Genomic DNA, 56,683 nt, shown 5'->3' on the forward strand with positions numbered 1-56,683 from the left:
GCGAGAAGGGCGTTTGGTGGATGCCTTGGCAGTAAGAGGCGATGAAGGACGTGATACTCTGCGATAAGCCATGTGGAGCCGAGAATAGGCTTTGATACATGGATTTCCGAATGGGGGAACCCACCTGAAAGTTTGATATAATAGCACTTCGGTGCTGCTTATATCTGGCTTAATCAGGTACTTATTACCTGAATACATAGGGTTTTAAGAGCAAACCCGGGGAACTGAAACATCTAAGTACCCGGAGGAAAGGACATCAATAGAGACTTCCCTAGTAGCGGCGAGCGAACGGGAACCAGCCGAGCCTGATGAGTGACTAGAATGTGTTGGGAAGCACAGCCAGAGCGGGTGACAGCCCCGTATAGGAAGCTCTGAGGGACGTATTAAGTAGGGCGGGACACGTGAAATCCTGTCTGAAGATCGGAGGACCACCTCCGAAGGCTAAGTACTCCTTACTGACCGATAGCGAACCAGTACCGTGAGGGAAAGGTGAAAAGCACCCCGACGAGGGGAGTGAAACAGTACCTGAAACCGAACGCCTACAATCAGTTGGAGGCTCCTTGCGAGCTGACAGCGTACCTTTTGTATAATGGGTCATCGACTTGGTCTTACGAGCAAGCTTAAGCCGTTAGGTGTAGGCGCAGCGAAAGCGAGTCTTAATAGGGCGCATGAGTTCGTGGGATCAGACCCGAAACCGAGTGATCTAGGCATGACCAGGATGAAGGTGCGGTAACACGCACTGGAGGTCCGAACCCACACCTGTTGAAAAAGGTCGGGATGAGTTGTGCCTAGGGGTGAAAGGCCAATCAAACTCGGAGATAGCTGGTTCTCTGCGAAATCTATTTAGGTAGAGCGTCATCCGAATACCCCGGGGGGTAGAGCACTGGATGGGTAATGGGGCCCCACAGGCTTACTGATCCTAACCAAACTCCGAATACCCGGGAGTACTAGATGGCAGACACACTGCGGATGCTAACGTCCGTAGTGGAGAGGGAAACAACCCTGACCTCCGGCTAAGGCCCCTAATTCATGGCTAAGTGGGAAAGCAGGTGGGATGTCCAAAACAACCAGGAGGTTGGCTTAGAAGCAGCCATCCTTTAAAGATAGCGTAACAGCTCACTGGTCTAAATAAGACGTCCTGCGGCGAAGATGTAACGGGGCTCAAGCCATGAGCCGAAGCCGAGGATGCACATAGTGCATGGTAGCAGAGCGTAGTGTGACATAGAACAGCTCCTCCTTAACGCCTTCGGGCGTATTGGAGGAACAGTTCTTTCGATGAAGCGGGCGCGTGAGCGATCCCGTGGAGAGATCACTAGCGAGAATGATGACATGAGTAGCGACAAAGAGTGTGAGAGACACTCTCGCCGAAAGTCCAAGGGTTCCTGCTTAAAGCTAATCTGAGCAGGGTAAGCCGGCCCCTAAGCCGAGGCCGAAAGGCGTAGGCGATGGGAACCAGGTTAATATTCCTGGGCCAGGAGGATGTGACGGATTGCGAAGGTAGTTTGCTCTTATCGGATTGAGCAGGCTGCTGAGCAGTCCCTGGAAATAGCCCTCCATCAGACCGTACCCTAAACCGACACAGGTGGACTGGTAGAGAATACCAAGGCGCTTGAGAGAACGATGTTGAAGGAACTCGGCAAAATACCTCCGTAAGTTCGCGAGAAGGAGGCCCGGGTTCAAGGCAACTTGGATCCGGGGGCACAAACCAGGGGGTGGCGACTGTTTATTAAAAACACAGGGCTCTGCGAAGTCGCAAGACGACGTATAGGGTCTGACGCCTGCCCGGTGCCTGAAGGTTAAAAGGAGGGGTGAGAGCTCCGAATTGAAGCCCAGGTAAACGGCGGCCGTAACTATAACGGTCCTAAGGTAGCGAAATTCCTTGTCGGGTAAGTTCCGACCTGCACGAATGGCGTAACGACTTCCCCGCTGTCTCCAACATCGACTCAGCGAAATTGAATTGCCTGTCAAGATGCAGGCTTCCCGCGGTTAGACGGAAAGACCCCGTGCACCTTTACTACAGCTTCGCACTGGCATCAGGATTGTGATGTGCAGGATAGGTGGTAGGCATCGAAACTGAAACGCAAGTATCAGTGGAGCCAACCTTGAGATACCACCCTTCGCACTCTTGATGTCTAACCGCGGTCCCTCAACGGGATCCGGGACCCTGCGTGGCGGGTAGTTTGACTGGGGCGGTCGCCTCCTAAAGCGTAACGGAGGCGCGCGAAGGTGGGCTCAGAGCGGTCGGAAATCGCTCGTTGAGTGCAATGGCAAAAGCCTGCCTGACTGCGAGACTGACAAGTCGAGCAGAGACGAAAGTCGGCCATAGTGATCCGGTGGTCCCGAGTGGAAGGGCCATCGCTCAACGGATAAAAGGTACGCCGGGGATAACAGGCTGATACTGCCCAAGAGTCCATATCGACGGCAGTGTTTGGCACCTCGATGTCGGCTCATCTCATCCTGGGGCTGGAGCAGGTCCCAAGGGTACGGCTGTTCGCCGTTTAAAGAGGTACGTGAGCTGGGTTTAGAACGTCGTGAGACAGTTCGGTCCCTATCTGCCGTGGGTGTAGGATACTTGAGAGGAGTTGCCCCTAGTACGAGAGGACCGGGGTGAACGATCCACTGGTGGACCTGTTATCGTGCCAACGGTAGTGCAGGGTAGCTATGATCGGAAAGGATAACCGCTGAAGGCATCTAAGCGGGAAGCCCCCCTCAAAACAAGGTATCCCTGAGGGCCGTGGAAGACCACCACGTCAATAGGCCGGAGATGTAAGCGCTGCAAGGCGTTCAGTTGACCGGTACTAATCGCCCGATTGGCTTGATCTGATCCAGTAAAAGACAGCCAAAACCAAAAACGCATACAATAAACTTGGACAACACGTTGATGATAAAATCGTCAACCCGTTGATCTCCTGAAAAGGACGATCAACACGTTGATGATCTCGATCCTGGAGTGCGCCATAAACCGGCAAGCCATCCGGAGGCTTACGAGACTTGATACTCAAGTCTCTCACAGCCGACCGAATAACCTCCTCAGGATCGAAGATTATGGGATGATTATTCGGTTTGGTGGCCAGAGCACAAGCGAAACACCCGGTCCCTTCCCGAACCCGGAAGTTAAGCGCTGTTGCGCCGATGGTACTGCGTCTTAAGGCGTGGGAGAGTAGGGCACCGCCAAACCTAATAATCACCCCAAAAACAAAATCCTCTCTAAACAAAACACAAAAACAAACACCGCGGGATGGAGCAGCCAGGTAGCTCGTCAGGCTCATAACCTGAAGGTCGTAGGTTCAAATCCTACTCCCGCAACCAATACTAATAAACAAAGGCCGCAGTCAAAAGACGAGCGGCCTTCTTGCTGTCCGCAGTACTCAACAATCCCAACAGCTTGCCGCGAACCGTAAGCGCGTCGTGCTCCTAGGCGTCCCAGCTCAACACAACCGTGTCGATCAACCGGTAAAGTCCGTCAGCTGATCGTTGCGGAGATCGACATGATCGCCTGCAAGCGGAAACTGTGCTGGCCTTGGTTGTCCAGCACCAGTCGCACCACGCACTCGCGGACCTCAGGAGAATATTTGTTTGTTGTCTTGCTCATTGTTGCTTCATCCTACTCAGGAGTTGAAGCCTCCGGCAAACCTGGTGCTGGTCAGTGACGCAAGAGACCCGGACCTCCAAACCGCAAAAATCCATATCCGCATGGCACTCGGCACCGTCGAGGTCGTCCGCGTCGCCTAAGTTCGGAGGGGTAAGCAGGGGACCTGGCCTCGAGAGGAAGTTCCGCAACAATGCCAGTTGACCTGTTGAAATGCAGAAGCGAGAATATGAGCATCGGCGGGGGTGAATATATCAATGAGGTAGAAACACTTGGTTTTTTGTTCAAACAACAGCCACCTTAGGTAGGTGATGGCAATTGTTTCTTGGCGACCTCGGCACCGCCAAGCCTATATACCAACAGAACCTCTTGGTCGCGCAGTAATCCGCTATTGCGTGAGGACTGGGTGCCTCCTTATTCGCGTTTAGAACCTACTCAACTTGGAACGAGGGGCATTCCTTGATTTCTATCAGTATCGCTCGAAAATGTTTTGCAGGAGTGCGGGCTTCGGCGATGGTGCTGGCTGTTAGCTGCGCCCTTCCTGTGGGGGCGCAAGACTACAGTCTCGGAGCGATTTCTGACCCTGAGATCTATGGTGCAGTACCAAAATCAGCGCCATTGGCGCGCGGGGATTATCTCAGCGCACCGGCTTCGATGTCACTCAAACGGTTTGTCCCACCTGTTGGCGACCAAGGGCAGCAAGGCAGCTGCGTGGGCTGGGCTACAGCCTATGCAGCACGCACTCTATTGACCGCCAAAGATCTGGGCGTCGACAATTCCACACAATTGAGCAGCATGATCCTGTCGCCCGCCTATGTGTTCAACCAGATCCACCAGCCGGGCTGTAATGGCTCTTATGTGGCGGAGGCGCTGACATTGATGCAGCGTCAGGGCGTGTCGTTGCTGAGCGATTTTCCCTATGATGAATATTCCTGCACGGCGCAGCCCTCCTCCAGCGTGCGCGACAAGGCGAGCGCCTTTCGCATCAAGGGATATTCCCGGCTTTGGGGAGGTTCGGGGCGCAACAAACACGTCGCCACTCGCCGGGCCTTGGCCAACGGCAACCCGGTGGTAATCGTGATGGGGGTGGGCGAGGGCTTTATGCGCCATAGCGGCAGTGGCACATGGCAGCCGTCCTCGACCGAGTGGAATGAACTGCGCAGCAACACGCTGGGCGCCCATGCGATGACCGTGATCGGCTATGACGACACGCGCGGGGGCGGCGCGTTTGAGGTGGTGAACTCATGGAGCAGCGGTTGGGGCAATCGCGGGTTTTTCTGGATCTCCTATGAGGATTTCAACGCCTTTGTTTATGAAGGCTATGAGGTGCTGCCACCTGATCCGCCACCGCCGCCTCGCGTGGTGGACATGGGCGGCAGCGCGCGGGTGCTGCATATTTCGGGCGACGCGCTGGATGTGACGCGCACGAATGACGGCTATCGGCTGCGCCAATCCCTGCCTTCGGGGACACGATTCCGGGTAGAGGCCTCCAGCCAGTTCAACGGTGCGCTTTATGTGATCGGGGGCGATGCAAGTGGTGACTATGTGACCCTGTTTCCGCGCGGAGATCGGGTGACGCCTTATACGCATAGCGGCAGCACACTGTTGTTGCCGGGGCCGACAGAGCAGCATTTCACCCGGCTGAATGACACGGTTGGCACCGATTATTACGTGCTTTTGTACACCCAAGAGCCGCTGGATGCGCAGGCGGTGGCCGCGCGGATGGCGCGTGCCTCGGGCAGTGTGTCTGCACGGCTGCGCAGTGCCTTGGGCAACCGGCTGGTGCCACAGGATGAAATGGAGCTGCTGGCTTCTGGGATTGGCTTTGAGGCCGACAGCGGTGATGCCGATGTGGCGGCGGTGGTTCTGAGCATCGATCATGTCGCGCCAGATCCAGCCAAGGGCGACAGCGCCGCGCCGCTCATTGTGCTGACGGATCCCGCGCCAGAGGCGTTTGACAGCGATGACGCGGTGATCCCGGTGCCAAGCCGCCTGTTCCGCCTAGAGGGCATGGCGCAGGACCAAAGCGAGATTGCATCCCTCAAGGTCGAGGGAGCGCTGAGCAGCCGCTATTCCTCGCGCGGGCCATTCCGGGCAGAGATCGAACTGCCCGAGGGGCCGGGGCCGCACCCGATCAGCATCGAGACCCGAGATGCGGCAGGTAACACTGCGCGCCGCACATTCCAATTCAGCCTGACTTTCAACTGATCCTTGCAGGAGACGTTCCGTGATCCGAACCGCCATACTTCGAGTAATTTGTTTTCTATCGCTGGCATGGGGGGCCTCTGCGCAGGCGCTGGAATGTCGATACTGCGAAGGCAAGGACCTTGGCGATCTGATTGAGCTGTCGGTGTCGCGCAACAGCGGCGCGCTGCGCTCTCAGATCCGGGGCTGGATTGCCGAAAAACACCCCAATACGCCCGCGGGATATGTGGCGCGCGCCTGGGTGCTTGATCAAAGCGGCGGTGATCTGAAAGAGGTTGAGCAGCTTTATAGGGAAGGCATCAAGCGCGACCCTTCGCTTGGTCTTGGCTTTACCAATCTCGGCTACAATCTGGAACGCCAAAAGCGGTACGACGAGGCGTTTGACTACTATCTGCAAGGGGCCAAAGCCTGGCCTCACCACGCATTTTTTGTGCAATACGCCTATTTCAACCTGAAGAACCGGGAAGGTGAGGCCGCCGCAAACGAGTGGTTCGACAGCTACGCGCCGACCGGTCCGGCGCAGGATTGGGTGTATGATTATGTGCGCGGGGTGATGGCGCGCACCAAGGGAGACCGCAGCACGGCGGACCGCTATTTTAAACAGGCGCTGGATCGCTCCACCAACGTTAGCGCTCTGACGGCGTGGCTTGATAATCGGTTGCGGATTCTGAGCGCCCAACGCGCAGACCGCAATACGCGTTTCAATGCCATTCGCGAGGCAATTGATTGGGCCAATGACAACCGCAATGACGCGGCGCTGCGCCATATCGGCAAAATCCTGTGGGATGATTTCAAGATGCACCGCGAGGCGCATCCGATTTTCCGCGCGGCCTATGAGATGAACCCGTCGCCAGAGGCGGCGCATGATGCCTTTGGCTCTATCGGCAATGATGATTTTGAGGGCGCGATTGCGGTCCTCAATCAGGGTTTGCGCGATTTTCCGAACAATTATCATGTGCTGATCGCAGCGAACTGGGCGTGGAGCGAGTTCAAGTTCGATCCTCAGAAGGCCGAAGATTACGGGGCTCGCGCAATCGCGATGGCCCCCACTCAGGGCCAGCTTGATAATGCGATCAACCAATATGCCCGGTTCGCCAAAGAGGCTGCGCTATATGACCGCGCGGTGCCGGTGTTTGAAAAATACCTGCCGACGGTAAACGGCACCGCCTATCGCAATATTCTGGGCGATTACGTCGACAACCGTGTTCATGCGCGCGATTTTGAGCAGGCCAACCGCCTGCTGCAACGCGCCAAAGAGTATGGCGGTTTTTCGGAAAACTGGATCGCGGGGCGGGAAAACCGCATTCGCAATGCGCTGCGCCTGCAAGGCCAGCGCGAACGCTTCTTTGCGGAAAATCCCTTTCTCAAGGATTGGGAACAGCGCTTTGGGGACAGTTTGCGGGTGACGGTGGAATTCGCCACCGGCAAGGCCGACATCCGCGAGGCGGGTCTGGGTGTGCTGCAGCAGGCGGCAGATGCGCTCAAGGCGCTGGGCGCTGAAAACTATGTGTTCCTGATTGAAGGTCACACCGACATTACCGGCAGCGACAAGGTCAATCTGCCGCTGAGCGATGCGCGTGCCAAATCGGTAGAGCAGTATTTTGTCGAGAGCGCAGGCATTGCGCCGGAGCGCCTGCAAACCGTGGGCTATGGCTCGCGCATACCGCTGGCGACCAATGCCACCGACCGTGGCAAGCAGACCAACCGCCGGGTCGAAATCCGCCCCTATGGCAATATCTCTGCGCCGCAGATCTCAACCTCGGGCTGGCTGGACGCACATTCGCTGACGCTGAGCCCGGATGGCCGCTATGCGGTGACCGGCAACACGCCCGCACAGGTCTGGGATCTGGAACGGATGCTGCGGGTTCATCAACTGCCCATCGGGGGCAACTCGCGGGTAATTTCGCCCAATGGTCGCTATATTGCGGTGAAATCCTCCTTTGTGGGGGTCACCGGTGTCACGGATAATCTGCTTTATATCTACGACATGCGTACCGGGCTGATGCACAGCCAGTTGCCCAACTCGATCGAGATCGACGAGATCTCTTGGTCGCCCTTCTCGGATGCGGTGGCCTATAGCGATCGGACCGGTTTCCTGAAGGTCTATGACATGGCAACGCGCAAGTTTCGCGGCGTGACCAAGATGGGCACCATTCGCGGCTCGGAGCAGATCGTCTGGTCGGGGGATGGGGCGCATATCGTGACCAAATCGCCGCGTACCGCGCATGCGGTGGTGCGGGATGCCAAATCGCTGCAACCGGTGGGGTCGCTGCGCAATACCGGCTGGCTGCATGGCTTCGCCAATACACCTGACGGTAAGTATCTGGTGGGGATGAACAACAGCTATGAGCTGATCGTCTGGACCACCTCGGACTGGCGCGAGATTGCACGCAAGCGGATGCCTGCGATGACGTTTAAGCTGATCGCCCATCCCACGGAATCCAAGGTGATGATCGCCGATACATTCACAAATAACACCCGTCTGGCGCTGGTGGAGGTGCCGAGCCTCAATGTGACCGCGCAGCTTCAGGGGGACCCGGAAAAGATCCTCTATGGTGGGTTCACACCGGATGGTGGGCATTACATAACGGCGATGGATGACCAGATTGTCTATCTTGATACCCGTGACCTGAGCGTCGATCAGCGCAAGGACGGGGCCGCATATAAGGGCCGTGGGCTGACCATGGTGCCCTCGCAGGATCTGGTGATGTCGCGCGACAGTGCCGGCACCAGCGTATGGAACATCAAGACGGGCCGCAGGGTGCACCGGATCGAGGGGGAGGTTTACCAGACCTGGAGGCCGCTCAATCAGGATGGCTCGGTTCTGTTCACCTTTGACGAAGATGGGCAGATGCTGAAGTTCGACACCACCACCTTCCGCAGTGAAGTGATCAAGCAGATCGACGGCAAACCCTACAGCGTGCAAGAGAACGACACGCATATTGTGGTGGGCACGGTACCGCAGGGCGAGGGGCCGTTTCAGTCGCCGCGCTCCACGATCTATATGATCGAAAAGGCGACGCTGAATGTCGTGATGCAAAAGAGCTTTGACATCGTGTCCGAACCTGTCCGGTTCAATGACATCTATGATCCACGCGTGTTTGCGCGCCTTGCGGACAATGGCATGGTGGCGGTGACGTCCTCCTGGATGGCCGGGTTCAAACAGGGGGCGACCGATGGTCGCGTCGTGACCATCTATGATGGGCCAGCCAACCGTGAGGTGACGACGTTTCAGGCCGAGGATCGCTTTTTCCAGATGGACTGGGCCGAGGGGGGCGATGTGCTCAAATTTCGCGGCAAGGGGCGGTGGTATCTGCACGATCCCAGCAATGGCAAAAACACCGGGCGTGAAACACCCAGTCCGAACTATGAGGTCGAGCTTGCGGATGGTCGCACGCTGGAGTGGTTCTGGGATCACGTCACGCTGGATGGCAAAGAACTGACCTTCCCGCACAACCTGCGCTATCTGGAGGCCCACGCAGAGCGCAATCTGGCGGTTGGTCTCACCACCGGTAACGAACTGATCTTTATTGATTTGAACCGGATGGAGCAGGCGCTGACCATTGCGCCCCGCAAGGATGGCGAATGGATCGCGTATACCCCCGACGGGCGCTACACAGCGTCCTTGCAGGGGACAGAGGGTGTCTATTGGTCGCTGGGCGACAACTACCTGCCCTTCTCGGCGCTGGCCGAGAACTATGAGCGTCCGGGCCTGATCCGCAATCTTCTGGACGCCATCGCACGTGGGGAAGCACTGCCGGATGATGGCGTGGATGTGGATGCGGACGTTTTTGAAGCGCCCTATGCGGTGCGCCTGATTTCGCCCCAACGCAGCAGCACCCAAGACGAAACCTATGTGGTGGAGTTGGAAGTGCTGAAGGACAACGCCGATCTGGCCGATCCTGAGATCGAATATACGCTCAACGGGCGCCGGGTGCTGAAATCGCGCGGCTTTGAGGAAGAGGCGTTTTTCGACGGGCAGGAAACCGTGGGCTTCAGTCGCCGGTTTGACCTTAATCCGGGGCGCAACGTCATTGAGGCATCATTGGTGTGGCGCGATGCGCGCATCCAGACCCAGACGCTGGAGATTATCCGCGAAGGCGGCGAGGCCCCGGATGAGAAACCTTCCGGCCAGACGCTGTGGTTCTTTGGGGTTGGGGTGTCCGATTACGAGCGGTCCAGTCAGAACCTAAACTTTGCCGACCGTGATGCAACGGAACTGGCAAAGCTGATGGAGGCGCAGGAGGGCAAGCTGTTTAACCGGGTCGAGACCAAGGTTCTGACCGATGCAGAGGCCACAGAGCGCAATGTTCGCATCCAGATGAACGAGTTTCTCGACCAGTCGGCGGATGACGATGTGGTTGTGCTGTTCCTTGCCGGACATGGCGTGGTCGACGAGGAACAAGAGCTTTACTTCATGACCCATGAGGGCGATCTGGCCAAACCCTACACCGGCATGAGCGTTGATCGTTTCCGGGACTATCTGGAAAACCGGCCGCTCAACCAGAATGCGCTGATGCTTCTCGATATTTGCCACTCTGGTGCCGGGGGTAACCGCGTGGTGGCCGATGATGCGGTGCAAAACCTCACCAAAGGCACTGGGGCTGTGGTGTTTGCGTCTTCCTCCGGATCGGAGTTGAGCTTTGAGGACGATAGCTTTGGCGGTGGTCACGGTGCCTTTACGGCGGCGCTGCTCGAGGGCTTGCGCGGGCTGGCAGACAACCGTGTCGGGGATCGCAACGGGTTTAACTCCTTGCAGGAACTGGTGTTGTTTACATCCTCGCGGGTCCCCGAACTTACAGAAGGCCAGCAACGTCCACAAATACCGGCGTTGTCGCTGAATGTGGACTATCCGCTTAGCGTTGCAACAAATTGACCGATGAGGACATTGCATTGCTTGCTGTAGGCAGGGCGACCGCGCTGCGCCGCCCGCCACTCGGCTGCATTGACCACACGCAGGGACGAAACACCTAGATCGGACAGAACAGGCGAGGAAACGGAGCGTTACTCAAACTCGACGGCGACCACGGGCTAGGAGGCTATCCGGGACAGAACGTCCTGGGTATTCGTGTACATCTCCTGAGCAAAGCTGCCAGATGACATACCCCGGAAGGTCGTATCAGGCGCATCTCCCCTGAGCGGTTGCGTCATTTGTGCGTTCAGCAAGCTTTCGAGCGGAGGCAATGTGATCGGGTCCATCGCCTCGGGCGCCGGGGCGGGAGGAACTTCGGCGCGGATGGCATTGTCTGCCGATGGTGTTGCGGGAAGCCCATCATAGGGGGACAGCCTGTCGCTGCTGAACAGGGAGTCAAGGTCGCGGTCACGCGGCGCCGGGTCATCGCTTAAGAAGCTGGCAAGACGACTGTTGGCAAACTCCGCACCTGTTGCCCCGTCTGCATCCGCATTCAGGGCCATCGTATCGGTTTGCGTATATACCGTGATGTCGGGAACATTCACGGGGGCGCCGGAGTAGGCACGCATCGCTGGGGTCATGTTGCATTCCTTTCCACAGATGTGACGAGTCTCATGACTCTCAGGAAAACTCGACCTCATATTAGCATGCGCGTCTTCGCATTTGTGAGGGTGGATAAATGTTTAAGCTTTTTGGTCTCCGGCGATGGTGTCGGTATTTCTCCATTGATTTCATCGCCTTGCGCTGTTTATTCAAATACAGATCGATTTGCGTATATGCGACGTTCACGTGACCTGCCTGGAATATACAGGCCACGGTGAGTGTCGGCGTGATGTTTTGATGATGTCTAAGGCCGACCCCGGGGGGCTTCAGGGGCGCTGAGACCTCAGGAAAGGATACCCATCGCACGTTCATAATTTTCACGGGCCAGGAGGGCGCTCATCGGAACCGGGCCCTCGACATTGCCGGACATGACGCCCTGAATGTAACGGGACATATCGATGCTGTTGGCGTTGATTTGCGTGATGTCGCCCGAGGAGATGGCATCGCGAACCTCCAGTACGGGCTCGTAGGGGGGCGTTTCTTGGGGGGAGGGTGTTCCGGTAAGCGCCTGTTCGCGTTGCAGAGCAAAGGCCATTCCCTGAGTGCTTCCGGAACTGATCGGAGCCGTGAGAGCCTGAGTGATCTCGTGATTTGTCTGCACCGCGTTGTGATTCGCAAATCCATTCAGGTGACCTTGCATCATGCGATACACGCCCAGATCCATAGCAGTCGTATTCATTCTTGTGCTCCATTGTCCCACATTTGAGCTGAATTTTAGACAAATGTGTTAGGAGCGCATCCGCGTATTGATCTATGCGACACCTCATTCAGGTAGGCGCAGAGCAACGATCGATATTTATGACATACTTCGGGATAGGGTCGCCGGGGCCACTTGGAGCGTGCCAGCATGTTGGCGGGATCTGGCGCGCGCCGAGCGGAGCGTCGGGGCGGTCCTTGTCGAGATCCGTATCAGAAGATGGATTTGGCACCAGTGTACAAGCGGCTTGCCTCGCGGCAACTGGTTGCGGGCCGGTCCGGCTGCGACATCAGACTGAGCTCCAAGTTGCCCCGACGGGCACGCGCTTGGGGGCTGGTGGTTGGTGCTTCTGCTCCATCATCGGTTTCAACCGCGCGTGGGAAGACGGCGTTGGCGGCCGCCTGCTGCAGATTTGCCATCGCCCGCGCCAGTTGCTGTCTGGTATGGGCCGAAGTGCTGGCTGCCTTGTAGCGGGCTGCGGTGATGGGCACCGGTAGCGGCGGCGCTGTGTTTTCCTGCTGCGAGGACATGGCAAGGGCTCCTGAACCTGGGCACTGGGACTATAATAAGTTGCCTAGTATTTTCAGAAGTTGTGCTTAATGCTTTCCTAAATTATCCGCGAAACCGCGCGGTGATATCGCTAAAACGGAATAAAAACAGCCAGCAGATGCTGCGTACGCCGAGGGAGATGCCCGTGTGACGCAATGCGCGGGCACGCAATCCTCTGGCGATGTTTCAGGATCGATCAGGGACGATCTGCTGTGCCACGCCAACCAGAAGCAAGTAGACGGAGGTGAGCAGCAGTGCGGTGTTGACCACGGCTCCGGGCGCAAACTCAACCCAGGCCGTCCACCCCGCCAGTGCAGTCCACACCAGCGCGATCGGCAAGGAGATCCGGCGCCAGCGTTCGGTGCGCACCGGGTGGATGAATTTCAGCGGCATGAACTGGGTTGCAGAGAGTACAGCCACCAGGACGAGGCTGATCCAGTGATTGGGCTCCAGCGCGAAGATGACCAGCACCAGCATGTTCCAGCACCCCGGAAAACCGGAAAAGGAATTGTCCTTGGTCTTCATCCGGGTGTCGGCAAAGTACATCGCACTGGTGAAGGTGATCACGATGATGGCCGCCCAGCCGGTCCAGCCCGACATGAGATCGGATTTGAACAGCGCAAAGGCCGGGATGAACACATAGGTCAGATAGTCGATGATGAGGTCGAGGAGCACCCCGTCGAATTGGGGTGCGTTCTGTTTGACATCATAGTGGCGCGCCAGCGGGCCATCGACACCGTCCACCGCAAAGGCCACCACAAGCCAGAGATACATAAGATCCCATTTCGCATCCACGGCGGCGAGCATGGCCAGCATGGCAAAGACGGCGCCGGTTGCGGTGAGGAGATGGACGGACAGGGCACGGAGTTCAATCGACATTCGCCTGTGATGACGAATTTCCGGGCGGGCTGCAACCCGCAACCGGGCGAAAGGGCTGCGTCGAGGACAGATTGCCAGGAATTCAGGGCAGATCCTCGTCAAGGCAGACGCCCGCGCGAGGCGGGGCGTCAGGCCTTTGGGTGCGCGCGGGTGTAGACTTCCATCAGATGGGCGGTATCGACCGCCGTGTAGGCCTGTGTGGTCGAGAGGGAGGCATGGCCGAGCAGCTCTTGGATGGCGCGCAGATCACCGCCCGCTTCAAGCAGGTGTGTCGCGAAACTGTGGCGCATGGCATGGGGGGTGGCCGTGGCCGGCAGCCCCAGTTGACGGCGGGCATCGGCAACGGCCCCTTGAACCATTCGCGCATGCAGCGGGCCGCCGCGGACGCCGCGAAACAGTGGCAGGTCATTCTCCTTGGGATGCGGACAGAGCTGCAGATAGCGCTCCACCGCCTGCTGCGCGGCGGGCAGGACGGGAACCACTCGTTCCTTGCCGCCCTTGCCGGTGATCCGAAGCGTCGCCGGCAGCGGTGCATCCCGTCCGAGCAGGCCCAATGCCTCCGAGATCCGCAGCCCGCAGCCGTAGAGCAGGGTCACAACCGCCACATCGCGCGCGGCAACCCAGTTTTTCTGGGACTGCAGCTCGACCGTGGCAATCATTGCGCGCGCGGCGTCCTTATCCAGGGGGCGGGGGAGCTTCTTCTGGAATTTGGGCGCACGGGTCGACAGAACAGCCGTGGGCTCAAACCCCTCGCGTTTGGCCAGCCAGCCGTAGAATTTCTTCACTGCAGAAAGTTTGCGCGCGAGCGACCGTGCCCCCGTGCCGGTGCTGCGTGTCGAGGCCATCCAGGCGCGCATGTCGGCGGTGGTGATCCGTTGCAGGGCACCGAGGCCCTGCGGACTGCCGAAATGCAGGCTCATGAAGGCGAGGAAATCCACCACATCGCCGCGATAGGCGGCGCGCGTGTTCTCTGCCGCCCCCTCAAGCGCGCCCAACCCATCCAGCCAGGATTGCAGCGCATCCCGCGCCGCCGGAGAGATCAGGGTTGGGTCCGCCGCGCTCAAGACAGCCAGCGGCGCATGCAGCGCTCGAACACCCCGCCGAAGAACGTCAACAGGTCGGTGCCGTGTTGCGGGGTGAACTGATGCGGATCCTCTGCGCCAAAGACCAAAAGGCCAGGCAGGCGCCCTTCGCCCAGGTCCAGCCGCAGGCAGGCCTCGGAGCGCAGGTCCGCGGCGCGTTCGCCATAGATCCGGGAGGGGCCGGAGCGCACCTGACGCAAGATCACCGGGCGGTCGCCGCCGTAGCCGCGTCCCTGAGACAGATATGTCTCGACAAAACCGGCCTCGGTAAACTTCAGCACGTCGCCAACCCGCTCCACCGCGGCGCCGGCTTCTTCCTGGGTGGTTTCGAGAATCAGGGCCAGAGCGTCAACACGCAGGATATCCCGCAGGTCGCCGCGCAGGACTTCCATGAACCCGGCAAAGCTCTCTGGGTCCAGCAGGCGCAGGACGGCCCGGTGGATCTGGTTGGTTCCGGCGAGGTTTTCATAGGCCGCGGCGATCACCGACCGATGCGTGTCCTCCAGACGGTCGAGCCGGGTTTCCAGCCGTTCCATCGCGATGCCACGCAGGTCCACGATGTTGGAGCCCATGGCACGCTCGTTCGCAGCCACCAACGCCCGCATCACATTGGGGTCGTCCAGCACCATATCGGGCTTTTCAATGATTTTCTGGCGCAGGCTGTCGTCCAGCTCGGCGGGTGTGCTGCTCATCGTCTTGTTCGAACCTCTGACCGGGTTTTGAGCACTATAACATGAGGCTCAGGCCTGCGCGCGCGAAAAATCGCAAAAACGTCCGAGCTGCGGGCCAATGGCCTCGGGTCGGCAGCAACCTGCTGAACCGGAACAAAAAAGGCGCCCCTGTGCCGGGGCGCCACCGTGTCGACCTTGCGATGGTCGATCGGTTCAGAGGATTTTGATCCCGGCCGCCTCGATGTCCGCGAGAAAGGCCGACAGGCCCTTGTCGGTCAGCGGGTGGTTGATCATGGATTTGATGACGGCGGGCGGCGCCGTGATCACGTCGGCCCCGATCCGGGCGCTGTCGATGATGTGGTTCACGGAGCGGATCGACGCCGCGAGGATCTCGGTCTGGAAGCCGTAGTTGTCGTAGACCGTGCGAATGTCCTCGATCAGATCCATCCCGTCGAGGTTGATGTCGTCAAGGCGACCGATGAAGGGGGAGATGAAGGTCGCGCCCGCTTTGGCGGCCAGCAGCGCCTGATTGGCGGAGAAGCACAGGGTCACATTGACCTTGTGACCTTCGTCGGTCAGGGTCTTGCAGGCCTTCAGACCGTCCCAGGTCAGCGGCACTTTGACCGCGATGTTCTCGGCGATCTCCAGGAGCTTGCGCCCCTCGGCGATCATGGTTTCGGCATCGGTGGCGGTAACTTCGGCGGAAACCGGACCATCGACGAGATCGCAGATTTCCTTCGTGACTTCGATGATGTCACGGCCGGATTTCTTGATCAGGGAGGGGTTGGTGGTGACGCCGTCGACCATGCCAAGATCGTTCAGCTCGGCAATGGCCTCGATTTCGGCGGTGTCTACGAAGAATTTCATGGGCTTTGGTCCTCTGGATGGCTTGGCCTCGGTGCGCCTTGGCTTTACCTGATAGGAGGTCTCGCGAAAAGTGCGAAAGATTTCGCAGCGAGCCCGGGCGCGTTCGCGCGCATGTTAGCGTAAACATCTGGCCGCGGCTACCGTTGGGTCAACAAAAAGAGCAGGGTCACGCGAGGAATGGCGCAGCAAGCCGAAAGTCCGGAGTTTTTTGCCCAAGGGGAGCGGGTGGGTGTGCTGACGGCGCAGCCGCTGGATCGGCTGCTGGACTATCGCGCACCCGAAGGAGGCTGTTTTCTGGGGGCCTTTGTCGAGGTGCCGCTGGGGCCGCGCAAGGTGATCGGCGTGGTCTGGGGGCCGGGTGCCGGGGATTTCGACGCGGCCAAGCTGCGATCTGTGATCCGGGTGCTGGATCTGGCCCCGATGCGCACCGAGATGCGTGGCTTTCTGGAGCGCGCGGCGCAATACACCCTGACGCCGTTGTCGATGATGCTGCGGCTGGCAACGCGGGCGCCGGGGCTGGCGGATCCACCCTCGATGCGCAAGGTCCTGCGTCGCGGGGAGGGCGAACCCGGCCGCATGACCGATGCGCGAGCCAAGGTGCTCGACGTGATGGACGAATATGACGGTGCGGCGTTTACGGCGTCTGAACTCTCCGGGCTGGCCGGGGTGACCAGCTCGGTGATCAAGGGGCTGGTCAAACAGGGCGCCATCCGCGAGGAAGAAGCCCCCCGCGACCTGCCGTTCCCGCCGCTGGATCCGGAACTGCCGGGCAAGACCCTCTCGGACGATCAGGCCGCCGCCGCCGCCGCACTTGAGGCCGGGGTGAATGGGGGGCGCTACGGTACAACACTCCTGAAGGGTGTCACCGGCTCTGGTAAGACGGAGGTTTACCTTGAGGCTGTAGCCGCCTGCCTGCGCAAAGGCCGGCAAGCCTTGGTGCTGCTGCCTGAAATTGCGCTCACGGCGGAATTCCTGAAGCGCGTGGAAGCACGGTTTGGTGCGGTGCCAGCCGAGTGGCATTCCGGCGTCACCATGACCGAACGGCGCCGGGTCTGGCGGATGGTGGGGCAGGGGGCCGCGCAGCTGGTGATTGGCGCGCGGTCCTCGCTCTATCTGCCGTTTCGCGATCTCGGCCTGATCATCGTCGATGAAGAACACGACACCTCATACAAACAAGAAGAGGGGGTGCTCTATAACGCGCGGGATCTGGCGGTCTGGCGGGCGTCGCTCTGTCAGGCGCAGGTGGTGCTGGCCTCGGCCACGCCGAGCCTGGAGACATGGGCGAATGCGGAGGCGGGCAAATACCAGCGCCTCGATCTGACGTCGCGCTTTGGCGAGTCGGTGCTGCCGGAAATGCGCGCGATCGATATGCGCAACGAGGACCTTCTGCCCTCAACCTGGATATCGCCGACGCTCAAGCAGGCGATGAAGCTCAGGATCGAACGCGGCGAGCAGTCCCTTTTGTTCCTGAACCGGCGTGGCTTTGCGCCGGTGACGATCTGCCGGGCCTGCGGCACGCAGGTGGCTTGCGATAACTGTGATGCGCGCATGGTCGAGCACCGGTTCATGAAACGTCTGATGTGCCACCAATGTGGCGAGACCAAGCCGGTGCCGACCGAATGCCCCTCCTGCAAGGTGGAGGGCAAGATGGCCCCCGTCGGCCCCGGCATCGAACGGCTGGGTGAAGAGGCAGCGGTGCTGTTTCCAGAGGCCCGCATCGCGGTGCTGAGTTCCGATCTCTTCGGCTCTGCCCGCGCGCTGAAGCAGCGGATCGAGGAAATCGCCGCCGGTGAGGCGGATATCATCCTCGGCACCCAACTGGTGGCAAAGGGGCACAACTTTCCGCTGCTGACACTGGTCGGGGTTATCGACGCTGATCTTGGTTTGCAGGGATCGGACCTGCGCGCGGCGGAGCGCACGTTCCAGCTGATGCGGCAGGTGGCAGGGCGCGCAGGGCGGGCGGAGCGACGCGGCGAGGCACTGATGCAGAGCTTTCAGCCAGAGCACCCGGTGATCCGCGCGATCCTGTCCGGTGACGAAGAGAGCTTCTGGCGCGCCGAGGCGGAGCAGCGACAGGCCGCAGGCGTGCCCCCCTATGGGCGTATGGCAGGGGTGATCCTGTCGGGCACGGATCTGGCCCAGGTGTTTGACCTCGGCGGCGCATTGGCGCGCAACGATGGGCCGCTCCGTCAGGTGGGGGCACAGCTCTTTGGCCCGGCGCCGGCGCCCATTGCACGGGTGCGCGGGCGGCACCGCGTGCGTCTGTTGGTCAAGGCCGACAAGGGCGCTCCGTTGCAAGACGCAATCCGCCGCTGGATCGCACCGTTCAAGCTCAAGGGGGATCTGCGCCTGAATGTGGACATCGATCCGCAAAGCTTCCTCTGAACCGAACGGGCGGCGAGGCGCTGAACCGGGGGATGGCCCTGCGGGAATGCAGGGGGATCTGTGCGCTCACTGGCGTGATTTGGTACAATTCTTGACTCGCCCTGTCGAATAAAGCGCTCTAAAGCCAAGGCATGAATACGCCCATGTCCCTCGATCAGGCCCGGTCGCTGCCGTTCTGGCGCCGTCCCATCACGCTGCTGTTTCTGATGGCGATCGCAATGCCCGTCGCCTTCAACACCTGGTCGGCGTTGCTGAACAACTTCGTGATCGAAGTGGCGGATTTCGATGGCGCGGACATCGGCCTGCTGCACACCGTGCGCGAGATCCCCGGTTTCCTTGCGTTCCTCGTGATCTTTCTGATCATCTTCATTCGTGAGCAGGTGCTGGGCCTTCTGTCGCTGGCGCTGCTTGGTGCGGCAACCGCGCTGACGGCGTGGTTTCCCACCTTGCAAGGCATTTTGATAATCACGGTGCTGAGCTCGATCGGCTTTCACTATTTCGAAACCGTGGCCCAGTCGCTGCAACTGCAGTGGTTGTCCAAGGAACGCGCCCCGCAGATGCTGGGCTGGCTGGTGGCAACGGGATCTGCCGCGACGCTGGTCGTCTACGGCGCGATCGTTTTGCTGTGGGAGCCGCTGGGCCTGACCTACAATGCCGTTTATCTGGCGGCGGGCGGTTTCACGGCGGTGGTCGCCATCTTCTGCCTGTTTGCGGTCCCTCAGTTCGACGGTCCGACCCCGCAGAACAAGAAGATGGTGCTGCGGCGGCGCTACTGGCTGTACTACGCGTTGCAGTTCATGGCCGGCGCCCGGCGGCAGATCTTTGTCGTGTTCGCGGGGTTCATGATGGTGGAGCGGTTTGGCTTTGAGGTGCATCACCTCACCGGTCTCTATCTGATCAACCTTCTCATCAATATGATCGCCGCGCCGATGCTGGGGCGGTTTGTGTCCCGGTTTGGGGAACGCCGTACCCTGATCTTTGAATATGTCGGTCTCACCACCGTCTTTGCCCTCTATGGTGGCATCTACTGGTTCGGCTGGGGGGTGGTGCTGGCGGCGACGCTCTATGTGGTGGACCACATCCTGTTTGCGCTCGCGCTGGCCCTGAAAACCTATTTCCAGAAGATCGCCGATCCGGCCGATATTGCGCCGACGGCGGCGGTGGCCTTTACCATCAACCACATCGCGGCGGTGTTCCTGCCGGTCTTGCTGGGGCTCCTGTGGGTGGCCTCTCCGGCGGCAGTCTTTGGGCTGGCGGCCCTGATGGCGCTGGTGTCGCTGGCGCTGTCGCTGATGATCCCGCGCCACCCGGAGCCGGGAAACGAGACCATCTTTGCCAAGTTTGCCGCCCCGGCACCGGCAGAATAACCTGAAGGGGTGGGGGCGCAGCCCCTGCTGCCTCTTGACCCTGCATGCAAGGCTCGCGTAGGCGCTGATCCAGCCCGCGCCCTGTGCGCCCAGTTCTTTCGGAGACCCTCCATGCCCACCTTCACCGCCCTCACCACGCTGACCGGAAAAGCCCAGGCCGAGGCGCTGGGCGAGGCAATGGAGCGGCTCAACCCGGAGCCGACTGGGGTCGGCGTCTTCGAGGTCGAGGATGACTCGGGGCTCTGGGAAGTGGGGGGCTATTTCACCGAAGCTCCGGACGAGGCGGGGCTGGCCCTGCTGGCGACGCTGCACGGGGCGAAACCCTTTGCGGTCTCGGAACTCCCCGAGACGGACTGGGTGGCGCATGTGCGTCGCGAACTGGCGCCTGTCGAGGCGGGCCGTTTCTTTGTCTACGGCAGCCACGATGCCGACAAGCTGCCCGGGGACAAGATTCCCTTGCTGATCGAGGCGGCGATGGCGTTTGGCACCGGCCATCACGGTACCACCCTGGGCTGCCTCAAGGCGCTGGATCACCTGATCGGCACGGGGTTCGAAGGTGAGAAGGTCGTGGACATCGGCTGTGGCACGGCGGTCCTTGCCATGGCGGCGGCGCGGGTCTGGCCGCAGGCACGGGTTCTTGCAAGTGACATCGACGAAGTTGCAGTTGATGTGGCCGAGGCCAATATGGACGCCAACGGCATGAAGGGCGCGGTGCAATGTCTTGAGGCGGCAGGCTTCGATGCACCGGCCCTGAAGGAAAGCGCGCCATATGACTTGATCTTCGCCAATATCCTCAAAGGTCCGCTGGTGGCACTTGCCCCGGACATGGCGGCGCATCTGCGTGCGGGCGGATATGCGATTCTGTCCGGTATCCTGAACGATCAGGCCGATGACGTGATCGCCGTTTATGCGCAAAACGGGGTCAATCTGGTCCAACGCGCAGAGATTGGTGAGTGGACGACGCTGATCTTGCAGAGGTAAACGGCGATACCGGGCCAGTTTAATAGAGTTTTAGCGATCTGCCTTCCTTTGGTCACAATTCAAGCTTAACTTCTTTCCATCCGCTGGTGGGGGCCAGTTCGGAGTTTCGCAATGAGCGACCAACACGCAGAGTTTCGCCACCGACTCCGTCGGCTGGACCGTAAGAGCTTGCAGATGAGCCAGGGCTACACAGCCAAGATGCGCGCAGACGGGCTGATCGTTGTCGAGCCGCGCAAGGTCGTGCGCTCCAAGGTCACCCTGCGCTCCCTCATTTTGTTCCTGACAGCCATTCTGGTATTCAAAGGCTTCCTGATCGCATCGCTTGGCTACAGCAGCTACGATGAACGTGTGCAGAAACTCAGCCGCGGCACCGCGGTGGAACAGGGCGGTGCCTTCCTGATGCAGGCCGACCCGATTTCGACCGCAATTGCCTCGCATCTGGTTCCGTATTTGCGCTGAATCTGCGCTGATCGGGACGACGCCCGGTCGAAGACGGTCGAGCGAAGACAGTCGAGCCAGCGAACAAAAACGCCGCCCCGGAACCTCTCCGATGGGCGGCGTCGCGTTTGTATCCATCCGGGGCCCGCGCACGGACCGGCGTCTGTTTCAGACCAGCGGGGAATCCATGCCGATGCTGTCAACATCGCCGCGGTTGAGCCCGATGTCGGACAGCTCGCGGTCGGACAGCGCGCCAAGCGCCTTGCGGGTCATGCGCGCGTCATTCCAGACGGCGACGGTGGCGATCAGCGTATTCACAAGAGCGCCGATACGGCCGATCAGGCCGGTGGTGCCTTGGGCGGTGCGGGTGGTGTCGAGTACAGCCATATCCACGTTCTCTCTCATTCGAGTTCAGGTTTGTCGCATCAGTGCGATGAGCGGCAGATAGAGACGCTTTTCGCGGCTCACAAGCGCAATTTTTGCATGTGTCCCATGCAGTTTTCGCATAGCTTTGAGGTATGTAAATAAGGGGTTTCGTCATGTTTCCGGTGAATCGCGGAAATCTGTCGGCGTCGTATTTCGGGATGTCGTTTCCAGGCGCTTTTGGGCTGCGCTAGCCCGTCTGCTACGGGTGCAATCGAGGAACCAGAGCGCGGCCCGCCGCAGGAAAGCGATTGGTTGTGTTCGTGTTTTGTGCTAGCTGGGTTTACAATCCGTAAAAAACACAACGACAGATCGGGCGGTGAGATGCGAATACTAGGGATCGATCCGGGGCTCAGGACCCTTGGATGGGGCGTCATCGAATCAAATGGCGCGCGTCTCAGCCATGTTGCCAACGGTCTGTGTCACTCTGACGGTGATGATCTGGGAGAGCGGCTGTTGTCGCTGCACAATCAGGTCACCGAGATCATAGCCGCCTATCAGCCGGATCAGGCCGCGATCGAGCAGACCTTCGTCAACAAGGATGGTGCCGGGACGCTGAAGCTGGGTCAGGCGCGCGGCGTGGCCTTGCTGACCCTGGCCAAGGCCGGACTGCCCACCGGCGAATATGCACCCAACCGCGTCAAGAAGACCGTGGTCGGGGTGGGGCATGCCGAGAAGGAACAAGTGCTGCATATGGTCAAGCTGCAATTGCCCGGCTGCGCCCCCAAGGGGGCGGATGCGGCAGACGCACTGGCGATCGCCATCTGTCACGCCTATTACGGGGGCAGCAACCAGCGGCAACTGAAAGAGGTACGCGCATGATCGGCAAACTGACCGGCCGGCTCGACTACAGGGCGCCCGATCATGTGATGATCGATGTGCGCGGCGTGGGCTACATCGTCTACTGCTCGGACCGGACGCTGGCCAGCCTGCCCACGGCGGGGGAGGCGGTGCAGCTTTATACGGAACTGCTGGTACGCGAGGATCTGATGCAGCTCTTTGGCTTCACCTCGCTGGTGGAAAAGGAATGGCATCGCCTGCTGACCTCGGTACAGGGAGTGGGGGCCAAGGTTTCGCTGGCGATCCTGAGTGCGCTTGGTCCCGAAGGTGTGAGCCGCGCGATTGCGCTGGGGGATTGGGCGGCGGTGAAAGCGGCCAAAGGGGTCGGCCCCAAGACCGCGCAGCGGATTGTGCTGGATCTGAAGGACAAGGCGCCGTCGGTGATGGCGATGGGGGGCACGATCACAGAGGCACTGGACGGGCCGGATCTCGACGCGGTGGTCGAACCCGCCTCGGAGGCGCCGGTGAAGCCCGCACGCAAAGCCGCCCCCAAAGCTCCGACCGGCGCGGCGGCGGCATCGGCGGGCGCACTGTCGGCATTGGGCAACCTCGGCTATGGCCCCTCTGATGCCGCAAGTGCGGTGGCTGAGGCGGCGGCCGACAATCCCGACGCAGGCGAGGCAGGGCTGATCCGCGCGGCGCTGCGCCTGCTGGCGCCCAAAGACTGAGGGAACGAGTGAATGATTGACGCGGACCCCACCCTGCGCCCCGAGCCGCTGCCCGAAGACAACGACCGCGCCCTGCGTCCGCAGGGCCTTGGTGAATTCATCGGTCAGGCGGAAGCCCGCGCCAACCTGCGGGTGTTTATCGAATCTGCCCGCCGGCGCGGCGAGGCGATGGATCACACCCTGTTTCACGGCCCGCCGGGGCTTGGTAAAACGACGCTTGCGCAGATTGTGGCGCGCGAGTTGGGCGTGAACTTTCGCATGACCTCCGGGCCGGTGCTTGCAAAGGCGGGCGATCTGGCCGCGATCCTCACCAATCTTGAGGCGCGCGATGTGTTGTTCATCGATGAAATCCACCGTCTGAACCCGGCCGTTGAGGAGGTGCTCTATCCGGCGATGGAGGATTTCGAGCTGGATCTGGTGATCGGCGAGGGGCCGGCGGCACGGACGGTGCGGATCGAGTTGCAGCCTTTCACACTGGTGGGGGCAACAACGCGCATGGGGCTTTTGACCACGCCGCTGCGAGATCGGTTTGGCATCCCGACACGGCTGCAGTTCTACACCGTGGATGAGCTGTTCGAGATCGTCAGCCGGAACGCGCGCAAGCTGGGGGCCCCTGCGGATGACGCCGGGGCGCGGGAGATCGCGCGGCGCGCCCGCGGCACCCCAAGGATCGCCGGGCGGCTCTTGCGCCGCGTGGTGGACTTTGCGGTTGTCGAGGGCGATGGAACGATCACCCAGGAGCTGGCCGATGGCGCGCTGACGCGGCTCGGGGTGGATCAGCTGGGTCTTGATGGCGCGGACCGACGGTATCTGCGTCTGGTGGCCGAGAACTATGGTGGCGGTCCCGTCGGGATCGAGACCATGTCCGCCGCGCTGAGCGAAAGCCGCGACGCTCTGGAGGAGGTGATCGAGCCCTATCTGCTGCAGCAAGGGCTGATCCAGCGCACGCCGCGCGGGCGGATGCTGGCGCAAAAGGCGTGGCAGCATCTGGGCCTTGCGCCTCCCAAGTCGCACGGCGACCTCTTTGACTGAGTACAGGAGCGCAGGATGCAGGACCTTGACCAATTGACCGCCGTCGCCAAGCGGGTGAGCGCACTTTACGCGCAGCGCTTCGGGATCGAGCGGGATGCCGCGTGGTATCTGGGCAAGATGACCGAAGAACTGGGCGAGGTGGCCTCTGCCTATCTGAGCCTTGCGGGGCAGACACGCAAGGATGGCAGCAAAGCCGATCTGGAGAACGAGGTCGCCGACCTTCTTGGGTTCCTGCTGTTGTTTGCGGACTGGCAGGGCATTGATGCCGGCGCGGCGTTTGAACGCAAATGGGGCGCTTATCTCGCGCAGGAGGCGTGACGGAGCGGCACGGGACTTCTCCCCTTGCTCCGCCCCGGGCAGGTCCGTACAAACGCCCGACGAGCGAATGAAATGACGAGGCCGCGCATGTCCGCACTCCTGCTGCCAGAGGAAATCGAAGCGCTTTTCACCCGCGAGGACGGCACCTATGCCTTTGCGCGCTGGGGGCGTCCGATCGCGCCCATCGTCTTTGGCGTGACGGACGAGACGCTTGTCACCGTGAAGGGCGCGGTCGAGGCCATGGCCACGCTGGCGGGGCATCAGATGGCGGAAACCGATCCGGAGCTCGGCGCCAATCTCATGTTCTTTTTCTTCCGGGAGTGGGAAGAACTTCTGGAGGTCCCAGACCTTGATCGGATGATCCCCGGGCTGGCGCCACTGGTGAACCGCCTCGCGAAAGAGGATGCCAGCCAGTATCGCGCGTTTCGCTTTGACGATCAGGGTGCCATTCAGGCGGCCTTTGTCTTTCTGCGCATGAAAGGCGCGATGGCGGAGGTGCCGGCAGAAACACTCGCACTGACACAGGCGGTGCAGGTGATGCTCCTGTGGGGAGAGCAGGCCTTTGCGGAGGTGTCGCCGCTGGCGGTCTTGCCGGAAAATGGCAACACGATCCTGCGCCCCGAGATCGCGGGGGTGATTGCGGCCGCCTATGATCGGATGATGCCCGTGGCGGCACAGGATGCGAGTCATGCGCTGCGACTCTATGCGCGGCTGCAAGCGCCGCCGTCGGATGCCCGGGGCGATGAGGCATGACCCACCAATTCCCGATCACGGTATATTACGAAGACACCGATATGGGCGGTGTGGTCTATCACGCCAATTTCCTGCGGTTCATCGAGCGCGCCCGCAGCGACTATGTCCGTCGCCTAGGGGTTGATCAAAACGCCATGCGCGACGCCGGCATCGTCTGGGTGGTGACGCGGATCGAGGCCGATTACCTGTCGCCAGCACGGTTCGAGGATGAACTCATCGTGGAGACCGCGCCCGAGAAACTGACCTCGGCCCGGCTGACCATGTCGCAGGTGGTTCGGCGCGACGGGCGCGAGTTGTTTCGTGCCCGGGTGACAGCTGTCTGCATGGATATGCACAGCGGCAAACCGGTGCGGCTTCCGGCAGAAGTTCGCGCATCCCTGTAACAATCGGCGACAATGCCCCTGTTTGCTTGGCAATGTCGCTTGTTTTGCGCTAGCGTCCGCCCCAATTAGGCCGCGCAAGCACAACGACGTGGCAACTGGCTATAGAGCAGGCAGATGGAAGCAGAAACTCTGGCACTGGCGCAGGAGATTGATTTCTCCATGTGGGGGCTGTTCGCGCGCGCGACGCTGACCGTGAAATTCGTGATGATCATGCTGATCGTCGCCTCGATTTGGTCGTGGTCGATCATCATCCAGAAACTCATCACCTACAGGTCCGCCCGTCGCGAGGCGCAGGTGTTCGAGCGTGCCTTCTGGTCCGGTAACCCGCTGGATGAGCTGTACGAGGACATCGGCCCAGACCCCTCTGGCCATTCCGAGCGTATCTTTGCCGCCGGCATGACCGAGTGGCGCCGCAGCCACCGCACCGATGGGGCTCTGATTCCCGGCGCGCAGGCCCGCATCGACCGGTCGATGGATGTGGCGATCTCCAAGGAGAGCGAGGGATTGCAAAGCGGCTTGCAGATCCTGGCAACCGTGGGCTCCACAGCGCCCTTCATCGGTCTGTTCGGGACCGTGTGGGGCATCATGAATGCCTTTATCGAGATCGCGGAACAGCAGAACACCAATCTTGCCGTGGTGGCGCCGGGCATCGCCGAGGCGCTGCTGGCCACCGGGCTCGGGCTCTTGGCGGCAATTCCGGCAGTGATCTTCTACAATAAGCTCTCGGCGGATGCCGACCGGATCATCGGCGGCTACGAGGCCTTCGCCGATGAGTTCGCCACCATCTTCTCGCGTCAGTTGGACAGCTGAGCCATGGGTGCGGCCGTACAACAGAAGGACGCAGGCGGCGGGCGGCGACGTGGTCGGCGGCGGTCGCGGGCGCGGCCGATGGCGGAAATCAACGTGACGCCCTTTGTCGACGTGATGCTGGTGCTGCTGATCATCTTCATGGTGGCAGCGCCGCTGATGACGGTTGGCGTCCCGGTCGAATTGCCGAAAACCGCCGCTGGCGCCTTGCCCGGCGAGGACGAAGAACCCCTGACCGTGACCATGACCGCTACGGGCGAGATCCAGATCCAGACCACGCCGGTCGCGCGTGATGATCTGGTCGCGCGCCTGCGTGCGATCGCGGCGGAGCGCACCTCGGACCGGGTCTACCTGCGTGCGGATGGCGCCATTGCCTATAGCGATGTGATGCAGGTGATGGGGGCGCTCAATGCCGGGGGCTTTGCCAATGTGGGCCTGGTGACCGACACCGGCGGACCAGCACTCGACGGGCGGCCTGCCGCACCGGACGAGTGATACGGGTGATGATGTGCAGACCGGCACGAAGATCTCTGTAGCAGGCCATGGGATCCTGATCACATGGGCGCTTGTGGGCGGGTGGTTCCACTCCGACCCGCTGCCGTTCCAGAGTCAGGACGTCTCCATTATCTCCGCCGAGGAATTTGCGCGGCTGAGCGAGCAGCAGGCCGCGCCGGAGGTGGCCGAGGACCCGGTTGCGCCGGTCACGCCCAGCGTGGCCGAGACCGCACCCGCGATCCCCGAGCGGCCGCAGCCCGAGCCGGAACCGCCCACCGCACAGCCGGAGCCGATCGAGGCGCCAGCAGTCGAAGCGGAGCCGGAACCGCCCGCGCCGGAGCCGACACCGGAGGTGCCGACAGTGGTGCCGGACGCGCCGGATGTGCCCGACATCGTGACCGATTTGCCGCAGACCGCAGAGCCGGAGACCGCCCAGCCAACGGATCGGGTCGCGCCGGAGCCGGTGCAACCACCGGAACCGGACACCCAGGTCGATGATGTGGCTCAGGAAGAGGTCGCACCCGATGCCGGCGCCGAGGCCAATCAGCCGGTGCAGGAGGCCACCGCCCCGGAGGCCGCCAGTGATCGCATCGTGACCGAGGCGGAGGCGGATGATGCCGAACCGACCGCGCCGCTGGCCAGTGTCCGGCCGCGTCTGCGTCCCGCGCGTCCGGCCCCCGAACCGGAGCCGGAGCAGGTCGAGACCGCAACAGCGCCGGAAAATTCCGACCCTGTGGTGGAACCAAACCCCGAGGTCGAGAGTTCCGCCGTGGATGATGCGCTTGCAGAGGCGCTGGCCGGGACGGGCGAGGTCGAGGCCCCGGAACCCTCCGGCCCACCGATGACGCCGGGAGAAATGGATGCACTGCGGGTTGCGGTATCGCGCTGCTGGAACGTCGGCTCGCTGTCCAGCGAGGCGCTGCGCACCACCGTTGTGGTCAGCGTGGCGCTGTCGCGCGACGGGGTGCCCGACATTGGATCGATCCGAATGCGGTCCAGTTCCGGCGGCTCCGACAGTTCTGCCAGACAGGCCTATGAGGCCGCGCGCCGCGCAATCATCCGCTGTGGATCAAAAGGATTTGATCTCCCGGCTGACAAATACGCGCAGTGGCGTGATATTGAGATGACATTCAACCCCGAAGGAATGCGGATCAGATGACTGCGAACCGATTTAGAGGAGCCTTTGCCTGCCTAGGAGTGGCCGCGTTTGGTGTTCTCCCGCAGCTCGGCTGGGGGCAGGAAGCTCATATCGTTATCATTGAAGACCGCGAGCTATTAATTGAGGGCGGAAGTGTGACTGTCACGTCTGAGGGTACCATCTTGAAGGATGGGGTGATCCACGTTGACAAGGCCATTATACTCCCGGGAATGAGTGCGGCAGAAATCGAAGAGGCAGATAACACCTCGGGTGATGGAACCGTGGCGACTGAGAATGGTGTCGCGGATGAAGCATACAAGAGAATTTTACGTTGTTGGAATGTTGGTTCGCTCTCAACCGCGGCTCTCAGAGCTGAAATCACAGTGGGATTTCGAATATCGAGCTCCTCAGTTCCTGTTTTGAGTTCGATTCAACTCCTATCACCGGATTCAGAGCCTGATGGGGCCGAGCGTCAAGCTTACGAGGCCGTACGTCGCGCCATTATTCGATGTGGCGCCCAAGGGTTGCTGAACAACCCGGAGGAAGCGGACTTGCCAACAGACGTCGAGCTCACTTTTAACCCCGAAGGAATGCGGATCAGATGAGAAACGCGATAGCGATACTACTCCTTGGCCTTGCGATGCTGCTGCCCGTGGGGGCGGCGCAGGCACAGGACGGGCCGCTCAGGATCGAGATTACCGACGGCGTGATCGAACCGCTGCCCTTTGCGGTGCCGGATTTCATCGCCGACACGCCTGCAGCCTCGCAGTATGCGGCAGATATCGCGCGGGTGATTGCCGCCGATCTGACCGGCTCCGGTCTGTTTCGCGAGATCCCAAAGGTCGCCTATATCTCGCCCTACAGCGATTTTGACGCGGCGGTGAACTTTACCGACTGGAAGGCAATCAATGCGCAGGCCCTGATCACCGGCGCGGTCAGCATCTCTGGTGATCGCCTGACCGTGCGGTTTCGCGCCTATGATGTGTTTGCCGGGCAGGAACTGGGGTCCGGCCTGCAACTCTCCGGTACCACCGACGGCTGGCGCCGCATCGCCCACAAGGTGGCGGATACGATCTATTCACGCCTGACGGGCGAGGGCGGCTACTTCGACAGCCGCGTGGTGTTCGTCTCTGAAACCGGGCCGAAGAATGACCGCAAGAAACGGCTGGCGATCATGGATTACGACGGCGCCAACGTGCAGTATCTGACCAACTCCGAGTCGATCGTGCTGGCGCCACGATTCTCGCCCACAGGGGACAGGGTGCTCTACACCAGCTACGAGAGCGGTTTCCCGCAGATCCATGTGCTTGATGTGGGGCGGGTGCAGCGCCGGGTGCTGTCGGCAGGCAGCGGCACCATGAGCTTTGCGCCTCGATTTGCGCCCAATGGTCAGACCGTTGTCTATTCGCAGTCCGAAGGCGGCAACACCGACCTCTATTCCATGGATATCAACTCCGGCCGCACCCAGCGCCTGACCAGTGCCCCATCGATCGAGACCGCGCCGTCGTTCTCGCCGGATGGCAGCCAGGTCGTGTTCGAAAGCGACCGGTCGGGGGCCTCGCAGCTCTATGTGATGCCGGCCAGCGGCGGTGAGGCCAAGCGGATCAGTTTTGGCCAGGGGCGCTACGGCACACCTGTCTGGTCGCCGCGTGGGGATTACATCGCCTTCACAAAGCAGAACGCGGGGCGGTTTCACATTGGCGTGATGCGCACCGATGGCAGCGAGGAACGCCTGCTGACCGCGTCCTTCCTTGATGAGGGGCCGACCTGGTCGCCCAACGGGCGCGTGATCATGTTCACCCGCGAAACGCAGGGGGCAAGCGGGCAGGCGCGGCTCTATTCAGTGGATATTTCCGGGCGCAACCTGAAACCGGTCAAGACGCCGGACGGCGCCTCCGACCCGTCCTGGTCTCCGTTGCAGGATTGATGAACCGTCTGGCCGCGCTTGGTGCAAGCCCGTGGCGTGGCCAGACAGACTATGCTAACACTTCGACAAGAAATGTCCGATGACATGAGGCGATTTCAAATGAGCAGTATCAACAAAGCAATTCTTCTGGTGGCCGGTCTGGCCCTCGCAGCCTGTTCCGACGCACGTTGGGATGACACCACTGCCGGCGCAGGTGGCACGGGGTTGGGTGCGGATGGCAGCACCGCGGACCCCTCCAGTCCGGCCTACTTCCGCGAGGCGATCGGGGACCGTGTCCTGTTCGAGGTCGATCAGTCCAGTATCTCTGTCTCGGCACGCTCGGTGCTGGACGGGCAGGCGCGTTGGCTCAATGCCAACCCGGACTACGTCGTGACCATCGAAGGCCATGCGGACGAGCAGGGCACCCGCGAATACAACCTTGCGCTGGGCGCCCGTCGGGCCAATTCGGCGCGTGAATATCTGATCTCGCAAGGGGTCGCCTCCAGCCGTATTCAAACCGTGTCCTACGGCAAGGAACGTCCGATCGAGATCTGTTCTGCCGAGACCTGCTATGCCCAGAACCGCCGCGCGGTGACGGTGCTGGCCGGCGGCGCGGTGAGCTGACCCCGATGCGTGGTTTGCGACAGATCCTCCTTTCAACGGCACTGGTTGCGGCCAGCGCCATGCCCTCTTTCGCGCAGGACCGCGAGCAGACCCTTGCGGACATCCGCCAGGAGCTGACGGTCCTGCATGTGGAAGTGCAGCGCCTGAACCGGGAGCTGTCCACAACCGGTGCCCCTTCGGCCTCGCTGGCGGGCACTTCGGTGCTGGATCGGGTGACGGCGATCGAGGCGGAACTGCAACGGCTGACCGCGCAGACGGAGCAGCTGCAGTATCGCATTCAGCGTATCGTCGAGGATGGCACCAACCGGATCGGGGATCTGGAGTTCCGCCTCGTGGAACTTGAGGGGGGCGACCTGTCGCAACTCGGTGAAACCACGACCCTGGGCGGCACCGTCGAGGGCGAGGGCGCGCCCGGACTGGGCGAAACGGCGGTGATTGCACCGGGCACGGACGAGACCGCCGAACCGGGGACAGGCGAGCTCGCGGTGGGCGAGGAAGCGGACTATCAGGCCGCGATGACCGACCTCGAGGCAGAGAACTACCAGATGGCTGCCGACAAGCTGGCGACCTTCAAGGAGGCCTACCCGGGCAGCCCGTTGACGGCAAAGGTGGATTTCGGGCGCGGCAAGGCGCTTGATGGTCTGGGCGACACCCGCGAAGCGGCACGCGCCTATCTGGCTGCCTTCACCGGCGACACCTCGGGCGCCATCGCCCCCGAAGCCCTCTATGAACTGGGCGCGGCCTTGGGTCGGCTCGGTCAGGTGGACCAGGCCTGCATCACCCTTGCGGAGGTATCTGTCCGCTTCCCCAACGATCCGGCTGTGACCGCGGCGGAAGAGGAACGATCCAAACTGGCGTGCTCTTGACGCCCACCGAAGACGCTCTGTTGGCCGAGGTGCGGGCCGGCTTGGGGGCGGTGCCCGGATCACTGGGCGTGGCGGTGTCGGGCGGCAGCGATTCCCTTGCACTCCTCTACATGTTGGCAATCATCGCTCGTGAGGAAGGGGCCCAGCTGCATGTGGTGACCGTGGATCACGGGTTGCGCGCCGAATCACGGGCCGAGGCGGAGCAGGTGGCGGCCCATGCCCATGCGCTTGGCCTCTCTCACGACATTCTGAGCTGGCAGCCCGATGACGCGCGTCGCGGCAACCTGCAGGGTGAGGCCCGCGATGCGCGATACAGGTTGCTGACGGATTGGGCCCAATCCCGCGGCATCCCGGCGGTGGCGGTGGGTCATACAGCCGACGATCAGGCGGAAACCGTGTTGATGCGCCTGCGCCGTGCCTCCGGGGTGACGGGGCTCTCTGCGATGCCGCGACGACATTCCCGTGACGGGACCGCGATCCTGCGGCCCATGCTGGGGCTGCGCCGTGACGATCTGCGGGCCTACCTCAAGGCGCGGGGGCTGGGCTGGATCGACGATCCCTCCAATCAGGACCTGCGATTCGAACGGGTGCGCGTGCGCGATGCAATGAAAGCGCTGGAGCCGCTCGGATTGACGGTGGAGGCGCTTGCTGCGGTGGCCGACAACATGCGCATGGCGGATGCGGCGTTGGATCGCCAGGTGACAGAGGCAGCACAGGCGCTGGGGCAGGTCCGCTTGGGCGCAGTAGTGCTTGATCGGTCAGGGTTTAATGCCCTGGCGGAGGAGATCGCCCGCCGCCTGCTGGTGGGCGCGGTTTCTTATGTGACCGGGCAGGGCTACCCGCCGCGACGCGTGCCGCTGATGGACGCGCTGCGCGCGCTGGGCCGGGGCAGGGGGGCGACGTTGCAGGGCTGTCAGATCCTGGTGAAAACCGATCATATCTGGATCTGCCGCGAGTATCAGGCGGTCCGCGATCTGCGTCGGCCCTGGACCGGGACGGAGGACCCGGCGGAGGCGGCGGCTCTCTGTTGGGATGAGACCTGGCGCATTACAGGACCTGTGCCTGATACGAGTACCGGTTTCGAGGTCCGTGCTCTGGGGGCGGACGGCTTGGCGCAGCTGGAGGATTGGCGCGGGCACGGGGCCCCGCGTGAGGTGCTGGTGACCTTGCCAGCGGTCTGGCGCGGCGATGTGCTGGTGGCCGTTCCGCCGCTCCAGCCGACCGAATCCTGGTCTGCTGCGGCAATCCGACGACCCGAGACATGGGCGCAGCCTGCTTTATCGCATTGAACCTGACCAAATCATCCTTATTTTAGGTACAACTGATGGTCGTCGCGTGCTAGGGCCGTGGCGTCCTTGGAATTCTTGGGAGAGCCATTTTGGGCAACGCACGCAATATCGCCTTCTGGGTAGTTCTGTTCCTGCTCGTCGTGACCCTGTTCAACCTGTTCAGCGGATCCGGCAGCACACTTCAGAGCCGCGAGAAGACTTATTCGGAATTCGTGACCTCCGTTGAAGGCGGAAATGTCAGCACCGTGACGCTGGATGGCGAACAGGTGCGCTACACGACCTCCGACGGCCAGAGCTACACGACGATCAAGCCGGGAGACGCCGAAGTCACCCAGATGCTGATCGACAACAACATCCCCGTGCGCGCGGAAAAGCAGCAGCAGTCGACGTTCCAGTCCTTCCTGCTGACGCTTCTGCCGTTCCTGCTGCTGATCGGTGTCTGGATCTATTTCATGAACCGCATGCAGGGCGGGGGCAAAGGCGGTGCCATGGGCTTTGGCAAGTCCAAGGCCAAGATGCTGACCGAAAAGCACGGTCGCGTCACCTTTGACGACGTCGCGGGCATCGACGAGGCCAAGGAAGAGCTGGAAGAAATCGTGGAATTCCTGCGCAATCCGCAGAAATTCTCTCGTCTCGGCGGCAAGATCCCCAAAGGCGCGCTGTTGGTGGGCCCTCCGGGTACGGGTAAGACCCTGCTGGCGCGCGCGATCGCGGGCGAGGCCGGTGTGCCATTCTTCACCATCTCCGGCTCCGACTTTGTCGAAATGTTCGTGGGTGTTGGTGCAAGCCGCGTCCGTGACATGTTCGAGCAGGCCAAGAAAAACGCGCCCTGTATCGTCTTTATCGACGAGATCGACGCGGTGGGCCGTCATCGTGGTGCCGGCTATGGCGGCGGCAATGACGAGCGCGAACAGACCCTCAACCAGCTGCTGGTTGAAATGGACGGGTTCGAGGCCAATGAAGGCGTGATCATCCTGGCGGCGACCAACCGTAAGGACGTACTCGACCCGGCCTTGCTGCGTCCTGGTCGATTTGACCGCAACGTGACGGTTGGCAACCCCGACATCAAAGGCCGTGAGAAGATCCTCGGTGTGCACGCCCGCAAGACGCCGCTGGGCGCCGACGTGGATCTGCGCATCATCGCACGTGGCACCCCCGGGTTCTCCGGTGCGGATCTTGCGAACCTTGTGAACGAGGCCGCGCTGATGGCCGCGCGTGTCGGCCGCCGCTTTGTCACCATGGAAGACTTCGAGAACGCCAAGGACAAGGTGATGATGGGGGCGGAGCGCCGCTCGATGGTGCTCACGGCCGACCAGAAGGAAAAGACCGCCTATCACGAGGCGGGCCACGCCGTGGTCGGGCTGATGCTGCCCGAGTGCGATCCGGTTTATAAGGCGACCATCATTCCCCGGGGCGGTGCGCTTGGCATGGTGGTGAGCCTGCCGGAGATGGACCGTCTGAACTGGCACAAGGACGAGTGTGAGCAGAAGCTGGCGATGACCATGGCGGGCAAGGCTGCCGAGATCATCAAATACGGCGAAGGCCACGTCTCCAACGGCCCTGCGGGTGACATCCAGCAGGCCAGCCAGCTCGCCCGTGCGATGGTGCTGCGCTGGGGCATGTCCGACAAGGTCGGCAATATCGACTACGCCGAAGCGCATGAGGGTTACTCTGGCAACACGGCCGGGTTCTCGGTCTCTGCCAATACCAAGGAGCTGATCGAGGAAGAGGTGCGCCGCTTCATCGAGGAGGCCTATCAGCGCGCCTACAAAATCCTGGAAGAGCACAAGGAAGGGTGGGAGCGTCTGGCGCAGGGGCTTCTGGAATATGAAACCCTCACCGGTGAAGAGATCAAGCGCGTGATGAACGGCGAACCGCCGCAGGCGGATGATGATGCCGATGATGACGCGGATACCGGGGCCACCTCTGTTACCGCGATCCCGAAGGCAAAGCCCAAGAAATCCCCGCCGGAAGGCGATATGGAGCCGGAGCCTTCGACCTAGCGCAACGGCCCCTGCCGGGCTGCGGCCCGGAGGGTCTGGACAGTTCTGAAAGAGCCGCGATCCTTCGCGGCTCTTTTTTTGTTGTCCAGAACAGGAGACCATCCGTTACGTAAATAGCGTCACAAAACCGTTACAAAGTGCTTGACCCCCGCGCTCCGCAACCAAATATCAGGGGTCCTTTGCAAGCGACCGGAGCTATTGTGCGCATTCCCTTTACAGATCATTCTGCCCGACCAGCGACGCAAGAGCGGTCCACATCAGATTCGTTTCTTCCTGCGCCGGTTGTATTTGCGGTGCTGGTGACTGTCTGTGCCTGCGTCGCCATCTGGGCGTCCGCAACCTTTTACAGCCCGTTCAGCGCAGGCCTGCACGAGGATGGTCCGGTCGAAAAGGTGTCCGCAGCCCTCTGGGGCTTGTGTGCCGTCATGGTAATCTATTTCTCGCGCTCGCGGGTCCTGGGACCCCATTGGCAGGTCTGGGCGCTGTTTGTAGTGCTGTGCAGTCGGGAACTCGATTTTGACAAGCGGTTCCTGAGCGAGGGCATCCTGCAACTGCGGCTCTATTCCGGGGACGCTCCGATCTGGGAAAAGGCAGTGGGCCTGATGGTTGTGCTCCTGGTGCTGACGATACTGTTGCGATTGCTTCGACTGAATGCGCCCGGGTTCGTGTCAGGGCTGCGCCACTTTCGCCCCTGGGCCTGGTGCGGGGCCTGTGCTGTCGGATTTGTCATCGTCGCCAAGAGCATCGACGGGATCGGGCGCAAGCTTGGGGAATTTGGGCTGACCCTCGATCCGGCGATCATCGAAACGGCAATGATCTACGAAGAATTGCTGGAGCTGCTCGCGGCAGCCCTGATCGCGTGGTCGATTTGTCTTCTGGAAACGCAACTGCGGCGGGCACGCGTGGGCTGACCCCCTTGTGGCGGCGCGGCGCTTGGCTAGACTTGCGCCAGATTTTCAGAGCAGAAAGACATCACCATGCCCGTTTTACGCGAAACCGAATTCAGCGCAGAGGTCACCTGGATGGGGATCGTCCCGGCCGATGGCGGCATTCAGGCCGATCTGCGCGATGATCTGGAATTCGGATTTCACGGCCTGACCGGCGAACGGCACGCGGGCGCGCAGCGCCCGTCCTGCGTGCGGGTGAAAAACCTCTATGCGCCGGGAACCGAGATCCGGAACACCCGCCAGGTGACCATTCTCTCGGAAGAAGAGCTGACGCAGATTGCCGATGACATGGGTCTTGGCCAGCTCGATCCGCGCTATCTCGGTGCGACATTGGTTGTCCGGGGCATTCCGGATTTCACCCATGTGCCTCCCAGCTCGCGTTTGCAGGGGCCGGATGGCGTCACCCTCACCACAGATATCGAGAACCGCCCCTGTGTGCTTCCCGGTCGCGAGATCGAAAAGGACCATGCTGGCTTTGGTCCCAAGTTCAAGGCGGCAGCCCAGGGCCGGCGGGGAATCACCGCATGGGTGGAGCGTCCGGGACGGCTGAAGCTGGGAGACACTCTGCGGCTGTTCGTGCCGGATCAACGGGCCTGGAGCGCTGGTTCCTGATCCCACGGGGAAGAATATGTCCCACGGCCTCGGGTCCGGGGCGGTTCGAAACCGATCAAAGACGCTCTGAAGCGCAATTATGTCGGAAACCAATGGCGCGGTTTTTTTGTGAAGGGCTAAGCGTAGGGCAGTCGCCGGTCCCAGTGGCCGGCCCCTGCCAACTCGACACTTAGGAACCAGGCCATGAGCTACAAGAGTGACATTGAAATCGCCCGCGCGGCGAACAAGCTCCCGATCCAGGAGATCGGCGCCAAACTGGGCATGAAAAACGAAGACCTTCTGCCCTATGGCCACGACAAGGCCAAGGTGAGCCAGGAGTTCATCGACTCCGTGCAGGGCAAGGAAGACGGCAAGCTGGTCCTGGTGACCGCGATCAACCCGACTCCGGCGGGTGAAGGCAAGACCACCACCACCGTCGGTCTGGGTGACGGCCTGAACCGCATCGGCAAGAACGCGATGATCTGCATCCGCGAAGCGTCCCTCGGCCCGAACTTCGGCATGAAGGGCGGCGCAGCTGGTGGCGGCAACGCGCAGGTCGTTCCGATGGAGGAAATGAACCTCCACTTCACCGGCGACTTCCACGCGATCACCTCCGCTCACTCGCTGCTGTCGGCCATGATCGACAACCACATCTACTGGGGCAACGAGCAGGAAATCGACATCCGCCGCGTTGCATGGCGTCGTGTGGTCGACATGAACGACCGCGCCCTGCGCCAGATCACCGCCTCCCTCGGTGGCGTGTCCAACGGCTTCCCGCGCGAAACCGGTTTTGACATCACCGTGGCCTCCGAAGTCATGGCGATCCTTTGCCTCGCAAACGACCTGAAGGATCTGGAAAAGCGTCTCGGCGACATCATCGTCGCCTACCGCCGCGACAAGACCCCGGTCTACTGCCGCGACATCAAGGCCGAAGGCGCAATGACCGTTCTCCTGAAGGACGCGATGCAGCCGAACCTGGTGCAGACCCTGGAAAACAACCCGGCGTTTGTGCACGGCGGCCCGTTTGCCAACATCGCGCACGGCTGTAACTCCGTCATCGCCACCAAAACCGCGCTGAAAGTGGCGGACTACGTGGTGACCGAAGCCGGTTTCGGCGCTGACCTCGGCGCAGAGAAGTTCATGAACATCAAGTGCCGCAAGGCCGGTATCGCCCCCTCCGCGGTGGTGATCGTGGCCACCGTGCGCGCGATGAAGATGAACGGCGGCGTTGCCAAGGCGGATCTCGGTGCCGAGAACGTCGAAGCGGTTCAGAACGGCTGCGCCAACCTCGGCCGCCACATTGAGAACGTGAAATCCTTCGGTGTGCCGGCGGTTGTCGCGATCAACCACTTCGTCACCGACACCGATGCGGAAATCGATGCGGTGAAGGAATATGTGGCTTCCCACGGTGTCGAGGCGGTTCTGTCCCGCCATTGGGAACTGGGCTCCGAAGGCTCCGCGCCGCTGGCCGAAAAGGTCGTGGAACTGGTCGAAGGCGGCTCCGCCAACTTCGGTCCGCTCTATCCGGACGAGATGCCGCTCTTCGAGAAGATCGAAACCATCGCCAAGCGCATCTACCGCGCCGACGAGGTTCTGGCCGATGCGAAGATCCGCAACCAGCTGAAAGAGTGGGAAGACGCGGGCTATGGCCATCTGCCGGTCTGCATGGCGAAGACCCAGTATTCCTTCTCGACCGATCCGAACCTGCGCGGTGCGCCCACCGGTCACTCGGTGCCGGTGCGTGAGGTCCGCCTCTCTGCGGGTGCTGGCTTCATCGTGGTTGTCTGCGGCGAGATCATGACCATGCCGGGTCTGCCGCGCACCCCGGCGGCGGAAAGCATCCGCCTGAACGAAGAAGGTCTGATCGAAGGCTTGTTCTAAGGCTCGAAATGGGCAATCTGCGGCCCGGGGCATATGCCTCGGGCCGTAGGAGTTTTGAAAGAGAGATGACCCACCGCAAACCGCCGCAAGACTGTGCCGACATGTCCGAACTGCGTCAGGCGATCGATGCCATCGACGTGGAACTGGTGAAGCTGCTTCGGGATCGTGCCGACTATATTGATCGCGCTGTGACACTGAAGCAGGCCAATGGATGGCCGGCACGCATCCAGTCCCGGGTGGAGGAGGTTGTCGCCAACGCGTGCCGGGTGGCCGAGGCCGAGGGTCTTGATCCGCGTCTGGTAGAGCGCATCTGGCGCGACATGGTGGATTGGTCGATTTCGCGCGAGGCGCGGGACATCCCGGAGACTTGAGCAGCGCCCGAACGACGGGTCTGCACCGTGACAAGGAACAAAACGATGGCAGCAGAAATCATTGACGGTAAGGCCTTTGCGGCCAAGGTCCGCGGTCAGGTGGCAGAGCATGTCTCCCGCCTGAAGGAAGAGCACGACATCACCCCGGGGCTCGCCGTGGTGCTGGTGGGCGAAGATCCCGCGTCGCAGGTCTATGTGCGCTCCAAGGGCAAGCAGACCGTCGAGGTCGGCATGAACTCCTTCGAGCACAAACTCGATGCGGAGACCTCCGAGGCGGATCTGCTGGCGCTGATCGACCAGCTCAACACCGATCCGGCGGTGCACGGCATTCTGGTTCAGCTGCCGCTGCCGAAACATCTGGACGAGGATCTGGTCATCAATTCCATCGCGCCGGAAAAGGATGTCGACGGGTTTCACATCTCCAACGTGGGTCTGCTGGGCACGGGACAGAAATCCATGGTGCCCTGCACCCCGCTTGGCTGTCTGATGATGCTGCGGGACCATCACGGGTCTCTGTCTGGCCTGGATGCGGTTGTGGTCGGGCGTTCCAACATCGTGGGCAAGCCGATGGCGCAGCTTTTGCTGGGTGACAGCTGCACCGTGACCATCGCCCATTCGCGGACCAAAGACCTGCCGGACGTAGTGCGCCGCGCCGATATCGTCGTGGCCGCCGTGGGGCGGCCCGAAATGGTGCCCGGGGACTGGATCAAGGAAGGCGCCACCGTCATCGACGTGGGTATCAACCGGATCGACGCACCGGAAAAGGGCGAAGGCAAGACCCGTCTGGTCGGGGATGTGCATTATGAGAGCGCAGCGGCACGCGCCGGCGCGATCACGCCGGTGCCCGGTGGCGTGGGGCCGATGACCATTGCCTGCCTGCTGGCAAACACAGTCACTGCCTGCTGCCGTGCCAATAACCTGGCCGAGCCCGAAGGGCTGACCGCCTGAAGCGACGCGACTGCGTCGCGGCCTCCGGCGGAGGTATTTGCAAAAAGATGAAGGAACGGCGTGCCCCATCAGGCGCGCCGTTCTTGCGTTATCGGGGCATCGGGTAGGGCAGGGCGCGCGCTCCGGTCAGAATGGCCAGAGCCTGCTTCTCCATCAGCGCGGTGAGTGCCGGGTCGGTGCTGCGCAGCCCGCCAGTATAGGTGCCGAAGGCCGGCAGGATCAGCCGGTTGCGATCCATGAGGAAGGCCGGGCGTGATTGCCCGCGCAGGCTGGCCTTGGGATGGTAGTGGCCACTGATTTCACCAACGCCCTGCGGGGTCGCGATATGTCGAAAGATCAATGACCCGAGGCTGAATTGCGCCACGGCCTCGCCGCCCAGCGGCGGCGGGGTGGGGTCGTGGTTTCCCTCCACCCATATCCAGTGTCGCCCCTGCATCAGCGCCGACAGGCGGGCCTTGTCCTGGGGGCCAAGGCTCTTGGCCGCGCGATCATCGTCAAAGCTATCGCCGAGACAGATCACCCGTTTGGGTGACAATTCCGCAATCAGCCCCTCCAGCCGGTCCAGCGTATCACGTGTCTCATAGGGGGGCAGCGACACTCCCGTCCGGCGTGCGACCCGCTCGGATTTGCCAAGATGCAGGTCGGAGACCACCAATGTCGTTTCTTGCGGCCACCAGAGCGCACGTGCAGCTAGCGCACAAAGTGCGGCGCCATGAAACGAAAAGGCATAGCCGGCGGATGTTGTCGTGTTCATGCGCGCAGGGAATGGCGTTATTGGGCCAGATCCGCAAGCCCTGACGCGCGCATCAGGGTTTCCGCCTCCTGAGCCATCAACCGTTCGACACCGGCGCCCTTGATCGGGATCTTTCCCACCTCTAGCAACAGCGGCGCTGCAAGAGGAGAGATCCGATGCAGGCGCAGCAGATCGATCCGGTCGCCCACACGATCCATCATGTCCTCGATTCGTCCAAAATCCACCAGCCCGCGCAACGCCTCCTCGCGGGTGATGTCGAGCAGCAGGTGGTCGGGATCGTATTTGCGCAACGTGTCATAGAGGATGTCGGAGGAAAACGTCGCCTGCCGGCCTGATTTTCGCTGTCCCGGCAGGTTGCGCTCGATCAGCCCGGCGATGGTGGCAGCGCTGCGAAAGGCGCGTTTCATGACGGCGTTCTCGGCCAACCAGCCCTCCAGTCCCTCACGCAGGGCGGTGCGATCCAGAAGCGCGTCTGCATCCTGTACCGGTTCCAGACCCCAGATCAGCGTGGCATAGTCAGAGGCCACAAAGCCAAGCGGATCAAGGCCAAGCTCTTCCATCCGCTTTGTCAGCAGCAGGCCCAGGGTTTGTTGCGCGTTGCGTCCTGCGAACCCGTAGGCACAGATATATTCGCGCCCGTCATGGGGGAAACTCTCCACCAGCAGGCGCCCTGCGCGCGGCATCTGCGAGACCTCGCGATGGAGCGTCAGCCATTCGGCGGTGTGGTCAGGTAGATCCGGCCAGTGATCCTGGTTCAGAATGCGCAGAATGCGCTCGGACAGCTGAGTGGAGGTTGCAAATTTGGTGCCGTTGAAGGTGGCGACCTTGGGTTTTCTGGCGGCATTGCGGGTGACCTCGACAGTCATGTCCCGCAGCCCCTCATAGCGCACGATCTGGCCGGCGATCAGGAAGGTATCGCCGGGGGTGAGGGTGGCGGCAAATCCCTCTTCGATCTCGCCGAGTGGTTTGCCGCCCCTGCTGCGGCGCAAGCGGACTTTCAGCGTGTCGGTGTCCTGAATGGTGCCGAGGTTCATCCGGATGCGCGCCGCCGCGCGCGGATCGCGCAACTGCCAGCGCCCGTCCGGGTGCTGCACCAGCCGCTGCCACTGGTCGTAGGCGCGCAGGGCGTAGCCGCCGGTGGCGCAGAAATCGAGGCAGGCGTCGAATTCGGGACGCGTGAGCCCTGCATAGGCCCCGGCGCTGGTGATCTCGGCATAAAGATCATCGGCGGCAAACGCTCCGGCGCAGGCGGCGATCAGGATGTGCTGGCACAGCACATCCCGCGGCCCCGGGGGCAGGGGATCACCATCGAGATCGCCCGCGCGGGCAGCTTCGAGAGCGGCGCGGCATTCGACCACCTCAAAGCGGTTCGCGGGCACCAACAGCGCCTTGGAGGGCGCGTTGTAGCGGTGGTTGGCGCGCCCGATCCGCTGCACCAGCCGCTTGACGTTCTTCGGGGCGCCAATCTGGATCACCAGGTCCACATCCCCCCAGTCGATCCCGAGATCGAGCGAGCCGGTACAGACCACCGCGCGGAGTTCTCCGCGCACCATGGCGCCCTCGACCCGTTCGCGCTGCACCCGGTCGAGCGAGCCGTGATGAATGCCGATGGGCAGCCCCTCGTCATTGGCAAGCCATAGGTTGTGAAAGAAGATTTCCGCCTGCGCACGGGTGTTGTGGAAGATCAACGTCGTGCGGTGTGCGCGGATCTGTTCGAGCACGGCGGGAATGGAATAGGCCGCGCCGCCGCCAGCCCAGGGTGGCGCTTCTGCCACGTCCAGCATGCGAATGTTCGGGGCTGGCCCCGGGTCCGCCATGTAGATCGGGCAGGGATCGGGGTGGCGTGCCAACCGGTTTGCAATCGCGGCCGGGTCATCCACCGTCGCCGACAGCCCGACGCGGCGCAGATCGGGGCAGAGCGCCTGCAGGCGGCTCAGCGCCAGCATCAGCTGATCGCCGCGTTTGCTTTCGGCCAACGCATGGACCTCGTCCACGATCACCCTCTGCAGCCCTTTGAAGGTGCGTGCGGCATCCTCATATGACACCATCAGGGCAAGACTTTCCGGCGTGGTCAGCAGGATATGCGGCGGGTCGGCCCGCTGGCGGCGCTTGCGCGCGGAAGAGGTGTCGCCGGTGCGGTCCTCGATCCGGACCGGCAGGCCCATCTCGGCGACCGGGCCGGTGAGGTTGCGCTTGATGTCGGTCGCCAGCGCCTTCAGCGGCGAGACATAGAGCGTATGCAGGCCGTCATGCATGCCATCGGCCAGTTCGCACAGGGTCGGCAGAAACCCGGCCATGGTCTTGCCGCCGCCGGTGGGAGCGATCAGCAGCGTCGCGGGATCATCCTTGCGGCGCAGCATGTCCTGCTGATGCGGATGTACACTCCAGCCACGACTCGAAAACCAGGACATAATCTGGGGGGGTAGCGTTTCCATGTTCCCCATTTAGTCCGGATCGGTGCCGCGACCAAAGGTTATTTGGATCATGGGAATACGCTGCGCCAGCGAAGGCCTGGACAGGAACCTGACAGGGGTAAATGCCGCTCGCGTCGTCTCCCATGCAGCCTGCCCCCGGGCAGACTGCGGCACCGTGCCGTGGCACGGTGCCGGGCCCAACGGGAGCGGATCAGTACTGATCCGGCGACGGGCGGGAGGCCCCCCTTCGCGGCGTCGGTGTAGCGGGTCGGACTGGTGGTTTTGGGGTTATTTGACGATCGTCTCGTCCTTGACGAACATATTGGCCCAGGCACGATCAATCAGCTCTGGCGACATCTGGTAGGGGATGCCCTCAAACTCGCAGATCGAGATCATCTGGTCGATCAGGAACACCGGCTGATAGTTGGCATAGACATTGTTGATCGTGGGGTATTTGTGCTTCAGCAGATGGACCAGTGCCGCTTCGTCGAGGGGAACACCCTTCTTGCGGGCCACCAAGGCAAAGATCTTGAGGAAGTTCTCCTGATCCGGCCCGTCGATCTTGATTTTGAAGAAGATCCGCCGCAAGGCCGCCTGGTCGAAGATCTCGTTGGGGTGAAAGTTGGTGGAGAAGATCACCAGCGTGTCAAAGGGGACCTCGAATTTCTCACCAGATTGCAGGGCGAGGATGTCCTTGCTCTCTTCCAGTGGCACGATCCAGCGGTTGACCAGCGCCTGGGGGCTTTCGGCCTGGCGCCCGAGGTCGTCGACGATGAATATGCCGCCGGTGGATTTCAGCTGCAACGGCGCCTGGTAGGTGCGCGCGGTCGGGTTGTAGACGAGGTCCAGCATCGACAGGGACAGCTCACCACCGGTGACGACGGTCGGGCGTTCGCAGCAGACATAGCGCTCGTCGAACCGCCGCCGCTTGCGCAGCGCATTGGGGTCGTCTTCTTCCGGTGCAACGGCGTTATGGACGATCGGGTCGTAGACGGTGATGACCTGACCGGCATATTCGATCGCGCGGGGTACAAACACACGATCCCCAAGCGCGTCGCGAATCCCGTTCGAGATCGACGATTTACCGTTCCCCGGCGGGCCATACATCAGGATCGAGCGCCCGGCACTGACAGCAGGACCAAGGTGATCCAGCAGCGTGTCCGGCAGGATCAGGTGCCCCATGGCGGCGGTGAGTTGCTGCCGTGTTACCATGATATTGCGGATCGACTGGCGCTTGACCTGTTCGCGGTAGGTCTCCAGCGGTACCGGCATCGCACCGAAATATTCCGACTGCGCCAGGGCATCCAGCGCCCGGGACTTGCCCGCGTCGGTCAGCTGATAGCCCATTTCGTTGCCGGAGTTCGCATTGAGCGTCCCGGTGGCCTCCAGCAGCTTCTGTTCGCGGGCGATGTCGATCAGCTCCTGCGTCACCGATGTGGGCAGGCAGATCGCTTCCGACAGTTCGGTAACCGTATCGAGGGTCTTGCGGAACATGGTCTTCAGCAGGATGTCCCGCATCATCACCAGCGGCAGCCGCATTTCGGCCAGGCCCTTGGGAGCGGGGGGCGCCATGACGGTCAGGTTCTGCATGTTCATCTTGCGGCGGTTCCTCTGTTGCAATGACGGTCCCATCCTGGCCCGTGGGTCACGCGTTCCCCGGGCCGCGGCGATTGCAACAGAGAATATTCAACACTGTGGCAAGACCACGGCATCGGTGCATCATTTCCACGAAGAGCGAGGCCGATTGTGCGCAAGATCCGGCGCGTTTGGGAGCTCCGCGGGTGTCGCCCTGTCAACCGGAGTAAAAGGCCGCCAGGCAAAGATAGATCGCAAGCGTCGCGCCGAGGCACAGGCCCATGGGAAACTTGCTGCCCGCATCCCAGCTCTTCCAGCCCGGCGCAAAGCGGCGCAGCGGGGTATGGCGGGCAATCCGATGGGCGAGAAAACCGCTCAGGAGGGTGAAGGCAAAGATCACCGCAACATCGGAGAGATCTGCCAGCGCGACATAGGGTGCCGCCGCGCCGGCGAACTTTGCGTCACCAGCCCCCACCAGACCCGCAGCATAGATCAGGAACCCGATGGCCAGCCCGACCGGCAGATGCAGCAACTGCCAGCCGTATTCTGTCCAGCTTGGCATCACCAGCATGCCCAACAGGACATAGAGCGCGGCCAGAGAGTCCACCGTCCAGTTGGGAATGCGCATTTCGCGCAGGTCGGTCAGCGCCACGATAAAGCACAGCGGCGCGACAAAAGGCAGAAACCACAGGGCAGCCTGGGCCGGGAATTGCATTGGGGTGCTCCGATCAGCCGTTTTCCAGCGCTTCGAGCGCGCGTGAGGCGGCTTCGAAATGCTGCGGGTGAGTTTCGATCGCTTCGCGCAGCAAACCCTCGCCGGTATTCACATCGCCCTGTTTCACGGCCGACAGGGCCATGGTGTGCAACAGTTGCGCCCGCTCGACCTGGGTCATCGAGATCACCGGCAGGCTGTAGTTGCGCTGGGCGCCGCGGGCCAGAACCAGATTGTTCTTGGCGGTGAACAGGTTGGGATCCTGACGCAGGGCCTCGCCAAACAGGCGTTCGGCGCCGGTGAAATCACCGCGCGTGAGTTTCGAGTAGCCCCAGTTGTTGAACACGCCGGCAGGGGTCGTGGTCAGCCCGATCGCGGTTTCATAGAAACTGTCGGCGGCTTTCCAGTTCTCTTCGCTGTCTGCAATCATCGCTTCCAGCCGGTAGCGCTTGTAGGTCTCATGCGTCGGCGGCACGGTATCGAGGGTCTTGCGGGCCTGATCCCATTCGTTGGTGCGGATCAGCGCATCGGCGAGGTTCACGCGATCCTCATCGGTGGAGTCGGGCAGCCCTGCCACGCGTTGCCAGGCGGCGGCGGCCTCGGTGTAGCGTTTGGCGCGGATCAGCGAGGTGGCAAGGCCGCGGTGCATGTCGATACGATCCGGGTTTTCGGCGACGCCGCGCTGGAAATAGGACACCGCTTCATTCGGATCGGAGCTGTTCAGGATGACGCTGTTGAGGTTGCTTTCATCGATGACATTGACGTCCTGAAGCGCGCGCTCCACGGCTTCCTTGTCGATTTCCTTGCTACAGGCGGACAGGAACAGTGCCCCGACCAGCCCTGCGGACAATAGACCCATATGGCGCATTTTGCTGCGTCCTTTTCTGCTCTGCCTCTGGCGATGTCACGGTGTCGTCTGGATGCGGTAGACGCCGCCCCCCCTGCGCACCAGTTTAAACTCCTCGCCGGTGGCGGCAGTATGCCCGGGGTTGTCAAGATTTTCGAGGGCCAGCCGCAAATTATCGCGGATTGCGTCACTTTCGCCATTGTCCAGCGCATAGGCGCGCCGCAGGATCTGCTCGGCCTCGGCATGTTTGCCCTGTTCCATCAGGACCACGCCAAGGTTGTTCAGCGCCTCGGGCCATTCCGGCGCGTCCCGGACCGCGCGTCGCAGCAGGTCTTCGGCCTGGCCCAGACGGCCGAGCCCGAGGTTCGCCGTGCCAAGGCTGGACAGCACCTCGGGCGTCAGCCCCTCGTTCAGCGCCGCTCTGTTGAAGGCGTCGATGGCCAGTTCGTATTGCCCGGCGGCCATCAGGCGGTGGCCCACATCCAGCCCGTTCACGGCGTCTTTTGTCGGGTTTACGCCCGGGGCCCAAACGCCTTGATCGTCTGTCAGGGACAGGCCGTTGCGCGCAGGCGCTGATACGCAAGCCGCCACCAGCGCAAGCGCACAGGTGACGGTCGCAGGTGGGATCAGACGAAATAGGTGGGTGCGTCTGGTCCGGGTGGTCATGGTGTTCTTGTCACGGCAAGGTGCCTTGTTTCCCCAGGTTCGAGATCCCCTCGACGGAGGGTCCAACCAGGATGATCAGCAGCGGTGGTACGGTCAGGCCCATTGTGGCAAGGGTCATTTTTGTTGGCAACTTGTTTGCGGCCTCTTCGGCGCGCATCACGCGTTTGTCGCGCATTTCCGCCGCATAGACCCGAAGCGCATCGGCGATCGATGTGCCGAAGGTTGCGGACTGGATCATCACCGTCACAAAGGACGACACGTCCTGCACGCCGCAACGGGTGGCCATGTCGCGCAGTACCTTGTCCTTTTCCTTGCCGGCCTTCATTTCATAAGCGACGATTTCGAATTCTTCCGCCAGTTCGGGGTAGGAGGCGCGCAGCTCATTGCCGACGCGGACGATCGCCTGATCCAGGGACTGGCCGGCCTCCACGCAGACCAGCATCATATCGAGCGCATCGGGAAAGGCGCGGGTGATGGCCTGCTTGCGCTGGTCGATCCGGCGGTTCACCCAATAGCGCGGCAGGAAATAGCTGGCCCCGGCGGGGCCGGCGATCCGCAGGATCATATCCTGCGAGCTGTACTCCATATCGGCGTTCAGCCCGTAGACATAGAACAGGCCAAGCCCGAGCCCGATCAGGCCCAGGGCAAACTGCGCAAAGTGAAACAGCCGCACCGCGTCCTTGGACTGATAGCCTGCCTGGCGCAGCTTGAGTTCCATCGCGGAGAGCTCTTCCTCGTTCTGCGGTTCGAGGAAATTGGCAAACTTCTGCAATTGCTCGTTGCGGTTGGCCTGGCGCAGGCGGTCCTTTTGCGGCGCCGAGGATTGCGTTTCGGACAGGCTGCGCTGAAGTTTCTTCAGCGGGTCTTCCGGCTGATTGAGGATCAGCCCCACCGCCACCGCAACCAGCAGAATGCCGAGGCATCCCAGCGCCAGCAAGGGCCCGAGTTCTCCGAACTGGTTGATCAGAATATCCTGCACGGCGGTCAGCGGGTTCATGGTCGATCCTCAGACTTTGATGTTGGTGAGCATGCGCATCACAAAGATATTGGCGGTCAGCATCACCCCGACCACGAAACAGGCGGGAATGAACCAGGGATGGTCCAGCACGTTGTCGTAGTAGTGGGGATCGTTGAACAGGGTGAACACCAGGCAGAACAGCGGAAAGCCCGAAAGGAACTTGCCCGACCACTGCGCCTCGGCGGTGATCGCCTTCACCCGGCGAAACAGCCGGAAGCGCGCCCGGATCACCTTGGCCAAGCCGGCCAGAACCTCGGCCAGGTTGCCGCCGGACTGCTGCTGGATGGTGACGGCGACGGACAAGAACCGCAAATCCTGCATGTCGAGGCGTTCAGCCATCTCTTTCAGCGCCTCGCCGACGTCGCGCCCATAGGCGCATTCATCGGCGATGATGCCAAATTCGGTCGCCAGCGGGTCCTCGACCTCCTTGGCGACCATCTGAATCGCAGAGGAGAACGGATGCCCCACGCGCAGGCTGCGCACCATCAGTTCGACCCCGTCGGGAAGCTGTTCTTCCAGCACGGCCATGCGTTTCTTGGCCTTGGAGTTTACCCAGACGAAGACCGCGCCGACGCCGATCACGACAGAGGCGAGGGCACGCACGGAGGTATCCGCCTGCGTGCCGATGCTGAGGCCGACAAAGGCAATCCCGCCCAATGCGACCATGATGAGAATCAGCTGCTGCGGCGTGAAGGCAATGGCGGCTTTTTGGGCGCGTTCGGCCAGCAGGGAATAGAGCGGGATCGACTGCGATTTCAGATGCTGTCGCATCTCCTTGCGGAGCTGTTCCAGAACCTGCTCGCGGTTGGCGCCCTTTTCCAGCATTTCCAGCCGTCGGTTGACGCGGCTGTTCAGGCTGATCGATTTACCAAAGGTGACAAGATAGAGCCCTTCGACCAGGACCAGAACCCCGACGAAGATCAGCCCGTAGATAAGTGGTTCAATCCCGATCTGCATCAGCGGGTCTCCATCACGGTTGGTTCATAGATCGAAGGCGGCAGGTCATATCCCCAGAGACGGAAGCGTTCGGAGAAGTGGCTGCGCACACCGGTTGCGGTGAAATGGCCGATGATCTTGTTGTCGGGCGTCAGGCCTACGCGCTGGAAGCGAAAGATCTCCTGCATGGAAATCACATCGCCCTCCATTCCGGTGACCTCGGTGATCGAGGTCATCCGGCGGGACCCGTCCTGCAAACGCGAGGCCTGGACGATCAGATTGACAGCGGAGGCGATCTGGCTGCGCACCGCCTTGATCGGCATTTCGATACCGGCCATGGCGATCATATTCTCAAGACGCGAAATCCCGTCGCGGGCGGAGTTGGCGTGAATCGTGGTCATCGACCCGTCGTGGCCAGTGTTCATCGCCTGCAGCATGTCGATCACCTCGGCGCCGCGGGTCTCGCCGACGATGATGCGGTCGGGACGCATCCGCAGGGCGTTCTTGAGACAGTCGCGCGGCGACACCTCGCCCTTGCCCTCGACGTTGGGCGGGCGGCTCTCCATCCGGCCCACATGGGTCTGCTGCAGCTGCAATTCCGCCGTATCCTCGATGGTGAGGATGCGTTCGGAATTGTCGATGAAGCTCGACAGCGCATTCAGGGTTGTCGTCTTGCCCGACCCGGTGCCGCCCGAGACGATCACGTTCAGCCTGGTGGAAACCGCCGCTTGCAGATATGCAGCCATTTCTTCTGTGAAGGCGCCGAAATTCACCAGGTCGTCGATGCCGAGCTTATCTTTTTTGAACTTCCGGATCGAAACCAGCGATCCGTCGACGGCGATCGGCGGCACCATGGCGTTAAAGCGCGAGCCATCGGCAAGACGGGCGTCCACATAGGGGTTTGATTCATCCACGCGCCGCCCCACAGCAGAGACGATCTTGTCGATGATCCGCATCAGGTGACGCTCGTCCTTGAAGGTGACGTCGGAGAGTTCCAGTTTGCCGCCACGCTCGATAAAGATCTGCTGCGGTCCGTTGACCAGGATATCCGACACGCTGTCGTCTTTCAGCAGCGTTTCCAGCGGCCCGAGGCCGGTGACCTCGTCATACAGCTCCTTGTTGAGTTGCTGCCGGTCCTCGCGGTTGAGGACGATGTTCTTGTCCTGGAGCACTTCGCTCGAAATCGACGCAATCTCGTTGCGCAGGTCCGCCTCGGAGGCCTTCTCCAGCGCGGCAAGGTTCAGGTTTTCGAGCAATTCACGATGCAGCTCGATCTTGATCTCGCCCAGGCGTTCCTTGCGCTTGCGCTCGCGATCCTGGGGGGCCGCCTCGGCCGTCTTGCGCTGGGCGGGACGTCGCAGCATGGTCTTGACGCCTTCGACCGGCGCCTCAACGGGGGCCGCTGCGGGTTTTGGCGCTGCGGCCACGGGTGCTGCGGCCGGTTTCTTGTACTTGGAAAACATCTTGTTACCCCCAGGTGTTCACGTGCCCTTTCAGGCCGCTTCCGCGTCAGACCGCCCCAACTCATGCAGGCTCTTTGCCAGTTTGGCGATTTCCTTGCGCAGAGGGTTCTTTGGTGCGGAGATCGCCAGCGGCTGGCCGTGATCGCAGCTATGAAGAATGGTTTTCCCACCATCCGGCAGCTGGACGTCAATGGAAATACCCAGGCTTTCTGCCAGTCGTTTGACCCGGCTTTTGCCATTCAGGTCGGTGAATTTCGGACCCCGGTTCAGCAGGAAGCGCAGCTTTTCAAAGGGCAGGTCCTCCGATTGCAACGCCCGCTTGACCCGCAGGGCGTTCTGGGCGGACCGCATGTCCAGCTCGATCATCGCAAAATAGACATGCGAGAGGGTGAGCACGGTTTCGGTCCATTGCACCAGCGTGTGCGGCATGTCGATGACGACAAAGTCAAAATGGCTGCGCGCCATTTCCACCACGCGCAGAATGTCCTCGGGGGTGATGAATTCCAGCGGCACCATGTCCGCAGGCGCGGTCAGCACCTGGAGCTTGTCCTGAAAGGACACCAGCGACTGGCCAAAGATGTCTTCATCCATGGCTTCGGTTTCGCTCAGCATCTCCATCACCGCCTCGCGGCGCGGCAGGTCGAGATAGGTCGAGACCGAGCCGGTTTGCAGATCAAGATCCAGAAGGCAGACGCTGGGGCGTTCCGATGGTGTCAGTTCCGCCAACTCCCAAGCGAGGTTGACGGCAAATGTCGACGCGCCAGAGCCGCCGGCCAGACCATGACACACGATGACGGCGCCTTCGCGCTGGCTGTCGGCATGCAGCTTGTGCGCGCGGGCCGGTGCCGCGGGCGTTTGTGCTACAGGCTGTTCCGGCACACGCAGGCGTTCAACCGCCGCCGCCAGCTCCTGTTCAGGGAGCGGGTAGGGGATGAACTCGTCCGCGCCCTGGCGCAGCAGCTTGTGCAATGCGGCCGGGGTCACATCCTCGGCGACCAGGATGACCTTGATGCCGCGCGACTTGGCCTGGGTGATGATTTCCCCCATCAGCGGCAGGTTGCCCTCGTCCTCGGCATCCATGGCGAGGGCCACGAACTCCACGGCTTCTGCTTCGGGCTGGTAGAAGAAGGCAAGCGCTTCGGTGAAGCCAAGGTCCCCCCAGGCTTCGCCCATGACGGTTTCCATGTCCTCGATCAGCAGATCGAAGTTCTGGACGTCACGGCTGATTGTACAGGCTGCGATCGGCGCAGCCTCGCTTTGCGAATTCTCACTCGTCATCGCCAGTATCCCCACATTGTTCGGTCCCGGCTCAATGCCGATGGTGGACCGACGCCGCCCCCACCACAAGGTACACGGCGCCTATGGGATCACTGTCGTTCTCAATCTGGGCGATATTGGGGCCAAAAAACTCCGATTGTAGGGAATGTTAATCATGCCTAACAAAGAGTTTACCGCGACGGGGCTTTGCCTGTGATGTGCCCGCCCGGGACATGACAGGTCGGGATCAGGCCGCCTGAACGGTCTTACTCGTCCAGTCGCGAGTCGGCCCTCAGCGTGGTTTCGGAGACGCCGCTTGCCACATAATCGCGATAGACGATTTGCGCGTATTTGCCATCCAGCTGATTGACGCGGGCCGCGACAAAGCCGCTGACTTCGGTCACCGTCCGGCGATTTCGGCGCTCGCGCTGGTCGGTCAGCACCAGGGGCTGCGTTTCCCCGTAGGAGACCACGGCCTCCAGACGTTTGCGGCTGATCCCGCGGGCCACCAGATAGTTCACCGCGGCGCGCGCGCGGCGCAAGCCCAGCGATTTATTGTAGCCCTGGCTGCCAACCGCATCGGTGTGGCCATAGACCCGGAACCGGACTTCGGGGAACTGGCGAATCCAGTCCGCCTGGCGGTCCAGAACCTGACGCGCTGCCCCATCGAGACGGGCGCTGTCGAAATCGAAGTTGATCGTGCTTGGCACTTCCGACGCAAAGCGCTTGGCCAGTTGCACGCGGTAGCTGCGATCCCCGGACTGGACGGCGGTATTGTTGACGTTGGCCGAGCCGAAATAGGTTTGGTCCAGCGGGGCGCCGGCTTCCTTGTAGGCGCAGGCGCTCGTTGCCAGAGCCAGTCCAATCATTGCCGCGTGTTTCAACATCTGCGCCACCGTTCCTATGCGTTAGTCGAGGAGATAGCCGTAAGAGCCATCAAAGTCCTGGTTTGCCACTTCGCCGGCTGCGCCCGACTGCGTGCGTTCCGTGCGACCAAGCAGGAACAGGTTGCGCTCGCTTGGTGGCTTGATGCGATCCGTGGGCAGCGAGAAGGCCTCGCCACGGGTCGGGGTGACCAGATGGGCGGAGACGATGATGACCAATTCGCTCTGGTTGCGGGTGTAGTCGGCGCTGCGGAACAGCGTGCCGAGAATGGGCACGTCACCGAGCCACGGCACCTGAGCGGCGTTGTCGAGGAACTCATCTTCGATCAAGCCGGCAATCGCAAAGCTCTCGCCATCGCGCATTTCCACGGTCGTGGAGGTTTCGCGGCGGGTGAAGGCATTGATAACCAGCCCCTCCAGGGTGATCGAATTGGTCGGGTCGATCGCCGAAACCGCGGCCTTGAGTTCCAGATTGATAAGATCGCCATCCACCACGCGGGGAATGAAATTCAGTTCGATCCCGAAGGGTTTGAACTCGATGGTCACGACACCTTCGCGTTGGGAGACCGGCACAGGGTATTCGCCACCGGCGAGAAAGCTGGCCTCCTGCCCGGACAGCGCGGAGAGGTTGGGTTCTGCCAGGGTGCGAACCAGACCTTTTTCTTCCAGTGCTTCCAGCAGGACACCAAACTCCACCGATCCGATGTCAAAGCCGATGAAGGTTGCCCCTGCGATACCGTCCCGCGTGGCGATTTCCGGGTTGGCCAGGCCGTTTTCGCCCTGAAGCCAGGTGCCGGTTTCGCCAAGCACATCGGTTGCACCAAATGCCACCGAAGAGCCCAGCGATTTGGAGACCGAGCGCTCCATCTCGGCAAAGCGGACCTTCAGCATCACCTGCTGGACACCGCCGACGGTCATCAGGTTGCTGACCCGGTCCGGCGCGTAGCGCTCCGCCAGGTCGAGGGCGCGCTGCAGGCGCTGAGAACTGGAGACGTTGCCAGAGAGCACAATGCCGTCATTGGCGGTGCGCACCTCGATCTTTTCGTTCGGCAGGATCTGTTTCAGGCGTTGTTTGAATTCGCTCACATCGGCCGCGACCCGCACGTCCACATTGGTAATCAGACGGCCAGAGCCGTCCAGAAGCGTCAATGTGGTCAGGCCGGGCGATTTCCCCAGCACATAGATCGTGCGGTCCGAGAGCGATGAAATATCGGCGATCCCCGGATTGGCGATGCTCAGCTCTGCAAAGGGGACATCCGCCTCGACCACGACAGCCCGGTTCATCGGCACATCAAGCGTGGCGTTGGTGCCCTTCTTAACGACTTTTACTCCCTGCGCCATGCTGGCGTCGGGGAGGGATGCACAGAAAAGGGTCAGCCCGGTCAGGGCCGCCGCAAAAAATCGTCCAATTGACATGTGACCTGCCTTTCCGATCACGCCTCAGAATGCGGGGTCTTGTCGCCCCGATTTTGCACCCAATCTGCGCCAAGTCGTCTTTCATTGCAAGAATCAATGACTTCGCAGTGGTTTTTAACCGAGAGTCGTTGTTGGATCGTGGTCACAACGGCAAACCTCCGCGCCCCGGACAACGGGGGGCGGAGGCTGGTAACCGTCTGAAATAAAACGCAGGCTTTTAGTTGCTGCAGGGGATCGGGATTTCCACAACCTCGGCACCACGGCGGGTTCGGATGGTGCAGACTTTCTCTTCTTCGGCCTGCTGCGGGGCTTCCAGTTCCCCCAATCCCAACAGCGCGCGCTGATCGACTTCGACGAGGGAGGCGATGGTGTCATCCTCGGCGCCAACCAGGGCCAGCGACAAGCGGCCGGTGGATTGCGCCTGCGCCAGGGTGGCAACCTGTTCGGGGCGCGCGGTCACCGTCACGGTTCTGGCGATCACGGCACCATTGACCTCGCCGCCGGCGGACTGGTCCACTGCGATCAGTTCGATATTTGTCTGGATCAGGCGGGTGACCTCTCCGCGACGGTCCTCGCCACGGCGGCGCGGCGGTTCCCCGCTCCAGTAAACGTCGACACGGTCGCCCGGTCGCAAGAACCCGGACACACCGCTGGCGACATCCACACGGATGGCAAAGGCACGCATGCCACGCTCCAGGCGCGATGTGATGCCGGCGTCCTCGCCCGGGTCGGTGACCTTGACCGCCAACAGCGGTTCATTCTTTTCCATCGTCCGCAATACGTAGCGTGCATCCTTCAAGGCGTCGGAGGGAAACAGATCCGTCTCTTCAGAGAATACGCCCTCGGGGAGAGCGTTTTCCGGCCAATTGATCTGGCGCACGTTCTCCTTGGTCAGCTTTTGACCATAGGTAAGTTTCTCATTTGCCACATAGACCGGAACGGTCGGTACTGACTGCTCTCCCTTGGCGCGCTCGCGAGCCAGGGCGATCTGGTGGGCTTCGATATAGTTTTTGGCCATCATGACGGCGCCGCCGGCGAGGGCGACACCCACGATAAGAACAAGTCCGAAAACCGCTCGCATGGTAGTCCCTTTCTGTCGCGCAACCACGACTGTGCCGTTTCAGCCGGAACCTAGGTGCCGTGGGCCGAAGAGGTTGGTATGCTTGGGGCCGTGCAGGAAGACGGCAATGGTGCGTGTTGGGCGATCAGGCGGGCACTCGTGTCAGAATGTCCAGTTGGTCAGATAGGTCGCGATATGCCCTGCAAAGGTTTCGCTCGCATCCAGGATGTTTGTGAAGGTGACGGTCACAAACCCCACCACAAGTGCGACCAGCACGACCCAATCAACGGTAACCGCCCCGTCTTCAAGGACCAGAAAGTTCTTCAACCGCTTCATCACAAGCCTCACAATCCGGTGCCCCCGATGTTGTTCGGGCCGGCGCGGCGACTGTCGCGCGGCCCGAACAAGTGTCTGTAACCCCTAGTTTTTAGAGGTATCAATCGACCTTTGGCTTATTCGCCAACGGTGATGCCGGACAAATAGGACGCGGTGTTGGTCGCCAGCGCGTCGGTACCGGTTTTCAGGTTGCTGATGACAACGCCGGCCAGCAGCACAACGGCGGCACAGAGCACAACCCAGTCCACGGTCACGGCGCCGGATTCGTCTTTGCGGAAGTTTTTGAAGAATTTGATCATGGTTCGTCCCTCCTGAGGATCGATAGAATGTTGGCATCCTGTGGGGCGCTTCATGTCATCTGCTCTCTCACCTTCAGATGACGTCCCGCTTTGGATGTGATTGTTATCTCCAGTCAGCGTGGCAGGAATTGGGCCGAATTCCGGAAACAAGCCCCTTAGGTTAAAAAAATCTTAGCGAATTGGGTAAGTGTTTAATTCTATGGTGTATTTGCCCTGCTTTCCCTGGGGGGGACCTGTCTGCGCCCGGTGAATAAGGAGCAAATGTGGCAAAACCGTCCCAATCGCTGCCGCGGGGCTGGATTTCTGCCGGGCTTTGGCACAGGATTCTCTCTGGCAAGAGGTGGAACGAGAGCGGAAATCGAATGAAGCGGGTGCTGGCAACATGCTGTGGCCTTGTGGTCGCAAGCACGATCTGGGCGCAGGAGCAGGGCGCTCCGGAGCCATTTGCGGATTTCCAGGCCAAGCGAGTCCGGCCGCCGTCTCCGGGGACAGAGAAACGGATAACGGTGCAGATCGATCCCACGGCGGCTGCGGCCGTGTCGGATGAAACGCCAGTGGCCGAGCCCGATGGATCCATCGCGCCAAGTGCTCAGACGCCAAGGTTTGCATGGTTCTGGGATGAGGTCGGCTCGGATCTTGAGCATGCTTCGCCCGGCCGGCTGGAGGACGGGTTGCTGGCACTGGAAGGGCGCGTCGAGGTGCCGGCGCCGCGATTGCAGGATTTGCAGGATCTGATCGCGGAGTACGGCGTGCCCTTGCTGACTGCGACAATCGGGACGGATGTGTCGCCGGCTTTGGCCTTGGCGGTTCTTGTGGTCGAATCCGGAGGAGAGCCGGAGGCGGTGAGCACGGTGGGCGCTCAGGGGTTGATGCAGTTGATGCCGGAAACCGCTGCCCAGTTCGGTGTGGCTGATGCCTTTGACGCTCAGGACAACATCCGGGGCGGAGTCGCATTTCTGGATCAGTTGATGGATGAGTTTTCGGGGGACCCGGTTCTGGTGTTGGCCGGGTATAATGCCGGGGCCGGGGCCGTTCGGGCCCATTCCGGTGTCCCGCCGTTTGCGGAAACCCGAGATTATGTGCCCAAGGTTCTTGCGGCCTATCAATTGACGCGAAACCTGTGCGCGACCCCTCCAATCCTGATTTCGGACGGCTGTGTCTTTGAGAGCATGAACTAGAGGCAGGTTCCGCGGCAGCTCTCTTACACGGCCTGAGCATGCAACCGGCAGGTCGCGTGATCCTCGGTCACTGAGGTGACCGGATCGGATCGCAGAGCGATCCGACCGGGGGGGGGCGCGGAGGGCATTTGCCCTCCGCGCCCCCCCCACCCCTCCGCAGTTGGAGGGAGCACGCTTAGTTGACGAGTGTTGCCTCGGTCGCGGCACGCAGCTCGTCCTCGGTTACGCCCTCTGCGACCTCAACGATTTTCAGCCCGCCTTCGACAACATCCAGAACGCCGAGGTTGGTGATGATGCGGTCCACCACGCCCTTGCCCGTCAGGGGCAGGGTGCATTCCTTCAGCAGTTTGGAGTCGCCAT

At 61.6% G+C, this 56,683-nt stretch carries 52 protein-coding genes, 1 tRNA gene and 2 rRNA genes (2 of these 55 only partly in view); 30 read left to right on the plus strand and 25 right to left on the minus strand.

The annotated features are described in order from the left end of the window. The 3 genes from ACXAF5_RS04855 to ACXAF5_RS04865 form a co-directional block, all read left to right on the plus strand. Positions 1-2,823, plus strand: a 23S ribosomal RNA gene (locus ACXAF5_RS04855); it begins 8 nt to the left of the window's first position. Between the two features lie 239 nt (positions 2,824-3,062). Further along, positions 3,063-3,177 (plus strand): 5S ribosomal RNA (gene rrf, locus ACXAF5_RS04860). Positions 3,178-3,232: 55 nt separating this feature from the next. Next, a tRNA-Met gene (locus ACXAF5_RS04865) sits at positions 3,233-3,309 on the plus strand. 154 nt (positions 3,310-3,463) lie between these two features. Here the strand turns inward: ACXAF5_RS04865 and ACXAF5_RS04870 are convergent. After that, positions 3,464-3,592 (minus strand): hypothetical protein, encoded by a 129-nt coding sequence (locus tag ACXAF5_RS04870; RefSeq protein WP_474945739.1) that lies wholly within the window; start codon positions 3,590-3,592, stop codon positions 3,464-3,466. 651 nt (positions 3,593-4,243) lie between these two features. Between ACXAF5_RS04870 and ACXAF5_RS04875 the strand changes: the two genes are divergently transcribed. Together ACXAF5_RS04875 and ACXAF5_RS04880 are read left to right on the plus strand one after the other, a co-directional pair. Continuing rightward, positions 4,244-5,797, plus strand: coding sequence for a C1 family peptidase (locus ACXAF5_RS04875; protein WP_474945740.1), 1,554 nt, complete (start codon positions 4,244-4,246; stop codon positions 5,795-5,797). A gap of 19 nt (positions 5,798-5,816) precedes the next feature. Further along, positions 5,817-10,670, plus strand: a complete 4,854-nt coding sequence (locus ACXAF5_RS04880) for an OmpA family protein (protein WP_474945741.1) — start codon at positions 5,817-5,819, stop codon at positions 10,668-10,670. 155 nt (positions 10,671-10,825) lie between these two features. Here the strand turns inward: ACXAF5_RS04880 and ACXAF5_RS04885 are convergent, their stop codons facing one another. From ACXAF5_RS04885 to fsa, 7 genes are all read right to left on the minus strand, one after another. Continuing rightward, positions 10,826-11,287 carry a hypothetical protein gene (locus ACXAF5_RS04885; protein WP_474945742.1) on the minus strand — a complete coding sequence of 154 codons (462 nt, stop codon included), beginning with the start codon at positions 11,285-11,287 and terminating at the stop codon, positions 10,826-10,828. A gap of 305 nt (positions 11,288-11,592) precedes the next feature. Further along, positions 11,593-11,988 (minus strand): hypothetical protein, encoded by a 396-nt coding sequence (locus ACXAF5_RS04890; protein WP_474945743.1) that lies wholly within the window; start codon positions 11,986-11,988, stop codon positions 11,593-11,595. Between the two features lie 230 nt (positions 11,989-12,218). Continuing rightward, positions 12,219-12,536, minus strand: a complete 318-nt coding sequence (locus ACXAF5_RS04895; protein ID WP_474945744.1) for a hypothetical protein — start codon at positions 12,534-12,536, stop codon at positions 12,219-12,221. Between the two features lie 205 nt (positions 12,537-12,741). Further along, positions 12,742-13,434, minus strand: coding sequence for a CDP-alcohol phosphatidyltransferase family protein (locus ACXAF5_RS04900; RefSeq protein WP_474945745.1), 693 nt, complete (start codon positions 13,432-13,434; stop codon positions 12,742-12,744). Positions 13,435-13,562: 128 nt separating this feature from the next. Then, positions 13,563-14,498 carry a tyrosine recombinase XerC gene (locus ACXAF5_RS04905; RefSeq protein WP_474945746.1) on the minus strand — a complete coding sequence of 312 codons (936 nt, stop codon included), beginning with the start codon at positions 14,496-14,498 and terminating at the stop codon, positions 13,563-13,565. Further along, positions 14,495-15,208, minus strand: a complete 714-nt coding sequence (locus tag ACXAF5_RS04910; RefSeq protein WP_474945747.1) for a DUF484 family protein — start codon at positions 15,206-15,208, stop codon at positions 14,495-14,497. The genes ACXAF5_RS04905 and ACXAF5_RS04910 overlap by 4 nt, the downstream gene beginning before the upstream one ends. 192 nt (positions 15,209-15,400) lie before the next feature. Continuing rightward, the gene (fsa, locus tag ACXAF5_RS04915) at positions 15,401-16,054 is read right to left on the minus strand and encodes a fructose-6-phosphate aldolase (RefSeq protein ID WP_239324898.1); all 654 of its coding nucleotides are present in this window, start codon (positions 16,052-16,054) and stop codon (positions 15,401-15,403) included. A 177-nt stretch (positions 16,055-16,231) separates the two neighbouring features. On the opposite strand from fsa, the gene ACXAF5_RS04920 reads away from it, so the two are divergent. The 4 genes from ACXAF5_RS04920 to ACXAF5_RS04935 all read left to right on the plus strand — a co-directional run bounded on the left by ACXAF5_RS04920 (position 16,232) and on the right by ACXAF5_RS04935 (position 21,246). After that, positions 16,232-18,439: a primosomal protein N' gene (locus ACXAF5_RS04920; protein ID WP_474945748.1), complete on the plus strand. Its 2,208-nt coding sequence runs from the start codon at positions 16,232-16,234 to the stop codon at positions 18,437-18,439. Between the two features lie 131 nt (positions 18,440-18,570). Beyond that, positions 18,571-19,806 (plus strand): MFS transporter, encoded by a 1,236-nt coding sequence (locus ACXAF5_RS04925; RefSeq protein ID WP_474945749.1) that lies wholly within the window; start codon positions 18,571-18,573, stop codon positions 19,804-19,806. 111 nt (positions 19,807-19,917) lie between these two features. Next, entirely contained in the window at positions 19,918-20,787 is an 870-nt protein-coding gene (locus ACXAF5_RS04930; RefSeq protein WP_474945750.1) for a 50S ribosomal protein L11 methyltransferase, read from the plus strand. 111 nt (positions 20,788-20,898) lie between these two features. After that, a complete protein-coding gene (locus tag ACXAF5_RS04935; RefSeq protein ID WP_474945751.1) occupies positions 20,899-21,246 on the plus strand; it encodes a hypothetical protein in 348 nt (115 codons plus the stop codon). Between the two features lie 147 nt (positions 21,247-21,393). Here ACXAF5_RS04935 and ACXAF5_RS04940 read toward each other — a convergent pair whose 3' ends face one another. Continuing rightward, positions 21,394-21,612 (minus strand): DUF1127 domain-containing protein, encoded by a 219-nt coding sequence (locus ACXAF5_RS04940; RefSeq protein WP_239324887.1) that lies wholly within the window; start codon positions 21,610-21,612, stop codon positions 21,394-21,396. A gap of 360 nt (positions 21,613-21,972) precedes the next feature. Here ACXAF5_RS04940 and ruvC point away from each other — a divergent pair, with 360 nt between their 5' ends. The 20 genes from ruvC (at position 21,973) to folD (ending at position 39,508) form a co-directional block, all read left to right on the plus strand. After that, entirely contained in the window at positions 21,973-22,470 is a 498-nt protein-coding gene (gene ruvC, locus ACXAF5_RS04945) for a crossover junction endodeoxyribonuclease RuvC (RefSeq protein ID WP_239324885.1), read from the plus strand. Continuing rightward, positions 22,467-23,156 carry a Holliday junction branch migration protein RuvA gene (gene ruvA, locus ACXAF5_RS04950; protein ID WP_474945752.1) on the plus strand — a complete coding sequence of 230 codons (690 nt, stop codon included), beginning with the start codon at positions 22,467-22,469 and terminating at the stop codon, positions 23,154-23,156. Before ruvC ends, ruvA begins: the two co-directional genes overlap by 4 nt. Before the next feature lie 12 nt (positions 23,157-23,168). Then, positions 23,169-24,188 (plus strand): Holliday junction branch migration DNA helicase RuvB, encoded by a 1,020-nt coding sequence (ruvB, locus tag ACXAF5_RS04955; RefSeq protein WP_474945753.1) that lies wholly within the window; start codon positions 23,169-23,171, stop codon positions 24,186-24,188. 15 nt (positions 24,189-24,203) lie between these two features. Beyond that, positions 24,204-24,506, plus strand: coding sequence for a nucleoside triphosphate pyrophosphohydrolase family protein (locus ACXAF5_RS04960; RefSeq protein WP_474945754.1), 303 nt, complete (start codon positions 24,204-24,206; stop codon positions 24,504-24,506). 87 nt (positions 24,507-24,593) lie between these two features. Next, positions 24,594-25,259 carry a hypothetical protein gene (locus ACXAF5_RS04965; protein WP_474945755.1) on the plus strand — a complete coding sequence of 222 codons (666 nt, stop codon included), beginning with the start codon at positions 24,594-24,596 and terminating at the stop codon, positions 25,257-25,259. Continuing rightward, positions 25,256-25,642, plus strand: coding sequence for a tol-pal system-associated acyl-CoA thioesterase (ybgC, locus tag ACXAF5_RS04970; RefSeq protein WP_474945756.1), 387 nt, complete (start codon positions 25,256-25,258; stop codon positions 25,640-25,642). The genes ACXAF5_RS04965 and ybgC overlap by 4 nt, the downstream gene beginning before the upstream one ends. Positions 25,643-25,756: 114 nt before the next feature. Beyond that, positions 25,757-26,452 (plus strand): protein TolQ, encoded by a 696-nt coding sequence (gene tolQ, locus ACXAF5_RS04975; RefSeq protein ID WP_239363582.1) that lies wholly within the window; start codon positions 25,757-25,759, stop codon positions 26,450-26,452. A gap of 3 nt (positions 26,453-26,455) precedes the next feature. Next, complete coding sequence (gene tolR / locus ACXAF5_RS04980; protein ID WP_474945757.1) at positions 26,456-26,944, plus strand: protein TolR; 489 nt, start codon at positions 26,456-26,458, stop codon at positions 26,942-26,944. A gap of 13 nt (positions 26,945-26,957) precedes the next feature. Then, positions 26,958-28,103, plus strand: coding sequence for an energy transducer TonB (locus ACXAF5_RS04985; RefSeq protein WP_474945758.1), 1,146 nt, complete (start codon positions 26,958-26,960; stop codon positions 28,101-28,103). Then, complete coding sequence (locus ACXAF5_RS04990; protein ID WP_474945759.1) at positions 28,100-28,687, plus strand: hypothetical protein; 588 nt, start codon at positions 28,100-28,102, stop codon at positions 28,685-28,687. Before ACXAF5_RS04985 ends, ACXAF5_RS04990 begins: the two co-directional genes overlap by 4 nt. Then, positions 28,684-30,009, plus strand: a complete 1,326-nt coding sequence (gene tolB / locus ACXAF5_RS04995; protein WP_239363579.1) for a Tol-Pal system beta propeller repeat protein TolB — start codon at positions 28,684-28,686, stop codon at positions 30,007-30,009. Before ACXAF5_RS04990 ends, tolB begins: the two co-directional genes overlap by 4 nt. Positions 30,010-30,108: 99 nt before the next feature. Next, entirely contained in the window at positions 30,109-30,612 is a 504-nt protein-coding gene (gene pal, locus ACXAF5_RS05000) for a peptidoglycan-associated lipoprotein Pal (protein ID WP_474945760.1), read from the plus strand. 5 nt (positions 30,613-30,617) lie between these two features. Continuing rightward, entirely contained in the window at positions 30,618-31,478 is an 861-nt protein-coding gene (locus ACXAF5_RS05005) for a tetratricopeptide repeat protein (RefSeq protein ID WP_474945761.1), read from the plus strand. Beyond that, positions 31,469-32,767 (plus strand): tRNA lysidine(34) synthetase TilS, encoded by a 1,299-nt coding sequence (tilS, locus tag ACXAF5_RS05010; RefSeq protein ID WP_474945762.1) that lies wholly within the window; start codon positions 31,469-31,471, stop codon positions 32,765-32,767. Before ACXAF5_RS05005 ends, tilS begins: the two co-directional genes overlap by 10 nt. A gap of 89 nt (positions 32,768-32,856) precedes the next feature. Beyond that, positions 32,857-34,770, plus strand: a complete 1,914-nt coding sequence (gene ftsH / locus ACXAF5_RS05015; protein ID WP_239324855.1) for an ATP-dependent zinc metalloprotease FtsH — start codon at positions 32,857-32,859, stop codon at positions 34,768-34,770. Between the two features lie 293 nt (positions 34,771-35,063). Beyond that, complete coding sequence (locus ACXAF5_RS05020; protein ID WP_474945763.1) at positions 35,064-35,681, plus strand: hypothetical protein; 618 nt, start codon at positions 35,064-35,066, stop codon at positions 35,679-35,681. Between the two features lie 66 nt (positions 35,682-35,747). Continuing rightward, on the plus strand, positions 35,748-36,329 hold the full coding sequence (locus ACXAF5_RS05025) for an MOSC domain-containing protein (protein ID WP_474945764.1): 582 nt from the start codon (positions 35,748-35,750) through the stop codon (positions 36,327-36,329). A gap of 183 nt (positions 36,330-36,512) precedes the next feature. Further along, entirely contained in the window at positions 36,513-38,189 is a 1,677-nt protein-coding gene (locus tag ACXAF5_RS05030; RefSeq protein WP_239363567.1) for a formate--tetrahydrofolate ligase, read from the plus strand. Positions 38,190-38,254: 65 nt separating this feature from the next. Further along, a complete protein-coding gene (locus ACXAF5_RS05035) occupies positions 38,255-38,560 on the plus strand; it encodes a chorismate mutase (RefSeq protein ID WP_239324842.1) in 306 nt (101 codons plus the stop codon). A gap of 45 nt (positions 38,561-38,605) precedes the next feature. Further along, positions 38,606-39,508 (plus strand): bifunctional methylenetetrahydrofolate dehydrogenase/methenyltetrahydrofolate cyclohydrolase FolD, encoded by a 903-nt coding sequence (folD, locus tag ACXAF5_RS05040; protein ID WP_239324840.1) that lies wholly within the window; start codon positions 38,606-38,608, stop codon positions 39,506-39,508. A gap of 88 nt (positions 39,509-39,596) precedes the next feature. Here the strand turns inward: folD and pdeM are convergent, their stop codons facing one another. The 15 genes from pdeM to ACXAF5_RS05115 all read right to left on the minus strand — a co-directional run bounded on the left by pdeM (position 39,597) and on the right by ACXAF5_RS05115 (position 55,145). Beyond that, positions 39,597-40,262: a ligase-associated DNA damage response endonuclease PdeM gene (pdeM, locus tag ACXAF5_RS05045; RefSeq protein WP_474945765.1), complete on the minus strand. Its 666-nt coding sequence runs from the start codon at positions 40,260-40,262 to the stop codon at positions 39,597-39,599. A 17-nt stretch (positions 40,263-40,279) separates the two neighbouring features. Next, positions 40,280-42,697, minus strand: coding sequence for a ligase-associated DNA damage response DEXH box helicase (locus ACXAF5_RS05050; protein WP_474945766.1), 2,418 nt, complete (start codon positions 42,695-42,697; stop codon positions 40,280-40,282). A 267-nt stretch (positions 42,698-42,964) separates the two neighbouring features. Continuing rightward, on the minus strand, positions 42,965-44,272 hold the full coding sequence (locus tag ACXAF5_RS05055; RefSeq protein WP_474945767.1) for an ATPase: 1,308 nt from the start codon (positions 44,270-44,272) through the stop codon (positions 42,965-42,967). Positions 44,273-44,468: 196 nt separating this feature from the next. Beyond that, positions 44,469-44,966 carry a prepilin peptidase gene (locus tag ACXAF5_RS05060; protein ID WP_474945768.1) on the minus strand — a complete coding sequence of 166 codons (498 nt, stop codon included), beginning with the start codon at positions 44,964-44,966 and terminating at the stop codon, positions 44,469-44,471. Positions 44,967-44,979: 13 nt separating this feature from the next. Beyond that, positions 44,980-45,831: a tetratricopeptide repeat protein gene (locus ACXAF5_RS05065; RefSeq protein ID WP_474945769.1), complete on the minus strand. Its 852-nt coding sequence runs from the start codon at positions 45,829-45,831 to the stop codon at positions 44,980-44,982. 36 nt (positions 45,832-45,867) lie between these two features. After that, the gene (locus tag ACXAF5_RS05070) at positions 45,868-46,476 is read right to left on the minus strand and encodes a tetratricopeptide repeat protein (RefSeq protein ID WP_474945770.1); all 609 of its coding nucleotides are present in this window, start codon (positions 46,474-46,476) and stop codon (positions 45,868-45,870) included. Between the two features lie 10 nt (positions 46,477-46,486). Beyond that, positions 46,487-47,473, minus strand: coding sequence for a type II secretion system F family protein (locus tag ACXAF5_RS05075; RefSeq protein WP_474945771.1), 987 nt, complete (start codon positions 47,471-47,473; stop codon positions 46,487-46,489). A 9-nt stretch (positions 47,474-47,482) separates the two neighbouring features. Continuing rightward, positions 47,483-48,451 carry a type II secretion system F family protein gene (locus ACXAF5_RS05080; protein ID WP_239324815.1) on the minus strand — a complete coding sequence of 323 codons (969 nt, stop codon included), beginning with the start codon at positions 48,449-48,451 and terminating at the stop codon, positions 47,483-47,485. Then, on the minus strand, positions 48,451-49,893 hold the full coding sequence (locus ACXAF5_RS05085) for a TadA family conjugal transfer-associated ATPase (protein ID WP_239324813.1): 1,443 nt from the start codon (positions 49,891-49,893) through the stop codon (positions 48,451-48,453). Before ACXAF5_RS05085 ends, ACXAF5_RS05080 begins: the two co-directional genes overlap by 1 nt. Before the next feature lie 30 nt (positions 49,894-49,923). After that, complete coding sequence (locus ACXAF5_RS05090) at positions 49,924-51,171, minus strand: CpaE/TadZ family protein (RefSeq protein ID WP_239324811.1); 1,248 nt, start codon at positions 51,169-51,171, stop codon at positions 49,924-49,926. Between the two features lie 245 nt (positions 51,172-51,416). Continuing rightward, positions 51,417-52,037, minus strand: coding sequence for an OmpA family protein (locus ACXAF5_RS05095; protein ID WP_239324809.1), 621 nt, complete (start codon positions 52,035-52,037; stop codon positions 51,417-51,419). 21 nt (positions 52,038-52,058) lie between these two features. Beyond that, entirely contained in the window at positions 52,059-53,450 is a 1,392-nt protein-coding gene (locus tag ACXAF5_RS05100) for a type II and III secretion system protein family protein (RefSeq protein WP_239324807.1), read from the minus strand. Between the two features lie 217 nt (positions 53,451-53,667). Next, positions 53,668-54,531 carry a Flp pilus assembly protein CpaB gene (gene cpaB, locus ACXAF5_RS05105; RefSeq protein WP_239363540.1) on the minus strand — a complete coding sequence of 288 codons (864 nt, stop codon included), beginning with the start codon at positions 54,529-54,531 and terminating at the stop codon, positions 53,668-53,670. A gap of 141 nt (positions 54,532-54,672) precedes the next feature. Next, entirely contained in the window at positions 54,673-54,846 is a 174-nt protein-coding gene (locus tag ACXAF5_RS05110; RefSeq protein ID WP_474945772.1) for a hypothetical protein, read from the minus strand. 116 nt (positions 54,847-54,962) lie between these two features. Further along, a complete protein-coding gene (locus tag ACXAF5_RS05115) occupies positions 54,963-55,145 on the minus strand; it encodes a Flp family type IVb pilin (protein WP_474945773.1) in 183 nt (60 codons plus the stop codon). A 362-nt stretch (positions 55,146-55,507) separates the two neighbouring features. Between ACXAF5_RS05115 and ACXAF5_RS05120 the strand changes: the two genes are divergently transcribed. Beyond that, positions 55,508-56,323 carry a lytic transglycosylase domain-containing protein gene (locus tag ACXAF5_RS05120; protein WP_474947800.1) on the plus strand — a complete coding sequence of 272 codons (816 nt, stop codon included), beginning with the start codon at positions 55,508-55,510 and terminating at the stop codon, positions 56,321-56,323. A 175-nt stretch (positions 56,324-56,498) separates the two neighbouring features. Here ACXAF5_RS05120 and ACXAF5_RS05125 read toward each other — a convergent pair whose 3' ends face one another. After that, positions 56,499-56,683, minus strand: partial view of a 3-oxoacid CoA-transferase subunit B gene (locus ACXAF5_RS05125; RefSeq protein WP_239324799.1) — the end only. 442 nt of this gene lie beyond the right edge of the window; the window shows 185 of its 627 coding nt (coding positions 443-627); its start codon lies beyond the right edge, outside the window — the gene reads right to left on this strand; the stop codon is at positions 56,499-56,501.

Source organism: Epibacterium sp. ABV4_022 (assembly GCF_056159345.1).

What these genes read in the sequence shown, in the direction of transcription:
- ACXAF5_RS04870 (WP_474945739.1), bottom strand. Translation starts at nt 3,592, where the DNA reads ATGAGCAAGACAACAAACAAATATTCTCCTGAGGTCCGCGAGTGCGTG.
- ACXAF5_RS04875 (WP_474945740.1), top strand. Translation starts at nt 4,244, where the DNA reads ATGTCACTCAAACGGTTTGTCCCACCTGTTGGCGACCAAGGGCAGCAA.
- ACXAF5_RS04885 (WP_474945742.1), bottom strand. Translation starts at nt 11,287, where the DNA reads ATGACCCCAGCGATGCGTGCCTACTCCGGCGCCCCCGTGAATGTTCCC.
- ACXAF5_RS04890 (WP_474945743.1), bottom strand. Translation starts at nt 11,988, where the DNA reads ATGAATACGACTGCTATGGATCTGGGCGTGTATCGCATGATGCAAGGT.
- ACXAF5_RS04895 (WP_474945744.1), bottom strand. Translation starts at nt 12,536, where the DNA reads ATGTCCTCGCAGCAGGAAAACACAGCGCCGCCGCTACCGGTGCCCATC.
- ACXAF5_RS04900 (WP_474945745.1), bottom strand. Translation starts at nt 13,434, where the DNA reads ATGTCGATTGAACTCCGTGCCCTGTCCGTCCATCTCCTCACCGCAACC.
- ACXAF5_RS04910 (WP_474945747.1), bottom strand. Translation starts at nt 15,208, where the DNA reads ATGAGCAGCACACCCGCCGAGCTGGACGACAGCCTGCGCCAGAAAATC.
- fsa (WP_239324898.1), bottom strand. Translation starts at nt 16,054, where the DNA reads ATGAAATTCTTCGTAGACACCGCCGAAATCGAGGCCATTGCCGAGCTG.
- ACXAF5_RS04920 (WP_474945748.1), top strand. Translation starts at nt 16,232, where the DNA reads ATGGCGCAGCAAGCCGAAAGTCCGGAGTTTTTTGCCCAAGGGGAGCGG.
- ACXAF5_RS04925 (WP_474945749.1), top strand. Translation starts at nt 18,571, where the DNA reads ATGAATACGCCCATGTCCCTCGATCAGGCCCGGTCGCTGCCGTTCTGG.
- ACXAF5_RS04930 (WP_474945750.1), top strand. Translation starts at nt 19,918, where the DNA reads ATGCCCACCTTCACCGCCCTCACCACGCTGACCGGAAAAGCCCAGGCC.
- ACXAF5_RS04935 (WP_474945751.1), top strand. Translation starts at nt 20,899, where the DNA reads ATGAGCGACCAACACGCAGAGTTTCGCCACCGACTCCGTCGGCTGGAC.
- ACXAF5_RS04940 (WP_239324887.1), bottom strand. Translation starts at nt 21,612, where the DNA reads ATGGCTGTACTCGACACCACCCGCACCGCCCAAGGCACCACCGGCCTG.
- ruvC (WP_239324885.1), top strand. Translation starts at nt 21,973, where the DNA reads ATGCGAATACTAGGGATCGATCCGGGGCTCAGGACCCTTGGATGGGGC.
- ruvA (WP_474945752.1), top strand. Translation starts at nt 22,467, where the DNA reads ATGATCGGCAAACTGACCGGCCGGCTCGACTACAGGGCGCCCGATCAT.
- ruvB (WP_474945753.1), top strand. Translation starts at nt 23,169, where the DNA reads ATGATTGACGCGGACCCCACCCTGCGCCCCGAGCCGCTGCCCGAAGAC.
- ACXAF5_RS04960 (WP_474945754.1), top strand. Translation starts at nt 24,204, where the DNA reads ATGCAGGACCTTGACCAATTGACCGCCGTCGCCAAGCGGGTGAGCGCA.
- ACXAF5_RS04965 (WP_474945755.1), top strand. Translation starts at nt 24,594, where the DNA reads ATGTCCGCACTCCTGCTGCCAGAGGAAATCGAAGCGCTTTTCACCCGC.
- ybgC (WP_474945756.1), top strand. Translation starts at nt 25,256, where the DNA reads ATGACCCACCAATTCCCGATCACGGTATATTACGAAGACACCGATATG.
- tolQ (WP_239363582.1), top strand. Translation starts at nt 25,757, where the DNA reads ATGGAAGCAGAAACTCTGGCACTGGCGCAGGAGATTGATTTCTCCATG.
- tolR (WP_474945757.1), top strand. Translation starts at nt 26,456, where the DNA reads ATGGGTGCGGCCGTACAACAGAAGGACGCAGGCGGCGGGCGGCGACGT.
- ACXAF5_RS04990 (WP_474945759.1), top strand. Translation starts at nt 28,100, where the DNA reads ATGACTGCGAACCGATTTAGAGGAGCCTTTGCCTGCCTAGGAGTGGCC.
- tolB (WP_239363579.1), top strand. Translation starts at nt 28,684, where the DNA reads ATGAGAAACGCGATAGCGATACTACTCCTTGGCCTTGCGATGCTGCTG.
- pal (WP_474945760.1), top strand. Translation starts at nt 30,109, where the DNA reads ATGAGCAGTATCAACAAAGCAATTCTTCTGGTGGCCGGTCTGGCCCTC.
- ACXAF5_RS05005 (WP_474945761.1), top strand. Translation starts at nt 30,618, where the DNA reads ATGCGTGGTTTGCGACAGATCCTCCTTTCAACGGCACTGGTTGCGGCC.
- ACXAF5_RS05025 (WP_474945764.1), top strand. Translation starts at nt 35,748, where the DNA reads ATGCCCGTTTTACGCGAAACCGAATTCAGCGCAGAGGTCACCTGGATG.
- ACXAF5_RS05030 (WP_239363567.1), top strand. Translation starts at nt 36,513, where the DNA reads ATGAGCTACAAGAGTGACATTGAAATCGCCCGCGCGGCGAACAAGCTC.
- ACXAF5_RS05035 (WP_239324842.1), top strand. Translation starts at nt 38,255, where the DNA reads ATGACCCACCGCAAACCGCCGCAAGACTGTGCCGACATGTCCGAACTG.
- folD (WP_239324840.1), top strand. Translation starts at nt 38,606, where the DNA reads ATGGCAGCAGAAATCATTGACGGTAAGGCCTTTGCGGCCAAGGTCCGC.
- pdeM (WP_474945765.1), bottom strand. Translation starts at nt 40,262, where the DNA reads ATGAACACGACAACATCCGCCGGCTATGCCTTTTCGTTTCATGGCGCC.
- ACXAF5_RS05050 (WP_474945766.1), bottom strand. Translation starts at nt 42,697, where the DNA reads ATGGAAACGCTACCCCCCCAGATTATGTCCTGGTTTTCGAGTCGTGGC.
- ACXAF5_RS05055 (WP_474945767.1), bottom strand. Translation starts at nt 44,272, where the DNA reads ATGAACATGCAGAACCTGACCGTCATGGCGCCCCCCGCTCCCAAGGGC.
- ACXAF5_RS05060 (WP_474945768.1), bottom strand. Translation starts at nt 44,966, where the DNA reads ATGCAATTCCCGGCCCAGGCTGCCCTGTGGTTTCTGCCTTTTGTCGCG.
- ACXAF5_RS05065 (WP_474945769.1), bottom strand. Translation starts at nt 45,831, where the DNA reads ATGCGCCATATGGGTCTATTGTCCGCAGGGCTGGTCGGGGCACTGTTC.
- ACXAF5_RS05070 (WP_474945770.1), bottom strand. Translation starts at nt 46,476, where the DNA reads ATGACCACCCGGACCAGACGCACCCACCTATTTCGTCTGATCCCACCT.
- ACXAF5_RS05075 (WP_474945771.1), bottom strand. Translation starts at nt 47,473, where the DNA reads ATGAACCCGCTGACCGCCGTGCAGGATATTCTGATCAACCAGTTCGGA.
- ACXAF5_RS05080 (WP_239324815.1), bottom strand. Translation starts at nt 48,451, where the DNA reads ATGCAGATCGGGATTGAACCACTTATCTACGGGCTGATCTTCGTCGGG.
- ACXAF5_RS05085 (WP_239324813.1), bottom strand. Translation starts at nt 49,893, where the DNA reads ATGTTTTCCAAGTACAAGAAACCGGCCGCAGCACCCGTGGCCGCAGCG.
- ACXAF5_RS05090 (WP_239324811.1), bottom strand. Translation starts at nt 51,171, where the DNA reads ATGACGAGTGAGAATTCGCAAAGCGAGGCTGCGCCGATCGCAGCCTGT.
- ACXAF5_RS05095 (WP_239324809.1), bottom strand. Translation starts at nt 52,037, where the DNA reads ATGTTGAAACACGCGGCAATGATTGGACTGGCTCTGGCAACGAGCGCC.
- ACXAF5_RS05100 (WP_239324807.1), bottom strand. Translation starts at nt 53,450, where the DNA reads ATGTCAATTGGACGATTTTTTGCGGCGGCCCTGACCGGGCTGACCCTT.
- cpaB (WP_239363540.1), bottom strand. Translation starts at nt 54,531, where the DNA reads ATGCGAGCGGTTTTCGGACTTGTTCTTATCGTGGGTGTCGCCCTCGCC.
- ACXAF5_RS05110 (WP_474945772.1), bottom strand. Translation starts at nt 54,846, where the DNA reads ATGAAGCGGTTGAAGAACTTTCTGGTCCTTGAAGACGGGGCGGTTACC.
- ACXAF5_RS05115 (WP_474945773.1), bottom strand. Translation starts at nt 55,145, where the DNA reads ATGATCAAATTCTTCAAAAACTTCCGCAAAGACGAATCCGGCGCCGTG.
- ACXAF5_RS05120 (WP_474947800.1), top strand. Translation starts at nt 55,508, where the DNA reads ATGAAGCGGGTGCTGGCAACATGCTGTGGCCTTGTGGTCGCAAGCACG.